This window comes from Sneathiella aquimaris (assembly GCF_026409565.1).
GTDB lineage: Bacteria > Pseudomonadota > Alphaproteobacteria > Sneathiellales > Sneathiellaceae > Sneathiella > Sneathiella aquimaris.
Genome location: NZ_CP112881.1, coordinates 228,635 through 286,305 on the forward strand (window position 1 = coordinate 228,635; position 57,671 = coordinate 286,305).

Below are 57,671 nucleotides of genomic sequence, written 5' to 3' on the forward strand. Positions count from 1 at the left end.
TTAAGGATCATTTCTACACAAGACTAAGACAAAATGAACTCTGACAAGAATACGTTAACACTCGTATTACATAATATTTAAATAAATTACATTGTAATTGCTTTATCACTTCACAGATGGGGACCGAGACCATGGCAATGACAGCACAGGAAGAGAAAACAGAAAAGATCTCTGACATCCTGGCTATGATTGATAAACGCCTGGAGGCCAAGCAAGCAGGCGATATCAAACTTTTTGTTGAAAAGCTTTATGAGCGATTATCCCCGGAAGATGTTTTGGGAATTCTGCCTGAAAACCTTTATGGATCGGCATTGTCGGTTTATAAATTCGCCGCACAGCGCAAGGCAAAGACTTCTAAGATCAGGGCCTTCAGTCCGACATTGGAAGAGCATGGCTGGAAAACCTCCCACACGGTTATCGAGATTATTAATGATGATATGCCGTTTCTTGTGGACAGTGTTACCGCTTGTTTGAACCAACGGGGGATCAATGTTCATCTGGTGATCCATCCGGTATTGTATGTAGAGAGGGATGAAGAGGGACAACAGGTCTGTTTCCATGCCGATCCTAAAAAAGGCGTGGCAGAGTCCTTCATGCATCTGGAAGTGGATGAACAAAGTGATGCGGCAATCCTGACGGAAATTGAAGATGAATTGACGTTGGTTCTCGAAGATGTCCGGGCTGCGGTAGAGGATTGGAAACCAATCCTCAAACAAGTCGACAATATTGTCGAAAAACTCAAGAAATCCCCCCCAAAACTTGAAGAAGCAGAAGTCGATGAAGGCAGGGCTCTTCTGGAGTGGATGGCAAACAATCATTTCACCTTTCTGGGGTTTCGAGAATACGACTTCAAGATCAAAGGCAAGTCAAAAACGGAAAACTGGCAGGTTGTTGATGGTTCCGGACTGGGAATCTTAAGAAGCCCGGATCGTCGTATCATGACCGGCAAAGCAGAGATGTCGCCAGAGGTTCGCGAGTTTCTGCATCGTCCTGAATTAATTATCGTTACAAAAGCAAATGCGCGGTCAACGGTCCACCGCGCGGTTCATCTGGATTATGTTGGCGTCAAGAAATTTGACTCCAAAGGGGATGTGGTTGGCGAATATCGCTTCACAGGATTATTTACATCTGCGGCATATAACAGGGTGCCACGGGATATTCCGTATCTGCGGCGCAAAGTAAGCCGCACACTGGAACGGGCGGGTCTTGCGAAAAGCAGTCATGATGAAAAAGCACTGGCCCATATTCTGGAAACCTATCCCCGGGATGAGTTGTTTCAGATTTCCAATGATGATCTTTTTGAGATTTCGTCGAAAATTCTGTCATTGCAGGAGCGTCCCCGGATTGGTGCATTTTTGAGACGGGACCGTTTTCAGCGGTTTGTGTCGGCCCTTGTTTATGTCCCAAAAGAAAAATTTAACACCGATTTGCGGCGCAAATTCGGGCGTATTCTTGCCGAAATGCATCATGGCGAAATAACAGCTCATTATTCGCAGGTGGGAGACGATGCGCTTGCGCGTATTCATTTCCTGATCGAAATGCAGGGGTCAAGCAAGCCTGAAGTGGACGAAAAAGATCTGCAAAAACGTCTGGTGCAGGCAGCCCGCGAATGGTCAGATGATCTTCAGGACGCCCTGTTGGAGCGTTGGGGAGAAGAAAAAGCACTACGCTTGAAAGCCCGGTATGGGGGTGCTTTTCCTGTTGGTTATAAAGCCCGGTTTAATGCCAATCTGGCGTTACATGATATCGAGAAACTGGAAGACATCTGCGGCACGGAAGAAGTTGGGCTTAATCTGTATCGCTGGGTCGAGGATCCGGACGAAAAGGTCAGGTTTAAAATATACAGCCCCGGCGATCCTCTTCCTCTTTCCGACTGTTTACCGATGATCGAAAATATGGGTCTGAAGGTATTGGCCGAAAATCCTTATCTGGTCAGTGGCGAAGATATGGAAAGCTCCGTGTGGATCCATGACTTTGAATTGGTCGAACGGGGCGGAACGGCGCTTGATCTTCAGCGGCTGAAGAAAAAGTTTGAAGAAACCTTCCTGCGCGTTTGGCAGGGTACATCAGAAAGCGATGGCTATAACCGGTTGGTCATGAAGGCGGGCTTCAGCTGGTCGAATGTGGCGGTTCTCAGGTCGTATGCGAAATATCTGCGGCAAGCGGGCGTGATGTTCTCCCAGAGTTATATGGCAAATACGCTGGCCGAAAATCCAGAGATTTCCAGAAAACTGATTGAATTGTTCAATGTTCGGTTTGATCCGGATTTTGATCAGGATCGCGACGTGGAAGCCAAGAAAATCAGCAAGGAGATTTTCACGGCTCTGGACGGTGTCTCCAGCCTGGACGATGACCGGATCATTCGGCGGTTTATCAATCTTATTCAATGCACGCTCCGGACAAATGTTTTCCAGGAGGGAGTTGGAGAGGCGGATAAATCCTATTTCTCCTTCAAATTGGATAGCCAGAAAGTAGAGGATCTTCCTCTTCCGCGTCCACATGTTGAAATCTATGTTTACAGCCCACGGGTTGAAGGTGTTCATCTGCGCGGTGGCACTGTTGCCCGTGGTGGGTTGCGCTGGTCAGATCGGCGCGAAGATTTCAGGACAGAGGTTCTGGGTCTGATGAAAGCCCAGATGGTGAAGAACACGGTTATTGTACCGGTTGGGTCAAAAGGGGGCTTTTATCCCAAGCGCCTGCCTGTAGGCGGAAGCCGGGAAGACATTCAGGCCGAGGGTATCGCCTGTTATCGGATGTTTATTTCTGGCCTTCTGGACCTGACAGATAATCTGGAAGGCGGCGATGTTATTCCGCCAAAAAGAGTTGTCCGCCATGACAGTGATGATCCGTATCTGGTTGTCGCGGCGGACAAAGGGACAGCTACTTTTTCTGATATCGCGAATGAGGTGGCAATTTCCTATGGTTTCTGGCTTGGCGATGCGTTCGCGTCTGGCGGGGCGGCTGGCTATGACCATAAGAAAATGGCGATTACGGCCCGGGGAGCCTGGGAATCCGTTAAGCGTCATTTCCGTGAATTGGGCAAAAACATTCAGGAAGAAGAGTTTACGGTCGCCGGTATTGGAGATATGTCCGGAGATGTGTTTGGAAATGGCATGTTATTGTCCCGCCATATCAAGTTGGTGGCCGCCTTTGATCACCGGAATATATTCATCGATCCTGCGCCAAACGCGGAAAAAAGCTTCAAGGAGCGGGAGCGGATTTTCAAGCTGCCGCGTTCCTCCTGGGAAGACTATGATAGCAAGTTGATTTCAAAAGGCGGCGGGATATTTGATCGCAAAGCGAAATCCGTCACTTTGACGCCGGAGATCAAAAACCTTCTGGGTCTGAAAGATAAAACCCTGACACCGAATGAACTGATTTCTGCAATTTTGAAGGCGCAGGTTGATCTGTTGTGGTTTGGTGGTATTGGGACCTATATCAAGTCATCGGACGAAAGCCATTCGGCCGCTGGAGATCGCGCGAATGATGCGATCCGGATTGATGGAAATCAGGTCCGCGCGAAGGTTATCGGAGAAGGCGGCAATCTGGGCGTTACGCAAAATGGCCGGATTGAATATTCTCTAAATGGCGGAAAACTGAACACTGATGCCATCGATAATTCAGCGGGTGTGGATTGCTCTGACCACGAAGTGAATATTAAAATCCTGCTGCGCGCCATTATGGATGATGGCGAGATGACGGAAAAACAGCGCGATCGATTGCTGGTTGAGATGACCGATGATGTGGCGGCTCACGTGTTGCGGGATAACTATTTGCAGACCCAGGCGCTGACAACCGCGGAACGTCAGAGCATCGCCAATTTTGCAGAACAGACCCGATTTATGAGGGAGCTCGAAAAGCAGGGACGCCTGAACCGGGCTGTTGAACATCTACCGGATGATGAAGCGTTAGAGAACCGTCAATCTGCCGGTCAAGGGCTGGCGCGACCGGAAATGTGTGTGTTGCTGGCCTATGCCAAAATGACGCTTTATACGGATATTTTGAAAACCAGCCTGCCCGATGATCCATTTTTTGAAAGCTGGCTGGTGGATTACTTCCCTCCAAAAATGCAGAAAAAATATAAGACTTTCATCGGGTCCCATCGCCTGAAACGCGAGATCGTGACGACAATCATCGTCAATAGTCTTATCAACCGTGCTGGCATTACATTCGTTATGCAAATGGTTGAGGAGCTGGGTGTTGGTGTCGACGATGTGGCACGGGCCTATGCCTTGATTATCGAGGTTTTCGATTTGCCGGCTTTGTGGGACGATATCGAGGCGCTGGATAATAAAGTGGATAGTGATATTCAGGGTCGCATGATTGACGCCACTCAACAGCTTCTAAGGCGTGCAACACTTTGGAGTCTGAGACATTTGCGTAATCCGATCGATATTACGTCGAACGTTGAGGAATTGGCCCCGGATATGGTGGACTTGAAAGGCAATCTCGAGGGTCTGTTAAGTGTTGATGGCAAAAAAGCCTATGACGACCGGGTACAATATCTGACGGAAATGAATGTTCCTAAAAATCTGGCGGAGCGGGTTGCCGGTCTTGCACCCCTTCGCTCTGCTTTGGATGTGGTTCAGGTTGGTAAAATGGCGGCAAGGCCCATTGAAGAAGTCGGTGAGGTTTATTTCGCCGTGGGGGCTGAGCTTAATCTGGACTGGTTGCGTTTTGCGGCAGAAACCATTGAAACTGAAAGTCATTGGGAGCGGTTGGCCGTAACGGCGATTATCGACGATCTCTACGGACAGCAGCGGGCTTTGGCCAACGCCGTGTTTGAGCAGGCAAATGGTCATAAAGGCCGTGAAGCAATGGCCCATTGGCAGAAAAATAACCACAATCCCATTCATCGTTCTCAGGACCTGATTGAAGAATTTAAAGGGAGTGGCGGCGTTGATATTGCAAAGCTTGCCTTCGCCAATCGCTTGTTCCGATCCATGATCAGTTAAAGCGGCTATTTTATAAGGATTTAGGCGCGGTACAGACCCTGTATCGCGCTTTTTCTTGAGAGATGATCGAATCTGAAAAAGACAGCGTTGCTCATGATCGTGTCCTTGCAGGATATGCACGCGAGGCCTCTTCTCTTACTGAGGCTTTCGAAGCAATTTCTTGCGAAACACTCTATGCACCGGTCCGGTCCTATTTACCTGCTGATCGGGTAAATATGCTGGATATTGGTGCTGGGACGGGGCGCGATGCCGCGTGGTTCGCCGGTCAAGGGCACCGGGTGCTGGCGGTTGAACCGGTCAGTGAATTCAGGGTGGCAGGACTGGCCCGCCATTCCTCTCCGTCTATCCATTGGCTTGACGATACCTTGCCTGCACTTTCAAATGTTCTGGCGCGTGACGAATGTTTTGACTTTATTCTTTTAAATGCCGTCTGGCATCATCTGGAACAAACGTCTCGACAAACAGCACTCGGCACGCTCGCACGGTTGTTGAAAAAAGGCGGTTTCATTGTCTTTTCCCTACGGCACGGTCCTGGATCAGCGAGCAGGCCCGCATTTAAGGTGTCCCCATCCGAACTGGCCGCCTCCGCTGCATTTTTTGGGATTAAAAAACTGTTTCAAACCAAGGCCGGGTCTCTTCAATCAGGCAATCGCGCGGTTGGTGTTACCTGGACCTGGATGGTTTTTCAGAAGGTCTAAGGCTGAGGGATCGCCTGCATCGGATTTAGGGTGCATAAAGTAGTTCTTCTTCGGGTTTTTTACGCTAGACTAAGAAAAACCGGGGGAGGGGATTTATGTCTGGAGTAACAGAAGCGTCGCGGCTGGGAAAGTTTTCCTGGGCGTTGTTTGATTGGGCTAATCAGCCTTATTTTACCGTTGTCACGACATTTATTTTCGCTCCTTATTTCACCTCTTTTGTTGTTGGTGATCCGGTGCAGGGTCAGGCCTACTGGGCCTATACACAAGCAGTGGCCGGTATTACGATTGCTCTTTTAAGTCCTGTCTTTGGCTCCATTGCGGACGCGGGCGGCCCCCGAAAACCCTGGATTACAGTGTTTGTCGCCCTGTGTGCCATTGGCAGTTTTGCATTGTGGTGGGCAACCCCGAATATGCAGAGTGGATTGATCTGGATATTGGTGGCGATCGTCATGGGATCGATCGGGATCGAATTCAGTCTTGTTTTTAACAATGCGATGTTGCCAACGCTGACCAGTCACAAGAAAATGGGGACGCTCAGTGGGTTTGGTTGGGGCCTTGGTTATCTGGGTGGTCTGATTGCCCTGTTTATTGTTCTGTTGGGCTTTTCCCTGCCGGACACCCCTGCATTTGGACTGGATAAAGTTGCCCATGAACATGACCGGATGACGGGTCCGCTTTCTGCCATATGGTTTGTTGTTTTCATTTTGCCGATGATGCTGTTTACACCGGACGTAAAATCCCGGGGGATAAGAAAAACAGAAGCCATTGCCGTAGGTTTTTCAAATCTTTTGGATACTCTAAAGTCGCTCCGCAATTACCGGAACATCATCTTTTTCTTGATCGCAAGAATGTTTTACAATGATGGCATATTGGCGTTAATCAGTTTTTCCGGAATTTATGCAGCAGGGCTATTTGGTTGGGGCACCACGTCACTGGGTGTGTTCGGGATCCTGATTAATGTTTTCGCCATTGCAGGCTCCTTTGTCGGGGGCTGGCTGGATGACAAGCTGGGTTCCAAGCCAACCATTGTAATTTCCGTTCTGGGCCTCGCGTTTGCATCGGTCGGAGTTCTTTCTATCAGTGACGGAGAGGTTCTGTTCGGCTTGCCTGCGGCTATGCCAACAGAAGACAGCGGTCTTTTTGAAAGCCCTGCCGAATTGGTCTTCATGGGATTCGGGTTCATTATGGGGTTCTTTTTTGGCCCGGCACAAGCCGCCAGCCGTACCCTGGTTGCCCGGCTGTCACCGCCGGAGAAAATTGGCGAATTCTTTGGATTGTTCGCATTGTCAGGAAAGGCAACGGCCTTTGTCGCCCCGCTTATGATCGGTGTTGTAACCGATCTTTCCGGTCAGCAGCGGCCTGCAATGATTGTGATCTTTGTTTTGTTAATGGTCGGCGCAGCCCTGATGAGCTTTGTTCGCGAACCAGAGCGCTAGATCAAGAGGCCAGGCCTCAGGGTTTCTGAGGCCTGACACATGTTTTTTATTGATCAGGCGAGCGTAACAGCAGTTCCGGTCGCAACAACCATCAACATGCTATCCCCCATAACTTCTGTATCCAGACTAATACCAACGACGGCATTGGCGCCCAGCTCTTCGGCTTCTTCCACCAAGGCTTCCATTGCCAAAGCGCGGGCCTTTTTAAGTTCCTTTTGGTAAGCGCCGGAGCGCCCACCAATGACATCTGTAACCCGGGCGAAGAAATCACGGATAAAGTTTGCGCCCATTACAGCTTCACCCGCAACGATCCCGTGATAGGCCGCAATCGATTTTCCGTCAACGGATCCGGTGGTAGTCGTAATCATTCTGATCTCCCAAAAAATTAGTGACGGAAATGTCGCATACCCGTGAACGCCATGGCAAGTCCGGCTTCGTCCGCGGCCGCGATCACTTCATCGTCCCGCATAGAGCCGCCCGGCTGGATAACCGCGGTTGCCCCTGCTTCTGCAGCAGCGAGCAAGCCATCTGCGAACGGGAAAAACGCGTCCGAAGCAACAACCGACCCGTTGGCCCGGGCTTCAGTCTCACCAACATTTTGTGCCGCTTCCAAAGACTTTGACGCTGCAATTTTGGAACTGTCGACACGGCTCATCTGGCCCGCACCAATGCCAACCGTTGCGCCATCACGGACATAGACAATCGCGTTTGATTTGACATGTTTAGCAACGGTAAAGGCAAATTTCAGATCAGCAAGTTCCTGCTCAGTAGGGGCCCGTTTTGTAACAACCTTGAGCTCAGGGGTTGCCGTGAGGGCGTTGTCCCGGCCCTGAATGAGATATCCACCAGCCAATGATTTGACCAGGCGACCACCGATGTTTGGATCCGGTAGCCCCCCTGTAAGCAGAAGGCGCAGGTTTTTCTTGGCTGCGATGATGGCTTTGGCTTCGTCCGTTGCGTCCGGGGCGATGATGACTTCGGTAAAAATCTTGACGATTTCCTGGGCGGTTTCCTCGTCCAACAGCTGATTGACAGCGATAATACCGCCGAACGCGGACGTTGTGTCACAGGCAAATGCTGTTTTGTAGGCGTCGGACAACGTGGAGCCGGTTGCCACACCACAAGGATTGGCATGTTTGATGATGGCACAGGCTGGCCCTGAAACCACCGGATCAAATTCAGCAACCAGTTCAAAGGCCGCATCGGTATCGTTATAGTTATTGTAGGAGAGTTCTTTTCCCTGAACCTGTGTTGCCGTTGCAATGCCGATCCGGTTTTCTGAATTCGCATAAAAGGCGGCGGACTGATGCGGGTTTTCACCATAGCGCAGGCTTTGTTGGCGGGTACCTGCTAACACCAGACGGTCCGGGAAGTCTTCGCCCAGCTGTTCGGCGTACCAGCTGGAGATCGCTGCATCATAGGCACCGGTACGGGCATACGCTTTGGCCGCCAGTTTTTTGCGCGTCTGATTGCTTGTTTTTCCGTCATTGGCTTTGAGTTCGGCAATAACATGATCATAGTCGCTGGCTTCAACAATGACGTTCACAAAGCCATAATTTTTGGCGGCTGACCGGATCATGGCGGGCCCACCGATATCAATATTTTCGATACAGGTATGAAAATCCGCGCCTTTTGCGACAGTTTCTTCAAACGGATACAGATTGACAACGACCAGATCAATAGGGCCGATATCGTGTGTGTTCATGGCTTTTAAATGGTCATCGTTATCCCGAAGTGCCAGAATACCGCCATGGATCATTGGATGTAGTGTTTTTACCCGACCGTCCATCATTTCCGGGAATTTTGTGTGTTCTGCCACTTCTTTTACCGGGATCCCGGCATCCGCCAGCATTTTCGCGCTGCCGCCGGTTGAGAGGATTTCGATATTGAGTTCGGCAAGGGCCTGACCAAATTCAACAAGGCCTGTTTTATCAGAAACGGATATAAGAGCGCGGCTGACGCGCTGATAGTCGGAAGCAGACATCGACATGTTTTCCTGTTTACCAGAGAGGACGGAAGTTCGGACACTGGTCCGATGCGGGCGCTATAGCATGAGATGAGGCTTTTCGGAACCTCGCAATGAAAAAAAAACGTAAACGGTTCCCTAAAACAACGTTTGGCACCCAAAGGAGAGGAAAGACAGGGCGTATATGTTTTGAATGAGCCCAGATCACAGAGAACCGGTCCAATGATTGACAAACCGACTCGATTGCGTCTACCTAATTCCAACTTCAGTTTTCAGGAATAGCTCATGTCTGTAATACGCCCTACCGCCCTTTCTGACGGATCGATTGTCGGCAGTCATACTGTTATTTCTGTTGTAGGGTTGGGATATGTTGGCCTGCCGCTTGCGGTGGCGTTGGCCAAACAGTTCAAGGTCGTGGGTTTTGACATCAGTGAGGGCCGCATTGAAGAATTGCGCGGCGGGTATGACAGGACGTTTGAAATAGAAACGCCTGTGCTTCGGGCCAGCAGCATGTCTTTTACGACCGACATCTGTGAGACACAGGACGCGGATATCCATATCATCACAGTGCCGACACCCGTGGATAGTGACGACAAGCCGGATCTGGAACCTTTAAGACAGGCCTGCCGCGCGGTGGGACCCATCCTCAAAAAAGGGGCGATAGTTGTCGTTGAAAGTACTGTCTATCCAGGCGTTACCGAAGAAGTCTGCGGGCCAATTCTGGCCGAACAATCGGGCCTGACCTGCGGACAGGATTTTTTCCTGGGGTATTCACCAGAACGGATCAACCCTGGTGACAAAGTTCATACAGTAGACAAGATTATCAAGGTTATCGCAGGCCAGAATGATACCGTTTCAGATATTTTGGAACAGGTATATGGGGCGGCAACCACGGGTGGCACGTTTCGGGCCCGGAACATTAAAACGGCAGAGGCGGCTAAGGTGATTGAAAATGCCCAGCGGGATATCAATATTGCCTTCGTCAATGAAGCGACCATGATCTTTCAAAAGCTTGGTATTTCGGCGTATGATGTGTTGGAAACTGCTGGTACAAAATGGAATTTTCTGAATTTTACACCCGGTCTGGTTGGCGGGCACTGTATTGGAATTGATCCCTTTTACTTTGCCCATCGGGCGGCGGAGGTCGGCGCAGATCCGGATCTGATTTTAACGGGGAGACGGATAAACGAATCCATGGGGCGTTTTATTGCCGGAAGTGTGGATAAACTGCTGGCAAAAAATAGTAAGATTTTAATCTTGGGACTCACGTTTAAGGAAAACGTGCCTGATTTACGAAATACCAAAATCACTGACATCGTGACAGGGCTGCAAGAGAGTGGCCACAGGGTTGATGTTCATGATCCGCTTGCCGACAAGGCCGACGCACAGCAGTTTTTTAATATCGATCTGATTGAAAACCTGAATAGCCTGCAAGGCTATGATGCTGTTGTCGGTGCTGTTGCCCATTCCGTCTATCAGGACCTCTCACCCGTCGCAATCGAAGGACTGATTAATCCTGGTGGACTTGTGGCGGATATCAAGGGAATGTGGCGGGACCGGGAGTTTTCAGAGCAAACGGTCCGCTGGCAGCTTTAATCGGTCGCCGCCGCCGTCGCTTCGGCTTCGCTGGCGGGGGCTGTGTCGGTTTCGGCCTCGCTTTCGCCCAGAAGGGCAAACGCCCATTTGAGCGCCAGTGTTTCCTGGCCATGAATTTTCCCGTTTAGCACGATTTGCTGGCTTTTACGCAGCTCTCCCGCCTGCCCGCAGTAAACGCTTTCTTCCAAGGACATTTCGGAAAGACTGGATAGAAATTGCCAGCCCGACCCATTTTGGGTTCTGATCAACAGTTTGTTTCCGTTCATGTTTTTGGAAACACTTAAATCAGGATGTAGATGAAAACGCAATTCAAATTCGGTAATTCTATCGGCCGGTCCTTCAAAGGAAACAGTATCTTCGCCGCGAAGGCTGATCCCACTGGATTCTAAAAAGAGTTTCCGGGAATGACGCACTTTTGCGGCCTGAAGGAAACCGGGATTGTCAAAATCAAGCCAAAGGCTGCCCCCTTCTTCATGGGTTGATATGTTCAGCTCGGCCAGCTGTTCCGCGTCATCTGGCGCCGGGAATTGGGCGTTCAGGTCTCGAATACTCAGGGTGGAATGGGCGGCTGTCGACATTAGGGCCTTTCCCCATGCTGACTTTGAATCCGGGTGAGAGCCACAATTGACGATGAGTTTTTCCTGTCCGAAACTGAACTCAAAACTACCGATGCCTGCATGGTAGGGTATATTTTTGGGTCGTCCGCCCTCGCCCGTTTCCAATATTAACAAAGAGCGGCCAGCTTTAAGCCGTTCAAAGCCACCCAGCGGACATCTGTGGGGGGGACGTCCGGCAGCATCGGAAATGGCCAATAAATGATCACAATCCCCTTTTTCCGGTAAGGTTGCGCCATTAAACAGAGCAAGGGATCCATCACCATGTTGAAAAAATCGGACAACCGGTGCCAATCGGTCAATTGCGCCCATCAAGCCTTGTGGAACCTCTTGTTGCAGGTTCATGAAATCATGTTTAAGGGCCACCAGATCAGCTAGCAGATCAAGATGTTTACTGGGATTACGAGAGAGATGACAGCCATCGGCAAGGATCACCAGATCGATATCTTCCAGCAGGTGGCGAAGAGAGGATTTTTGTTGATCTTTGGTATCGGGGAAAACACAGGCGCATAAATAGAGGGCAAGGTCGACTTCCACCATATCCGTCTTGTCGCGCGTCAACCGACGCAAACGCGCCAAATGTTTAAACTGTTCGCGTAGGGTTTTCAGGAACTGATAGTTAAAATCCCCGTCATTGGATGTCATCAGGAAGGTCGCCTGGCGGATCCAGTTAATCAGACGCCTGGGCAACACGTCCTTATCCCAGACGTAAGGTGTATACTGGCCAAAATTCTTAACCCAGGAAATCAGTAATGTACGGGCGTGTCGTTTTGCAGCATCGGTATCGTTGGCGGCAAAATCACGGATCCATGAAAAGCGGTGCAGCTCCTGATGCCAATGCAGGGGCATATTGGGGGCGAACCAGGGCTCTGCATTGCTGACATGTGCGCCAAATCCGGCAAATTCGAAATGGCCCTGAAAAAGGCTGTCGGCTTTTTCGCCGCGCCCGGGCAGGACGTCAACATGGGTCGAGCGCAACTTCCGAGGTGTGCGGCTTCGCAAACTGGCTTGATACAAGGGGGCTGAAAATAAGCGATCCGAAAGGGAGCGCCGTGACGGCAGGGGGAGGGTCTTTGCGTTAAAACCTGCCGCCATATTATTCATGATTTTCCGCGGATGGCTTGAATATTAGCGGCATATTGTTCTGGGGAGCCTTTGAACGCGGCACTTCCCGCGACCAATAGATCTGCGCCGGCGTCGATCACCAACGGGGCCGTTTCAGCATTGATACCGCCATCAACTTCCAGATCGATATCGCGACCGCTTTCATCAATCATCGCGCGCAATGTACGAATTTTATCTAACTGTGAGGGGATAAATTTTTGACCGCCAAATCCGGGATTAACACTCATCACCAGCACAAGATCAATTTCTTCCAGAACATGTTCCAGTGTGGCGGCGGGTGTTGCAGGGTTCAAAGATACTCCAACCTTTATACCCGCGGCTTTGACAAGTTGGATGCTGCGATGAAGATGGGCCCCTGCTTCCTGGTGAAGCGTAATGATATCGGCTCCGGCTTCAACAAATTCCGGGATATATGGGTCCACCGGTGAAATCATCAGATGACAATCGAAAGGCTTGTTTGAATATCCACGCACCGCCTTTGTGATGGCAGGCCCAAAACTGATATTCGGAACAAAGTGACCATCCATGATATCAATATGGATATAGTCGGCACCAGCGGCATCAATGGCAGCAACTTCCGCGCCGAGTGTGGCGAAATCAGCAGCCAGAATGGACGGGGCAATTCTTACGTTTTTTTGCATGATCTACATATACCTTGTTCGTAAATCCCACTCAAGTAAGGGACCTTAATCTTTTTTCATTCGGCAGGCGTAAAATCCGTCCATGCCGGTTAACAGGGTCTGTCCAGTTCCGCCCAAATGACAGGGAAGACACCGAATGTCACCTTCTTTCGTTAACAGTTCCGCCAGACCACCAACTTCGCTTTCCTCCACCGGTTGCCGTTTCATCTCGGGGTGTCGTTCCAGAAAAGAGGCAATCTGATATTCTCCCTCTTCCGGTTGCAGCGAGCAGGTACTGTAAATCAGCGTGCCACCAGACTTTAACAGCGGGATTGTGGCATCGAGAAGGCGGAGTTGCAGATCAGCGAGTTTTTTAACGTCTTCTTCCTTTTTCAGCCAGGCCACATCCGGATGGCGCCGGATTGTGCCGGTACTGGAGCAGGGAGCGTCCAGCAAAATTCCATCGAACGGATCATCAGGCGCATAAGAAGTGCCGTCTGCCACCGCAACGGTTACAGACAGGTTCAATCGGTCCATATTCTCTTGCAAGCGTTTTAACCGGGCCTTGGATCGGTCAAGTGCGACAACATCGGCGCCCATAGAGGCAAGCTGCGCCGTCTTACCCCCTGGTGCGGCACACAGGTCAAGAATGCGCTTCCCGGCGAGAGTAGGAAAGAGCTGAGCAGGAATGGCCGCTGCGGCGTCCTGAACCCACCATTGACCCTCGTCAAATCCGGCAAGGTCTGGGACAGAACCACCCGCTTTACGGCGAAGTGAGCCTGTTGGCAGAAGGGTTGCCTCCAGCTTTTGGGCCCATTGGTCTGGTTCTGATTTCACGGTTATATCAAGGGGGGCTTCGATCAGCTGCGAAAGAATAATATCCCGCGCTTTTTCTTCCCCGTAAAAATCTTTCCAACTGTTCCAGATCCAAGCGGGCATATTGCTGCGGGGCAGGTCCATTTTAGCCAGAAGTTTTGCTCCTTGGCGATCGGCCCTTCGCAACAAGGCGTTGACCAGCCCGCGAAATTTACTGTTTGCGGGAACAAGTTCGACCGTGTCATGGACAGCGGCATGGGGCGGAATATTCAGATATAAAATCTGGGCGAGCCCAATGCGAATAATCTGGCGAATATTGTCCGCTTTTTGGGGAAGGGGCCGGTCCAGCATCTTGCCTGTAAGATAATCAATGATCCCTAAATGCCGCAACGTCGTAGAAGTAAGGGCGCGGGCAAGGGCTCTGTCTTTTGGCGCAAGATTATTTAGACCTTCTGGCAGGACATCTTCCAGTTGCCGGTTTTTACCAAGCACCTGAACCAGCATCCTGACAGCACGGGCGCGTGGGTTTGGGGTTTCATCACTCATAGTCCGGTATGTACGGGAATTATCCGTGCAGGTCTATAGGCGGCGGGCCCGGATTATGATAAAGACAGTTTAATCAAGATGTAAAGGGATAGAAATGGACCCGAAAAAGATAGACGCTCAGGATCAGGCAGCCGAATCGGTTGAAGAAAAGACCGAAGAAAAGACAAAGGCGGCCCATAAACTTGAACAGGCGGACGGCGAGATCGGCGGTCCTTCCGGATTGGAGCCAACCCGATACGGCGATTGGGAACGCAAGGGGATTGTCAGCGACTTTTAGCGTTATTTACCGCGTTCTGATAGCCAGATGCCGCCCAGTACAAGGGCAAGCGCGAACGCGTGATAGAGCTTGAAGGGCTCGCCCAGGAAAACGACGGCAAAAATAGACGCGAAAATTGGCACCAGATTGACGAAAACACCGGCGCGGCCCGGTCCAATGATGGCAACCCCATTGATAAAACAGATCTGGGCCAGAAAAGATGGCAGAACAGCAATGCTGGCAATCAGGATCCATCCGACCAGTGTTGGGGCCTGAAACTGTCCAAGCGCTATTTCCCCGGCAACCAGTGGCAGCGATGTCAGAAAGGCTGAAAAGGCCAGGACCGCAAAAAGCCCCATTGCCGAAACGTTAGGTTTGTTCCGCAGCGCAAGTGTATAGCTGGCATAGAGAAAACAGGCGATCAGCATCAACAGATCACCGTGATTGAACGCCAGCGAAAGCAGGCGGTCCAGATCACCCCCGGACGCGACTGTGACAACGCCGATAATGGTTGTCATCACGCCGATCGCCTGAAACAAGCCGACGGGTGTGCGGTGCAGAACAAAAGCGGAAATCAGAACAAAGACCGGTATAGCACCTTGTAAAATGCCAATATTGACGGCTGTTGTGGTGTGGGCCGCCAGATAAAAAAGCGCGTTGAAGCCGGTAAATCCGATAGCACCGATCAGCATAAGGAACGGCAATCTGGTTTTCAGGACAGGCCAGTCGCGCTTGACGTCCTGGCGGGCAAGAACGAACAAGAAAATCATGACAGCGGCCCAGCGCAAGGCAACCAGCGTGAGAGGTGAGACTTCCCCGACAGCAAGTCGACTGAAAATGGCGTTGCAGCCCCAGCACAGGGTTGTAATCGTTAGCAACAAGTAAGCTCGCTTGTTACTGTTTGGCGCGCTGTATGAGGTGGGAGAACCGTCCATCGACACTAAACTCATTCATAAGGTTGCGCGAAGAAATCCTTGCGCAGGGGTGTGGTTGACGCGAAGCATATCCGCTGGTCGATCGACATGCCAGCCAATATATCAGCAAAGGCGCGGAAAATTGGTAGTCCAGCTTTGGTATTTGTGCGTTCATGGCCCGCAATATGACGCCGGTTTAAAGGCCACCCATTGAACAGATCAGTGTCCACGCTGCCCCATCAATGGGGACAACAGACAGTCTGCTTTGACGGATTAAGGCAAGGTCCTGAAGGGCTTCGTTTGCTTTTATTTCCGACAGACTGACAGGCGCTGGAAAAGACTGTACAGCCTTAACATCGACCATTCCAAACCGGCCGGATGCATCAGTATGATCCGGGTAATATTCCTTTATGACCTCAACAATACCGACGATGCTTTTTTCCTTCACAGAATGATAGAAAAAGCACTGATCGCCCAGCTTCATGGCTTTCATATTGTTCGACGCCTGATAATTGCGCACCCCATCCCAATAGGTGCCGGTATCACCGGCTTCCAGCTGATCGCTCCAGGACCAGCTGCCGGGTTCTGTTTTGATCAGCCAGTATGCCATTCTCTAGATCCCTCCGCCTAAAGCATGCTTCCATGGTTGTACGTCAACCCGGGAAAACAGTCCGGCCGCTGCGTAAGGGTCTTGCGCAATCCAGGCTTTGGCGGTTTCCAAGGATGCCTCTTCAAAAATGATCAGGCTTCCATTGGGTGTTTCGCTATCTTCGGCAAGTGTTGGGCCAGCGACTTTTAAGGCATCCCCTTTGCCATTAAGAAAGGCAAGATGGTCCGGGCGGGTGTCCATACGAACGTTCAGATGGTCTTCTTTATCCACACAGTGGGCAATAAAGAGCATTATAAATCCTTTCGTCATCAAATTTTAAAATCCGGCCAGCTTTTCGTCTCGAAAAGGTCTGGCCAGCAGTTCTTGTGTTATATCTTTAACGGCGGCCCCTTCATTGAGGATACTATTCACTGCGGCGCAGATTGGCATCTCAATTTTATGTTTATCTGCCATTTTGCAAAGCGCCGCGGCAGTGTGAACGCCTTCGGTAACGGATTTTCGGGTGCCAAGGATACTTTCCAGAGAGTGACCCTGACCCAATGCTTCACCCAGCGAGAAGTTCCTTGATGCACTGGAAGAACAGGTTAAGACCAGATCGCCCAGTCCAGAAAGGCCCATCAAGGTTTCGGCTCGCCCTCCCAGTTTTTCGCCTAACCTTAAGACCTCTGCCATCCCACGGGTAATGAGGGCAGCTCTGGCATTTTCACCCAGTTGGGCGCCAGCGACGATGCCACAGGCAATGGCCAAGACATTCTTTATGGCACCGCCCATTTGCGCCCCGACAACGTCATCGGTGTAATAGGGACGAAAGGTTGGTTGGCCGATGGCCTTTGTCAGGCGCGGGGCCCAATCCTTGTATGAGGTCGCAAGGGTGGTTGCCGCGGGAAGGTTGTTTGCGACTTCCCGTGCGAAGTTTGGCCCCGATAAAATTGCGAAAGGTTGGCCCGGGGCGATTTCAGTCACCACCTCGCTCATCATTTGGCCCGTTGATTTTTCAATGCCTTTGGCACAGATCACAAGGGCCGTTTCCGGTTTTAGATGGGGCGCGAGAGTTTTTAAGCTGTCTCGAACATATTGGGCAGGGGTCACATTCAGCAGTATATCGGTGCGACAGAGTTCCGCGATATCAGTCACCGCCGTGACGTTCTGGGGAATTGATACGTCAGAAAGGTAAAGTTTGTTTTCCCGATTGGTGTTGATGGACGTCGCCTGTTCGGGGTGACGACATCCCAGTTTGATCTGTCTGTTGGAGCCAGCCATGGAAATGGCGAGTGCTGTTCCCCAGGCTCCGGCACCGATGACATTAATCTGATCCATTTTACGCCCATTTGTTTTCAGAGCCCCTGATTACCATGACCCGCATCAAAGCAGAAGGAGATATTCTGCGACGAGAACCTCAATACACTGTCAAATCTGAGCAAAATCATATAATTTGAATAATAATCAAAAAATTCAATAGTCACAAAATTCAAAATTTAAATGATAAAACAATAAGATGAAAAGAAAACCACTGGATATACATGGTCAGATAATCCAAGCGGCTCAGGCGCGTTTTTTGACCTATGGATATGGGAAAACAACGATGATCGAGCTGGGAGAGGATGTCGGACTATCACCGGCGCATCTGTATAACTTCTTTCCGGCCAAGCTTGATATTGCTGTCGCGATTGTCGTGGAAGAAAGCCGCAGGCAGGCCAAGGAACTCTCGCTGTATCTGGATCCTTCCAAGCGGGCGGCACAGATACTGCCACTATATTTTATGGAAGAACTTTCCCTGCATCATCAAGCACGAGAAGAGCATCCGGGCATGATGGATTTAAGGGCGCTGGTCAAAAAGAGAAAACCGTTGATCGCCCGCGAATGCACACAAATTTTTGCAGAAAATATGGGTCAGTATCTGAGGAGTCGGATGCAGAAAGGGGAAATTGCCGGGCGAGATCCCGATCGCATGGCAGAAATACTGCATAATGCGACTTTTCTGTTTCGTAATCTTGAGAGTGCCGGGGAGGCTTCACTGGATGGTTTGAGACGTCAACTGGATGATATCATGACCGCGTTGTTACGAGGGATAATTATTGGTCGGGAGTGACGCCGAAAAAACGCCCTCTGCCGGGACAGCAGAGGGCGAAGTCTGAGCTAGAGAGGATAAGCAAGCTTATTCTCGAGACCCACAATAGCGTCCCTTTTTGATATTGCAAATCATTATTAATAGCAAAACAAAGTTTTTTCACTCTGATTTATTTATAGAGTAGAAAATCCGTGTTATATCAACAGATTACGAGATACTAACGTTCGAATTTTTTTATGCCGTCATCGGTCCCGATCAGGACAATATCGGCATTATCGATAAAAAGACCATGCTCTACGACCCCTGGCATAAGGCTCAGGGTCTGGGCGAGTTCTTCCGGGTCGTCAATTCTTTCAAAAGCGCAATCAATGACCAGATTATTTTCATCCGTATAAAATGGCTGTCCGTCTTTTTGGCGTATTGAAGGGATACATCCCAATGCTTCCAGCTTGGGCAATAAAGCGTGGGCTGAAAAGGGAATAACCTCAACGGGGAGTTTGAATGCTCCTAAATGCTCGACCATTTTTTTTCTTTCAGCAATGACGATCATCTGGTCACTCAGGGACGCAACAATCTTTTCCCGCAAGTGGGCACCGCCCCCGCCTTTGATCAGGCGCATTTGTGGATCCACTTCATCGGTTCCGTCGATTGTTAAATCGATGACCTGAACGTCGTCGAACCCAACCACGTTAATCCCAAGCGCTTCTGCTTGCTGTTTGGTTGCTTCCGAGGTTGGAACAGCAATGATATCAAGCCCTTCTTTTACCCGTTCACCGACCAGATCAACCATTTTAGAGGCTGTGGACCCTGTCCCCAGGCCTACGACCATGCCGTCTTTGATATACTCAACAGCGGCAGCGGCAGCGGCGGCTTTTTGTTCGTCTTCGGTCATCGTCATTTCCTATTTGGTCTGTGTTTTTTTCAGGCCTTGTAGCCAGCAAAAGGCGCCGGTTCGGCATCAGGATCAAGCGGCCATCGGGCTTTAGCCGACATATCAAGCGTATCGGTTAATCCAAGTTGCAAGCGTTCTATTCCCGCCCAGGCAATCATCGCCCCATTATCCGTGCAAAGGGCGGGCGGCGGTACGACCAGATTAAAGTCATGTTCCTGAACGAGTGCATCAAGATTTTTGCGGAGGGCCATATTTGCGGCAACCCCGCCGGCAATGACAACATTCTGACAGTCCGGGTGATCGGATCGTACAATTTTAAGGGCTTGCCCTGTTCGGCTTAACAGAGATTCTATCGCAGCCTTTTGAAAACTGGCCGCCAAATCACATTTATCTTGTTCCGTGACATCATTTCCCAGTGATTCGAGGCATTGTCGAACCGCTGTCTTCAAACCCGAGAATGAAAAATCGCATCCGGGTTTACCCTTCATGGGGCGCGGCAGGGAAAATCGGTTTTCATCGCCTTTGGCGGCATATTTCTCGACAGCAGGACCGCCCGGGAAACCCAGTCCCATCAGTTTCGCCGTTTTATCAAACGCTTCGCCAACCGCATCATCAATTGTTGTCCCCAGCCTTCTGAATTGACCAACGCCTTCAACAACCAGAATTTGAGAATGCCCGCCAGATACCAGCAGCAATACATAGGGGAAAGCGATTTTATCGGTCATACGGACGGTAAGGGCATGCCCTTCAAGGTGATTAACCCCGATCAGCGGGGCACCTGTCACAGCGGAAATTGATTTTGCCGTCATCAAGCCCACTAAAACGCCGCCAATCAGACCAGGGCCTGCGGTGGCCGCGACCCCATCCAGGTCCGAAAATTCAAGACCCGCCTGTTTCATGGCCTGCGCAACCAGGCGATCCATTTGAGTCACGTGTGCGCGGGCCGCAATTTCAGGAACGACGCCGCCAAAAGGGGCATGTTCTTCTACCTGCGACAATACAACATTTGACAAAATCTCCCCTTCTGCCGTAACGACGGCAGCGGCAGTTTCATCGCAGCTACTTTCCAGACCGAGGACAATCATTTGTTTTCTGTTCAAAAGCGGTGCAAATTGGGTAAGGCTGTATCATTGAATAGGTAATCTCGCAATATGACGACCCAGAAAAAGTACAAAATTGGCACACGGGGCAGTCCCCTCGCTCTCGCACAAGCCCATGAAACACGGGAAAGGTTACTGACCGCCCATCCGGATCTTCTAAGTGAAGATGATCTTCAGATTGTGGTTATCAAGACGACAGGCGATCAGATTCAGGACCGTGCCTTGAGTGAAGCCGGCGGAAAAGGGCTGTTTGTAAAGGAAATTGAAGAAGCACTGATCCGGGGCGATATTGATCTGGCTGTTCATTCTATGAAAGATATGGAGACCAGTTTACCCAATGGACTGGTCATTGATTGTATTCTGCCACGAGAAGACCCGCGGGATGCTTTTATTTCAAAAGATGGTACCGCTCTTGCTGATATGCCCGCAGGTTCGGTGATCGGAACGTCTAGTTTACGAAGACAAGCGCAGATTCTTAATGTCCGGCCGGATTTAAAAGTCTGTCTTTTTCGTGGTAGTGTTGAAACAAGACTACGCAAACTGGAAGAGGGGCAGGCCGATGCAACCCTTTTGGCGTGCGCTGGCCTGAACCGGTTGGATAATGCACAAGTGATCACCCATCCACTGGAAAGTTCAGAGATGCTGCCGGCCGTTGCCCAAGGCGCGATCGGCATCGAACACCGCGCGGATGATGAAGAGATGGGACGGCTGCTTGCGGCGATTAATCATCCAGAAAGTTGTATTCGGGTTCAGTGTGAACGGGCTATGCTGGCCGAACTGGATGGTTCGTGCCGGACACCGATTGCGGGACACGCGGTTTTAAAAGAAAATCAGACGATCGAGTTGGAGGCGACGTTGTTCAGCCCGGATGGGGTGCAGCGTTTTGATGCCCGGGGGGAAGCATCCCTTGAAGACGCGGTTGCTCTTGGAACCCGGTTGGGCCGTGAACTGCGCGAAAAAGCGGGAGATGATTTTCCCGCCTTTCAAATACCTTGATACGGAATGGCGTGATATGAAACTGCTTATAACCCGGCCCAGAGAGGCGGGGGATCAACTGGAAGAAAAACTTGAGGCCCTTGGGTTTGAGGCAGTTCGTTCACCCTTGCTTACCATCAATTTCCTGAAGCCCAGGAAATTGTCGCTGCACGGCGTTCAGGCGTTACTGGTGACAAGTATCAACGGTGTGAAAGGGTTTACTCTTTTTTCGAAAAATCGGGACCTGCCTGTTTATGCGGTGGGCGAGCGAACAGCGACCGAAGCCAAAAAAGCAGGTTTCACACTTGTTTTTTCAGCTGATGGGGATGTCCACGGACTGGCGGCCTTGATCAAAAAGAAAGTGGATCCGGCCAAGGGACCGTTATTGCATGTTGGCGGCGCGCGTCTGGCAGGCGATTTGAAGGGAACGCTGGAAGAGGCCGGTTTCCAGTACCGGCGGGAAATCTTATATCAGGCAGACGAAATTCAGACTATTTCGCCTGAGGCTGTTTCCGCGCTGGAAGAAGGCAGCCTTGATGGTGTACTCTTATTTTCACCACAGACAGCAATTATATTTGCAAAAAATATTGAACAAGCGGGTTTGACAGCGCATCTAACAACTGTAACGGCGTGGTGTTTAAGTAAAAATGTAGCAGATCAATTATCCGTGTTACCGTTTAAGAATTGCCAGATTGCCGCACAACCCAGCGAAGCGGCGCTTATCGAGGCAATCGAGCGAGAAAAAAGAACGTCCTACAGGATGAGCGAGAGGGGCATATCTGAAATGGCAGATAAACAGGATGAGGAAAAGAGCGGAATGGCATCAGAATCTGAACAGGTTGAAATCAATGCTGATGACACCGTGGACGATAGCGATCTAAAAAAACCGTTGCCCAATTCCCTGAAAACCCCTGGAGACATGCCCACCAAAGAAGTGAAAAAATCTTCATTGGGGAGGATCCTGCTGCTTATCCTGTTTGCCTTCTTACTAGGCGTAGCAGCTTGGCCCATCCTGTATCCGAAAGCGAAACCTTATCTGCCCCAGATGGCACAGGACTTCGTGACCGGGTATTTCGGTGAAAGTGCTGCAAATGAAGCCTTGCAGAACCGGTTATCAGCACTGGAGGAGCGCCTGAATAGTCAGCCGGATGCCTCTGCTCAGAGAGAAAGCGTTACGCCGGATGCCCTGAACGCCGTTAAGGCGGACATTGCCGACCTGTCTGCAAAAATTGGGGACGCTGGACAGACGGTATCGGCAGTTGATCCAGAAATTCTGACCCAGATCCAGGGGGCCAATACGCGCCTGACCGACGTTGAAACATCCATTGAGGCGATAAAAGAGCAGCTTCTTGCCATTGAAGGTAAAATCCTGGTAGCGGATAAACAGCCATCGGCACCAGTCGACACAGTAATTGCACAGCCAGCACCAGAAATTCTTGCTGGAATGACGGTCTTGCAAAAGGCGGTTGACGATGTGAAATCCAACCTTGCAGCGTTGGAGCGGGACGTGAAAAGCGCCGATGAAGAAACTGAAGCCTCCAAAGCCCAACTGGCGGCTCTTTCGGCCGCACTGCAGGCCCAGCTGGATGCACAGGCTGCGCAAAACGGTAATGCGGATGAAGCGCTGATGTTGCTGGGTTTAGGGCAGCTTCAAACACAAAGCCGGGGGGATGCACCATTTGACGGGGCCGTCCGCCAGACCTTGAACGTTGCCCATGAAAGTATGCATGACGACTTGACGGCGCTGCTGCCTGTTGCGGCCAGAGGCGCAACGCCATTGCCTGTTTTAAAGGATGAGTTCAGGAAGTTGGCCAATGAAATTGTACAGGCAGAACGCTTGCCGGCCAGTGATACATGGTACGGAAAAACCCTTCATAATCTTGCCACTCTGGTTAAGTTCCGGCGCGTGGATGATCTGGAAGGGGAAAGCGTCGATGCCATTGTTGCAAAAGCCGAGAACGCGTTGAACGACAATAATCTGGGTCAGGCGATCGATGTCTTGAACGAGTTGTCCGGTGCCCCATCAGACGTCGCCGCCGGATGGTTGAGCCGGGCGGAGGAAAGACATCTGGTGGATCGAACTGTTGATATGCTGCTGGGCAAAGTAACGGCGACAGTTGTCGAAACTAAAGGGTAAGGGGATAAAAATGATACGGTCTCTTTATCTCTTTATCCTGTTGTCTTTGCTGGCCCTTGCCGGGGTTTGGGTTGCGGATAATCCGGGACAGGTTGCGCTGCGTTGGGATAATTACGTTATCGAAACAAGTGTGGTGGTTCTGGTTATTGCGACCCTTATTGTCGCGCTTGTACTGATGGTTTTATATCAGTTGTTTTTCTGGTTGAAATCAGGTCCCGGTCGTTTGGGTGGGATCTTTTCTGCACGCCGGCGCAGCAAAGGAATGGACGCGCTCAGTCATGGTATGGTTGCGATTGCTGCGGGCGATTCTGATGGTGCCAGAAAAGCCGCTGTTGCTGCCGAAAAGCATTTGCAGGGAGAGCCGCTGACATTGTTGCTGGCGGCGCAGGCTGCAGAACTTAATCAGGATGATCGGGCGGCCCGGATTTATTACAGCAAAATGACCGAAAATCCCGAAACCGAGTTTTTAGGATTACGGGGCCTCATTCAGCGGGCCAAGGCAGAAAATGATCTGGACCTTGCGCTTCTATATGTAGAAAAAGCGGATAAATTGAAGCCCGGAACAGAATGGGTTCTCAAAGACCTGCTGGGATTGTTTCTGAAATTGCATCGGTATGAAGATGCGGACAAAACCCTTACCCGTATGGCTCGGGGAAAAACCGCAAAAAGTGATCGGGTGAAACATATGCGCGCGGTCATTGCCTATCAGCGGGCCTTGCCGCTGGCTGAAAATGGGGAAAAAGAAAAAGCGCTGACACTGGCGCTTGATGCCCATGACCTTGACCCCGCTTTTGTCCCTGCGTCCGTAATGGCAATCAGCCTGTCTCAGCCCGGACGGAAATTGGATAAACTGATCAACGATGCGTGGCGGCACGCGCCACATCCGGATATTGCCAAGGCGGTAAAAAACCTTATTCCGGTTGAAAGCCCGGCGGACTGGCTTTTGCGGGCCAAGCGGCTGATTGCGCCGTTAAAGCCGGAGCACCCTGAAACCATGATGGTTATGGCACGCGCAGCATTGGACGCTCAGGAATGGGGTCAGGCGCGGGGCTATCTGAACAAAACAGCCGATATTGATCCGCGTGGGTCCGTCTATCGCTTGATGGCGGAGCTGGAAGAGCGGGCAAATGCCGATGCCATTGCTGCGCGAAAATGGATCCTTGAGAGCGTTGAAGCACCGCAGGATCCTCTTTGGGTATGCGAAAGTTGTGGGCGGCAGGAAAAATCCTGGACGGCAGATTGCCCATCCTGTGGCACATTTGATAGTTTGATATGGCGCAAGCCCGACCAAGGTGTGACCTCCGGTGATTTGCTGGAAGCAGAAATTGTCCAGGAGATCGAAGCCCCGAAACCGACCTGATTGTCAGAAATCCGCGATGATTTTCTTGCCCTGAAAATGGCTTGGGATTATTGTGCAATTCTTCCAGTGCCGCTGTAGCTCAGTTGGTAGAGCACCGCATTCGTAATGCGTAGGTCGGAGGTTCGAGTCCTCTCAGCGGCACCATAAAATCAATGGCTTAGCCAATTCACGAAATTTTTTTAGACACTTTTCAAGAGCGTTTTAGACACTTTTGTATTTGCTTTGTTCCAATTTTTGCATTGCTGTCTGAGCTTGACGCTTTTGATCAACAGTTCTGACATACCTTTCAACGGAGTCATTTGTGGTATGACCTGTGACGGCTCTGATCTCGTTGATTGTGCATCCTGCTTCTGCCAATCTTGTAGCGACGGTGACACGAAGGCCGTGAATAGTAAGTCCCTTACCAATTTTTCCTTGATTAATTAGCGATCGTTTTAATTTCTGAAATTGAGTTTGAAAGCCACTAGACGTGTAGGGTTTGCCATGTGTGTTGAGAACAATAAAAGCTGGTCCTCTATCCATACTATCTAGTATTGCTCTGAGCTCGGTGATCACAGGGACCCAAACAAAGTCTCCTGTTTTGGATTGTTGGCATTGTATTAAGCCATTCTGGTAATCACTCCATTTAAGACTGAGCACATCTCCACTTCGCAGAGCTGTATATGCACTCAACCCAATGCCAGCGGCGATTTCGGCCGTTGGAGCGTTTTTAAGAACCACTGTAATTTCTTCATTGGTCCACGGCCTATTGGCAGGAGCCTTGCGCTTGTCCCTGGGAATTCTGCGAATTTTTTCTACTGGGTTTTGTTTGCAAAGACCGTTACGAATACCGAAATTAAATGTAAGCGATAGAACGCCGAGCATTTTGTTCGTAAAGTCTCTTTTTCTCTCTTTTAGCGTATGGTTTTTGAGCTCTTCCACAGAAACAGGAGTTATTCTGTCTAGTGGGGCGGCCCTCATATTGCTCAGATAACTGAATATGTTTTGGTAGTCTGATTTGGTTCTTGGTGCCAAGCGATGAAAATCTTCGCTGCTACGATATTTTTCGATTAGCGCTCCCCATGTTCCAGGTATGGAACCAAATTTTTCTGGCTCACAGATGTGATTGAGTTCTTCTACTTTGAGCGCAAAGCGAAGAGTTCCGTATTTTTCTTTAATTCGAGTGCCAGATTTACGGTGGTAATAATATTTTTTGCCATTTGAACGGTATGACTTTACGCCATGGATTTTGATGTCCATGATCAGTGCTCCATATAGCTGCCAACCAAATCAATGGGACCGCGATTAGTCAATCCGGAAACGAATTGATCTAGTTCTTCCCTGTCATATAGGGCGCGGGAGCCAAAAGGCAGGCTTTCAACCGGAACATATTTCTCAAAAGTTGCGATCGAAACATCGAGATAAGCAGCTGCGGTGGATTTACTCATCATGCGCGGCCAATCCGGATATTCAGAAAGTGAGAGTTTCCTAACCATGGAACCTCCAATCAGGTTTTCTGTTTGGAGGGTTGGTTTTAAAAACTTTTAGTGCCGATCTGCACTTCAGAGGAGAAATGTGAAAAGTTGCTGACAAATTAGTATACATAAACAAACACGCAATAAATGGACTGATTACTTCCATATATGTAATTTGAAAAAAATTCCTCCTAGGTGATCGAATTTTCTACAATTAGTGAAAGCAAAAAAAAATCTCAAAAGCCTCAGCTGATCAAGTTGTTAAAGAGATCCAGTTTCACAGTTTCCAGAAATCTATGGGTGGCTGATGCTAGCCCAGTTTTTATTTCTAACATTTGTCGTGAATTTTTTATATTTGAGCTTTTTTAGAAACAAATCAGTTCAGCTGGCAAATTACGACGGGCAAGAAGTGGTTGTTAAGTGCATTGCAACAAAAGTCTGCAATGGGCGGAAAGCCGACGTTAGCGCATATGCGCAAAACTAAGCCACAGTCTCTGAAAGCGGGCATTCCCAGTGCTTTGTAAGCATTCAGAGAGACCGATATTCGGCTGGCGCTTTGGGTGAATATGATCTCTCAAATCGCCCTTGACCAAAAACTCTTACTAGGCGCCATTACTGACACATGGCGCATATGGCAGCGCAGGCTCTAACAGAAATTTCTCAAAAACCTGCTGCCCGGACGCCTCTACCAGTGACCGGGCAGCATGCGGCAATTCATTCAATGAGCGCGCAACATCATCAAGAGCAATCGGAGTGTCTGTCTCCGGCACGTCAATGCGTATAACATTGTCTTTACCAGTCAGCAGGAAGGCTTGCCCGAGCGCGTTTTTCGACTGGGCGCGCGATGCTGCCAGAAACGGCAACAGGATCGCCCAGTCCTTTTTGCCGCCCTTCTGTGCTGTCTCACTCAGCGAAAACGTGGCCTCACCAGTGCCAAGACTGAGGATGCGAATGTTCTCCCGTGGCACATCGTAACAGGCAAGTGCGTCAACAAGGGCATTCATGATTGGATTGTTGGCCCAAATACCGCCATCAATCATCACATATCCGCCGTCCTTCACAGCCGGAAAAATTGTCGGTGCCGCTGTCGTATGCAAGGCGATGTCGACCAACGTTTTGTGCTGGTCCAGTTTGTAGTCGGGATGATGCGGGGTCTTGTAGATCACTGGCTCGCCATAGAGCCCGTCGAAACTGGGTATCACGCAGCGATTACGGGCTTCGCCAAATAGAGTGGTGCCGAATTCTACCTTCAGTTCCTCTCTAAGTACTGCCTGATCATGTTTGGGTTTGAAGAACGAAGTAGCCCAGCGCAGCAATCTAGGAAGTCCCCGTTTTGAAGGGAAAATCTTCTCGCCACGCTTCGTATAGATCGACAGCGCCTGCTCTGCCGTCATGCCCTTCGCCAATGCCAGCGTGATGATGCCGCCGGTCGAAGTGCCTGCAATCATATCAAAATGATCACCGACCGATGCACCGCCCAAAAACCGTCTTTCCAATTCAGCCAGATAGGCCGCCGGAAACACGCCGCGAATGCCGCCGCCGTCGATGGATAGAATCCTAAATGGTTTTCCCGTCGGCCAGCTTTGCAAGACACGCCGCTGCTGGATTGTGCCATCCGATCTTCTTCTCACCATCTCATTCATACCTATTCGACCTCCAATTCCTCGTTGTGCCCCACCTCCTGATGGCGGCCGCCACCGGTCCATCTGCCTGTCATCAGCCAGAGCTCGTAACAGGCTAGCCAATCGAGCGCCCAAGGCACAATTGTCTCGCTGATCAGCATTGAGTGATCCCACTCGTCATTTGCAGGGTCGTACAGACAAAGCGTCGGATCATCCGCTGGTGGGTAGACATGCGGAAGTTGACCTTCTTCGTTGTCCGGCAGTCTTGTCAGTTCGGGAGACAGGACCCGCACCTGAGGCGGTTTCGGGACCAAATGCGAGATCTCAATTCTATAGGTTTGAAACTGCGGCCGCACTGTGCCGACCCACTTGATCCTACCTCGCCGTTGTCCACGGCGTTTCAGTCCCGGCCACATACGCGTCATGGATGCAATCTGCGCATTGTTTGTCAGGATCGGTCCGCGCATCAAATTTTCTTTCCAAAAAATGTGTGTGCGCGTCCTGATGCCACAGCCCCGGTTGCAGCTGCAGTAGCAGGTGCGGCAACAATGGCGGGTGTTGGCACGATTAACTTGCCTCTCGGTGCATAGTGCTGGGTGCTATCCTTCACGGAACTGCCGACCTGGTCAGCCATTCTGTCCGCCGCTTTGGTGACGACGCGCTCACCAAATTGTTCACGCAGCCAGACCATCATGTCGGTTGGTGCGACCCGTCCGGCCTTTATATTTTCAAGGCCTTTGACTAGGTCTTCCAGCTGCCGGGCATAGATACTTTGCTGAACGACGGTTTCCGGCCAGCGATCCGTGAAAATGTCCTGATCATGGCACGGATTGCAGACATCGATGGTGCGATTATAGAGCGATGCAATCTCGATCTCTGAGATGATAAACTTGGCCATTCGTATGACCATGTCGGACAGTGATGTGTTTGGCCGTGCCGTGGTGCCCGCATAGTAGGACAAAAGGACCGACGGTGGCATCCGTCCGTCGATGTCCGAGTATTTGATGTTGCGATATCGTTTGTGAAGCTGAAGCGCCAATGTCGCGGTGTTCTTGACCACAAAGGAAATCGGCTCGGGGACATCGTCAACTTCGGCATCTGCGCGGATCGACAATGGATCGTAGTCTTCCCAACGCTTGGCAAAACTGTCGACAACACGCTGTTCCAACGGTGTGCGTGCGCGATACCAAAGACCGAACGCCTTGGTATTCATCGGCACCATATGGTCCTTGGTCGATTCTGCCGGCCCCTTGGCGTGGCAGATGTGGCTCTGCCGGTCCGGAGTCAGCAATTCGCGGATCGACGGGGAGATATCCAGATGCATCCCGTCGCTGTAATAGAGCGTGACGCACCGACTCTGGCGTACGACTTTCAGCCCACGATAGCCCTTGAGGGCTGCTTCCAGTTCCTTGAGAATTTTGAGAGGCGACATGTGGCGGAAGCTGCCGCCAAGCTGCGCCACAATGTCGAGGTCGTACTCGTCATCGGTGCCTTTGGTCGATATCGTCGCGTCGATTGACATCGAGCCCTGAGGGTAGAAGTGCTCGACCTGATCCTTGAACAACTCGGATGTTTCTTCGAGATAATTACGGACAGCCTCATAGCGTTCCACGGCTTTCTGATATTGCGTCGGCGGCAGCTGCAGGCTGAATGCGATTTCAGCAAGAATCCGGTCTAGCGGATCGTCAAACGGGTCTATGCCCTGCGTATTTGAGATGTTCATTATTTACCTCCCTTTCGAGATATCTTGTCTTGCTTGCGTTGCGTTGCATGGTGGTCCTCCCTTCGTTTAATTCACGATGGTGAAAAAAAACACTCGCTACTCCGAACATCATATGAGAGCTTGAAAGCCAGAGTCAAGGGTGTTATTGTTTAGCTACTCCGAACAACAACAGATTTTGGAATTTCTAATGCCCGCACAGCCCAAATTTGGTACAAGAATCAAGGAATTACGGACCGGGAAAAAAATGACCCTGGACCAATTGGCTGAAGCAACTAAGAGCTCCAAAAGCTACATTTGGGAGCTGGAAAATAAAAACCCACCACGCCCTTCAGCTGAAAAACTGTCTGCGATCGCAAGGGCTCTTGGTGTCACCGTCGACTACTTGCTTGGTACCGACGAGCAGACCAAGGCTGACGCAGAGGACATGGCTTTCTTTCGCGAATATTCCGATATGCCGGATGAAACACGCAGACAGCTCCGCGACATGGCGAAGATCTTAAGCAACAAGACCGGGCTGAAATGAATGGGTGCCATCTCGGCTTCACCAGCTCTTAAGGAGGCTTTCCGCATCACTAGGATGCTGGACACCGTGCTGGGTGAAGACCGTTTCGATAAATCTCCCATCCAGATTGAAGAACTCGCGCTGCAGTACTCTGCACAAACCGCACCCGAAACCCCCATCCATGAAGTCACTGAGAAAAATATTCCAGGGTGCATGGGCGCATTGGTCTATGGCGACAACCGGCCGCGACAATGGGGTATCCTCTATCATCACGACCAGACACCAGGTCGACGAGCCTATACGATCGCACATGAATTTGGCCACTACATCCTGCATCGCGATCTCATTGATCGCGAAGAGAAGTATGGTGGCGGCGTTTATTGCAACGAAGACAGCATTCTGCGCCGCAATGGCGCTGGTATCGAGCAGGAAGCTGACGAATTTGCCGCCAATCTACTCATGCCGCTCAATGATTTCAGAAAGCAGATCCCTGCCAAAGCTGTTCCGAATTTTGACGATCTCGGCAATATCGCCGAAAGGTATGGTGTGTCGCTGACAGCCGCGACTTTGCGATGGATTGAATACACTGAAACACGAGCATTGCTGGTAATCAGCAATGAAGGCTTTGCCCATTGGGCGAAGACCAGCACACCGGCCCTAAAATCAGGACGCTTTATTCGCACACGAAACACGATGTTTGAACTGCCAGCGGCCGCAACCGCTGTAACGCACAACTACTGCGACGAAACCGCAAACGGTATCCAACAACCAGCAGACGTCTGGTTTCCTGAGCCGGTGTTAGAAATGTGCATACGATCAGAACGCTATGATCAGGAAATGACTTTACTCCATCTGGAGCGATCAGCACCTGTTCACCAAGAAGAAGTCGAAGAAGATACGTTCGACCGATTCACGCGCGGATAGGTCCTATTGGGAAATAGATGTTTTGCTCATAAAGCGAACGGCGGGTTCGAATGGCCGCAGAGCAAAATTCAGATATCTTATTCAAGGTCGGCTTTGGGCCGAAAGTGCCGACAACCAAATGAATCAAAGTCTCCATTAATTATAGAGCGTCGTCTTTATCAAAAGACTGATCGCATTATTGTAACTTCATTGGATAGCAACTTTTTTAGCAAACTGATCTCCTCTAAGGGTGTTTGATAAAAATTTTTCCTTAAACTCAAACTAGTATTCTTTTGCGTATAAAAATAATTAATTAAATCAATGGTTTATAAAAATTATTGCACGATTAATATTTTCATATTCTGCCTTCATACAAATTATTTTTAAAATTTTTTTCGAATTTCAGGAGGATTTTTTTTCAATTTGCACAAATAAACTTACAGAAGGTTTTTCAATCGTGAAAAATCAAAACCTAAAGAAGCCTAAAATAGTATGAATTTTAATGTTATTGAAAACCAACACTCAATTTCTGGATTGAGATACGCGCCTGGTCGTGAGTTCGACCATTGCCGAAATGTTTGGATCCAAAGCGCTGAGACCACGCACCGGCCCGATTGTCCCAATTGTAAACGCCCTATGCAGACCCATCGGTCTCGCAAACGCATTATCAATGATATGCCTTTTGGAGCCTTTCCGTCTGAGCTTCATATTAAATGGCGCGAGTTTCGATGCAGATGCCAGCATGGAGGTACTCGCTATGTTCACTGAGTCTTCCTATACATATGCGAAAGCAAATGTTCCTGGGATTTCCAGCGAACTTGGTTGCACCAATACACTGGCTGAGTTTGTTGGTAAGTATCGAAATTTGTCTCGATTGTCTGTCATAGGTGAGATGACAGGTTTATCGGGGTACCGTTTAAAAACCATTGAGAAAGCTGTGAAAGTAAGACAGCCACCCGGGATCGTAAAGAAGTTAAACCCAAGGATTATCCGGATCGATGATCTCTCTGTCACGCGAACCTATCAGGACGAAAAGGGACGAAAAACCCTAAAGGGGCATTTGGTATTGTCTGGGGCTGGGTTTACGGAAGCCGCATTTGAGCAAGGTATCCATGATACAGGGTTTTTGGCTATGGTGGCGGGGACAACACGGGCAGATGCTGTAAAGCTGTTCCGTCAGACTCTCAATTGTGATGCTGTACAATATGTTACGCTGGATTTATCGCAAACATTAATTAGCGCGGCCTATGAGGCGTGTCCCAATGCTATTGTGGTTGCCGACAAGTTTCATGTCCTTAAATTGGTGACAGCTGCTTTTGAAAAAGTTGCAATTGACCAACGTCTTAAACTTCGCAAAGAGCGGCAGAGTTTTCAAAGAGCCAGAAACTATATGAAGCGACCGCCTAAAAACCTTAGTGATGTAGAAAAACGGGTGATGGTGGAATGGCTTGTCAGGTTGCCAGAGCTGCATCAGGCCTATGAGCTCAGACGGGTCTTTTTTGAGCTGTTTGAAATGGATATCTCACCGCAGGACGCGCGCCGGGCCTTGCTGCGGTGGTTGGATTTTCTGCCAGCAAAAGGACCGGTGGGGACCGCGTTTCGATCCGTTGGCCAGACTGTAAAAAAGTATCTCACTGAGATTTGTGCCTATTTTCACTGTAACCTGACCAATGCGCCCGCGGAAGCCTATAACCGACGGATCAAGGAAATTGTTGCTGTAGGCGGTGTCCGGACTTTGGAGGACTTGATCGAGCGGGTGAGAGCCGGGCATGGGTATGAGGCTCGACAGGCTCTTGACCGGATTTCCAGTCAACCTCCAAAGAAGCGGCAGCCGCTTTGGAACCATGTCCCTGCTCAGAATACAGCGATTTGGGTGCGCCCGGTAAAGGCCCGGGACGGCGAATTGCCTTTGGCACCCATCCGACCGATGGGACTCCTGGAAGCCGGCGATCGATTGAGGACCTTATCTATTGCAACTCTTTTGTGGCCAGAGAAATTCCACTAAACCTTTGGAAAACACCGAATAACCCGCCCCGCTGGGGGCGGGTTTTTTATGTGGAGATGAAAGGAATAGGGCCTCAATCCCGGGAGCCCCGCAGATGAAAAATCAGGTGGTTTTGCCCTCCCGAAGCGTAAAAACCGCATCTTCGGAAGGGGCTGGAAATCTGCCGGTTTTGGGGCCAAGAGTCCGATAAATAAAATTATCGGACTCTTGGCAAAACCACCACATTTTAAACAGTGCCGGGACGGGGGCTTTCTTTTAGTCCGGAATTCGGATGTAGCGGGACACTCCTTCCAATGTTTTATGGCCGGATCGAGCCCGGATCTGCCACAGGCTGTCGCCTTGCAGACCGGCCCGGGTGATATAGCCGCTGCGCAAACTATGGGCGCTTATGCCATGGCTTTTCGCTTGAACCTCCTTCTCGGATATGCCCTGGCGGGTGAGCAGCTGTTGATAACGTGATTTTGTGGCGCGGGAGATCGACCGCGGGGTGAGCGCCGTTGTTCCGATGCGCCCCAGTCGGTCAACGCCGCGAAACACCGGCCCCTCTTTGAGGCCCGCCGCCTTCAACCAACGCTCTAGGGCCGCGGCCGGGCAGAGCTGTGGATCGCGCTCGCGCGGAATGACTTTGCGTTGGCCCAGGCGCTTGGCATCATTTTTGGCGCGGCGGATCAGGATTTTGAGGGCCTCTTCTGTCCAGACACAGTCCGCGCAGTGCAGCGCGCTTAATTCACTGCGCCGAAAAGCGCCAAAAAATCCAACCAGCAACAGCGCTGCATCGCGCAGGTCCCGCACCCCCACGCCCAATCCCTGAACGATTTCCTGTAGCTCCGCATAGGTCAGCGGGATTTTGGCATCAGCCGGACGTCCCTCAATCCGGTAAATGCCCTCCATCACGTGACGCAGCAGGGGATGATGCGGATCGAACGCCAGATCCCGGGCGTAAAACCCATCGGCAATACCGAAGACTTTGCGGGTGAGGGAGGCCGGGGCCAAATTCATCGCCCGGTCGGCCAGATATAAGGCGACCAGCGGCTCTCCGGGTCCGTCGCCGCAGGGCGCCAGATGTTGCGCCGCGCACCACTGACAGTAGGCGGTCCAATCCTGATGGTAGGCCCGCTGGGTTGTCTCGGCATGGGCGGCTTGCAAATAACATCGGGCGCGGCTAAGAGCCGGTTGGAGGGAGGCAGGAAGGGCCGCAAGGGACAGGTCGCGCCGTTGGGTTTCAGGTGCGTTTGGCTCCCCCTTAATGATGCGGTGTTTGGGCATCGCACTCTTCCTTTGAGCCTTGACCTAGTGCTGCGTCAAGAGAAGTCAAGGGGGAGAGATGCGGATCGCAGCTGTTTCAATTGGCTTGCAGGCTTGTTAATTTAGATTTTGCCTGCTCTTTTGGGAGAAGTGCGCTATATGAGATTCCATATCTGACAGGATAGAATTAAATGCAACTTGAAGATGTCACAGAGGGAGAGCTGGTCGTCCCCGGCAAACTGGCAAAACTCTTGCGGACCGACGCAAAAGAGATTGCCTGGACGATTGGGCTTGATGAGAGTGTATTGAAACGCCATTCCTCTCGTCACACGCCAGATACCCAAAGACGCCTTCGCGAGCTTGTAGACGCACTTTTGATCCTGACGCCACGCTTTGGCTCGCCCCTCATGGCTTATGCCTGGTACCGGTCTGTACCCCGCGCTGGTTTTGCCGGCTGGACGGCCATGCAGCTGGCCCAGGCTGGAAAGGTTGAGGAACTCCATTTATATCTGGGGGCCGTTGATTCGGGCGTGTTTGCCTGACCCGGGTCTGTCGCGGTTCCTTGTCAAAAAGACTCAATTGGCGCCATTGATGGCGTGCTAGTGTTTAACTTTTCACTTGAGTGCCTAAGTCCAATTGAAAAGAGAGACCTTGCATGGTTTTTGATAAAACTAGTCAGTCCGTGGAATCTCAATGGTTCATCATATCACGCCAGCGCAAGACAATGGCCTCTGCCAAGAGATGATACCCAATTCTCTCGCGCCAACACAGTGAGAACAACTGGCAGCTAAGGAAGACAGGAACGCAACGTCCAGGCAGGATGACAATCAGTGATGGCCTGATCCATGACAGGCAATTGATGCCGGTTTTTCTGAATTTAAATAACCCACTTTTGGGGACTGCAGATGACGGAGCACTCACTTTTATTCGCTCAAAACCAACCTACGGACGTCAATTCTTCACGCTTTAGACTTGCCAGCCAAAAAGATACTGTCCAATGTGTCTTTTTCAATATGAGAGACACGAGAAGGCTAGCGATGCAATTTGAAAAACCAGTTTAAAGCTTCTTTGGTTTCCTTCATCTGTTTGCTTCGAACGTATACAAGCCATTCTAAACTAATCAAAAAAGGTACAAACATAATGCACTCGAAAAGTGCCGTTTGCTTCACAAACAATGTGCCGCAAAATGCAGCTAATCAAATGAACCAATATCCCTCTTAGCTTGACGTGCCATCGCTTCCAAAAAACGGGATGAAGGACGTTTACAGGATGGCAACAATTCAAACGATACGCAAATCATTCATGATTCCGAATGCACAGAAATGGTTGATTTCTTGAATTCTCCCGGAGTCATACCTGTCTCCTTTTTGAAAACACGAGCAAACGCTGAATCGGATGCATAGCTAACGCTTTCAGCTACATCGGTTAGCGATTTATTTGGAACCAAAAGCAGCTTTTTAGCAATTTCGATGCGCCATGCAGTTACATAACCCATCGGAGTCATAGCCATTTTTTTTTGAAATAATACAGCAAAACTGGTTCGCGACATGCCGGCCACTTTGGCCAAAGTTTCCACGGTCCAGTTCTGGTTGGGAGATTTGTGAAAGGCATTTAGCGCCCACGATAGATTGTGGTCCGAGAATGCATCAAGCCCCCATTCTGATGCTTCATTACTTTCTAAAAAGCTTCGAATGGCCTGTGCGAAAATTGCTTCCGACATTTTCAACGCGATCAGATCACCACCCATTCGTTGTCCACCGGTTTCGTCACGGATAACACGAAAGGTTGCTTCCATCCATTTGCCGGCGGTTTCTCCATAATCCTTAATATGGATATAAGGAGGCAACCGCTCGATCAGGACATGCTTTGCGTGAGGCTCAAACGAAAAATGACCACAGATGAGTTGAGTGTCTCCGTCGTCTTCATCCCCTCCATAAACCAACACTCCTGTCCCTGTGTACCCAGATAGTTCGATTACGGTCTCAAGAGGCAGAACATTTTTCCTTGTTTCGGCACTGCAATAGAGTTTGTGTGCCACGCCATGCGGAATGATGAGCAGATCACCCAGCTCCAACTCTAGTATATTTTCACTACCGGCAACTTCGACGAGGCAATTCCCGCGGTGGACAAAATGAAACCTTGCGACATTCTCGAATTGTGGCACTTCAATTCCCCAAGGAGAGGTCAGAGATGTACGGAAATAAAGCGTTCCACGCATAGAGAGGTTTGTGAGTATGTTACTGAGAAGATCAAGCATTTATCCAGAATATGCCATTGTCGGCTTTTGTACAGAGTCTTGAACGATCTGCGCAATATTCCGAATGATCTGAGATGGTTGCCGGTTACAACAGGCAGTATCACAGGGTTGCAAAGATTAAAAACTGGAGAAAATAATGAAAAAGCTACTCACTGCGCTAGTCGGTGTAAGTCTGTTTTTTGCAACACCAAGCAACGCCGATGAAGCCGCCAATTTGAGCGATGTAGAAATTGCCCATGTTGCTTATACAGCGGACAATCTAGATATTCGTTACGCTCATTTAGCGCTTGCAAAATCAATGAACCCGGAAGTGCATAAATTCGCAAAAACGATGATCCGTGATCATGAAGCAGTAAACAGGCAAGCTTTGGCTCTGTTGAATAAACTTGGTGCTCAAGCAAAAGACAATTTTCTGAGCCAAAAGCTAAATAAGGACGGTGAAGCTATTATAGCAAAATTCAGCTTACTCAATGGTGTAGACTTTGACAAAGCCTATGCGGCAAATGAGCTCGCCTACCATAAGGCTGTAAACAGTCTCGTGGGTGAAGTGTTCATACCGAATATCGAAAATGCCGAAGTGAAGGCGCTTTTCGAAGAAGGTCTGAAAATCTTCAAAGCACATGAAGGTCACGCCGAAATGATGGTAAAGACTCTTCAGTAATGGTATCGAAAATTATCCGGAGAGATGTTTTTGTCGGGGTGGCTGCGTCTGCAGCCGCCTTAACAGTTTTTACCACCCGTTGTGTTGCAGATGCATCAGAAGTACACAACGTCATCATTAAGTCCTTAGTGTTCATGCCTGAGAGCATTTCCGTCAAGACCGGTGATACCATAAACTGGACCAATGAGGACATTGCCCCACATACTGCAACCGCGGTGGAAGGGGGGTGGACCACTGGAGAAATCGCTATGGGAGAAACCAAATCTATTCTTGTCACCGAAGGAATGGAGACAAGTTACTACTGCGTTTTTCATCCTCATATGAATGGAACAATTAAACTTACCTAGTTCGGCAGCTATATAATTAACACTTGATAATGGTAAAATTTCGACAACACAGGCATTAATGTATAATGCTTGCTATGGTGACCCTCTCCCCATAACTTGATTCAAATTGAAGTTAGTGTTCTTGTAAGAAACAACGGAGGCACTAATGAAACACAGATTTACAGACGAACAAATAATTGGGATTTTGAAGGAACGTGAGGCGGATTTGCGGTGAAAGAGCGTTGCCGCAAATACACTATGCTTGATCCCACCATCACGACCAAGGCAGATATGAAACCTGGATTTTATGCGCGATCAGTTTTCCTGGGGGCGGTGGATACAGCTGTTCAATGTGGCCGACAATTATACATGACAGTACCTTTCTATTATCGTTGATGTTTCCATCAATGGTTTGCGCGTTGCCAGCATACTGACGAGGCTTGCCGATCTACAGGGAGACCAGAGTTTATTGTTTAATGGTAAAGAAAACGCCTCGTTGGTAATGTTTGACAGAGCATAGCGCTGCGGTTGGATTAATATTCATGCATTCCGACAAGCCCAATCGGAATGACTTTTGTGACCCCTTTAATGGCCGGATGCGTGATGAGTGCTTGAAGGAGAGCCAGTTTTCGACCCGGGTTGAGGTGCAAATGATCACAGAAAATTGGAGACACATTTATGATTCTGAAAGAATGCATTCTATTTTTCACTGAGTGACACCAGATGAATTCGCGAAGTCCTGTTTTGGCTTAATCTAGAAAAAGGGGGACAAGGCCGCTTGCGCGGGTCAGGCATCATTTTCTAACTTCATAGTGGAGTATGCTTGGGGCGAGGGTCACTAGGGCGATTGGGTGCTCAAACAGTATTGTCTAATGCATTTCTAATGGCCACTGCTAATTCTGAATGATTGTAAGGCTTGTTTAAAATAGTGTTTGTCAATGCGGCTTGATACGTTTTCTGTGAATTTAGAAATTCTTCCTTCTTTTTTGAAAAACCACTTGTCAGCAATATTCTTGTTGTTGGGTTTATTTTATTAATAGTATTTGCTAATTGATACCCATCTTTATCTCCTGGCATAACAATATCACTAAAAAGAAGATCGATACTTTTATTGTTCTTTATTATCTTTTCTGCTTCTGCACTATTCGTTGTTGAGATAGTTTTGTATCCAAGCATATTTAAATATTCGGTAGCAATTTCAACCAGGGCTTCTTCATCATCGACAATTAGGATTGTTTCACTTCCTCGCGGCAGATCTGTAGATGTATTTTTTTGTAAATCTCTTCTCTTTGCACCATTTTGTGATCGCGGCAAATAAATTTGGATCGTTGTCCCCTTGTTTACTTCTGAATAGACCTTTAGGTGACCATTAGATCTTTCAACAAATCCGTAAACCATGTTGAGACCAAGTCCTGTGCCTTCACCAAGGCCTTTTGTTGTGAAAAATGGATCAAACATTTTTTTCTTAACTTCTTCAGTCATACCCTTTCCAGTATCACTAATGGAGCACATCACAAAATCACCAACATCGGCTTTTGGATTTAAGCGAAGGTTTTTTTCATCCAACACTTTATTCGTTGTTTCGATAAAGATGGACCCACTTCCTGACATTGCATCACGGGCATTAAGGGCAAGATTGAGAATGACATCTTCAAAATCGCCAGGATCTACATTAACCAACCATAGGTCCTCGGCTAGGTCAGTTTCTAGGTTGATTGACACAGTTAATGATTTACAAATCAGTTCTTTTTGCGCTTCAATCATCTCATTCAGTAGTACAGATCCTTCATTTCTTTCACTTTTGCGGGAAAAATCAAGTAACTTCCTTGTAATGATTGCACCACGTTGCGTGCCATTGACCGCTTTTGAAATGCGGTTTTGGGCTGTTTCATTATCTGGAACCAGTTCTTTGAGAAGCTCCAGGTTACCCATGACTATCCCTAGTATATTGTTAAAATCATGAGCGATGCCTCCGGTCAATTGGCCGATTGCTTCCATTTTTTGAGAGCGATGAACTTGTTCTTCTAACTGACGGCGCTCAGTTATGTCATTTTTTATAACACGAAAATTGGCAATTGATCCATCAATGGCCTTAATTCCTGAAACGAGTATAGCTTCAAAATAAGTGTCCCCATTTTTTTTAAAGTTGTCGAATTCACCTGTCCATTCATCACCTCTGACAATTGTACGCCAGAGCTCACTATATTCATATGATGACAAATCTTTTGGTAATACCGTGCGTAAATTTTGACCTAGAACTTCCTTTTCAAGATATCCGGTTATCTCAGTAAATTTTCTATTTGTATATTCAATAGTGCCATCTATATCTGTCAAAATGACAGCTAAAGTACCTTGATCAACGGTTTGAGATAATTTAAAAAGTGATTTTTTAATTTTTTTCTCTCTAATTATGCCTAATTGTAGAATAACTATAATTGAGATCAATCCAAGTAATATGGAGATGGTGGAAAATAAGACGATTTTATACCTAGCATAGTAGGAAGGGGGTCGGTTTAAAATAACGCTGTCTTTGGGTAACTTTGATAAAGCAATATTAAAACGCTTCACTTGTAAATAGTCGAAAATAAATTGCCCTTTGGGATTATTTATGGTCGCTATATTAGAAATGCTTTGACCCTTAAAATACCTCTGTGCAATATCCCCAATTTCCATCCCGTGATATATTCCATCCAGTACTTTGCCGCCTACACTGCCGTATTCTATGTTGTGCCCGATAACCGTATAAACGGGGCGACTGCTTTTGGCGGCAATTCTACGAACCGAGTCTTTGTTGGATACAAATCCGTTTTTGTCTCTAAAAAAAGTATAAAATAAAATGGCATCAGATTTTGACAGATTACTAACGATGTTTTCAATTTCAGATAATGTATACCGATCATCTACTCTTATAAATTGAATGGACGGATATCTCAAAGACAGTTTTTCAATCTGCTGCCACGATCCATTCCCGCTGACTGTAGTATCTGCAACCACATGAATTGTTTTGGTCTGCGAATGGGTTTTGATTATAAAATCAACCATTGCTTTATCTTCTGTCAGTTCCAATATACCAGTAAAATATTCCTTATCGATAATATTAGGAATGTTAGTGTTGTTTACACCACCAAACACTACAGGTGTCGTTCCAAACAAACTTTCCCGATTGTCGATCAGAAAATTTAATGCATTGTCATCAAGTGAAATAATTAGATCAAACTGAGTGGGCAAAAATTTGTGTTTGTACATGTTGTAAAGTAGGTTTTTGTAAGTGGCGTTATATTCGACATTTTTGGTGTCCATATACTCCACATGCATTTTATAGTGAATATTCCATGCATCTAGCCTTGATTTAACACCGTCAATGTTTTTGACCACCCATGGTATATTTTCATTATAAGAAACTAAGAATAAAATATTCTGTTTGTGTTTTTCAGAAGCATTTCCAGTTGAGTAAAAGAAGAGACCCGAAAAGTAGACTGTACCTGCTATGAAGATCAGATTGTAGATGAAGAATTTTAAAGTCAGTATTTGCGTCATTTCCCAACTCCAATACCTGAGCAGCGTAAAAAAGGTAAATAAAAAGTATGCTTGATTTCCTGAGATGCTCTTACATTTGTTGACAGCTATTCTCTCCTACCGTTTTTAAGGGTTTTCAAAAAAGCCTCTTTAATGACGTTCTTGATAAATGTACGTTTCCAAGAAACTGATTTTTTAGAACTTATTAAGGTATCTATTTTTCACAATGATAACCAATACCTGTCGGCTATATGTTTCATAACTATCACAACGAAAAACCTCCTAGATATGGTTTAAGGAAGCGCAATATATTTTGCGAAACTACTAAAATAGTTCTTTGAATAGCCCCGTGTTTTCTAAACAGCCTGCGGGTTCAGTTTTCGCTGTTTCTCGGAGTCTGCGGGTGACAGCATTCCATTTTTTGCGTGTTTACGTTTCGGATTTTAAAACATCTCGATGAAATCGAACACGTCTGATCTTGCTTGATCTTGTGTCTTGTATGTTTTCCTGCAGATGCGTTCACGTTTAAGTAGGCTGAAGAAGTTTTCGGCCACAGCATTGTCATGGTCGTTTCCACGTCGGCGCATAGAGTGCTCAAGGTTGTGCTGTTTGAGAAACGATGCCCAATCCATGTTGGTGAATTGTGAGCCTTGATCTGAAGGGACCAAGACTTTGTTTGCTGGTTTCCTTCGCCAAACAGCCATCAGCAATGCTTGCAGAACCAGATCCGTTGTCTGGCGATTTTGCATTGCCCAGCCGACGAAACGACGAGAGAAAAGATCGATGACGACTGCCAGATAAGAAAACCCCTCATAGTTTTGATGTAAGTGATGTCTGTGACCCACGCTGTGTCTGGCGTAGCCACTTCAAACTGACGATCAAGTGTATTATTGATAACAATTGATGGAACGTCCGCCATACTTCCCAGTTCGACATTGTCCGTCATCATACCGCTTGTAATTTACTCCCCCTCTTGTCGTCACCCGCTTAAACTAAACCTACTAAAGCGTCGGTCGACGCACCTATACCCCGCGCTCAGTGCATCGGCCTTTCATGAAAATGATCTCTAGTGCCAAAGTACCGGCAATCGGCGTATCATAACTGTAGGCTATTGTAACAATTACAATTTGATATTGGCCTCGGCTCCCTTCATTTCCTACTCTCTGGCGCATTGTCTCTGAGCTAAAGGAAATATGGACGATGAAGGTTGAAAACACTATTCCGGAAAATATTATGAAACCAATTGGACATTATAGCCATGTTTCCAAGGTCGGACCGTTTATCACCATTGGAGGTACTGCAGGGGTAAATCCGGAGACTGGTGAACTCGTCGGATTAGATGTGGGATCACAGACAAAACAAATTCTTGATGCATTTGAAATAATGTTATTGCAAGCAGAGTCCGGTTTTTCGCATGTTATGCACATCAATATTTTTCTCGCTGACATAAAAAGCTTTAAACAAATGGATTTAGTGTATGGCGAGAGGTTGGGGATTTATCGTCCAGCCAGAACTACTATAGGTGGCGTAGACTTACCCAAATCAGATGCATTAATAACCATGAATTTGACAGCGATAACAAAATGTTGAAGGTCTAAAAACAAACCTCTGACCTGTTGACCACTGAACATTAAATGCATTTAACGCATCGAAATTACACAAAATAGAGATTTCAACTCAAACGCTGTTTTCTAGATGACATTGGTATAGGTCGTAATAACTGTGATGAAATATGGAGAATAATGGAAATAATCGTAAAGCAGTGCGTGTATGAACAAATCCTGAGAATCTTCTTCTCATAATTCAAAATAATGAAAACTAAAAACCGTCAAAAGAACTTATGGGACAATGGAAATTTTACTTAATAGAATTTTCATGTAGACAGAAAGATTGACTATGCCGTTACTCCAACTTGGCTTCATTGAATCCACTGTACAGATAGCATCAAATTTATTTATCGCCTTTATTGGGTTATTGGCTCTTGGAGTTGGTATTCTGTTCATCATCGACATATATCAAACGAAAGACGCTGTTCGGAAAAATTATCCAGTCTTGGGTCGATTTCGATACTTATTTTCAACTCTTGGCGAGTTCTTCAGACAGTATTTCTTTGCAATGGACCGCGAAGAATTGCCATTTAATCGAGCCGAACGTAATTGGGTTGAAAAAGCAACAAAGAATAAAGATAATACTGTAGCGTTTGGATCTACAAAAAATTTGATGCCTACAGGAACGGTTATCTTCGCCAATTGTGCCTTCCCGACATTAGATGAGGACGCAGTTGAAACAATGTCTGTTGAAATTGGCCCATTTTGTCGAAAACCTTATAATGCCCCCTCTTTTTTCAATATTTCTGGAATGAGTTACGGGGCGTTATCCGCTCCGGCTGTGACTGCACTTGCTAAAGGGGCAAAAATTGCAAATTGTTGGATGAACACAGGTGAAGGCGGACTTTCGCCCTATCATCTTGAAGGCGGATGCGATCTTGTTATTCAAATCGGCACCGCAAAATATGGGGTTCGTGACGTAGCGGGTAATCTTTGTGATCAAAGATTACGAGACGTTGCTTCTCATAGCCAAGTATGTATGTTCGAATTAAAAATGAGCCAAGGCGCAAAACCGGGCAAGGGTGGAATACTACCTGCGATTAAAGTTACGGAAGAGATCGCTAAAATTCGCGGAATTCCGAAAGGTCGATCATCGATCTCCCCAAACAGACATCCAGAAATCAATAATATCAGGGAGATGTTAGATTTAATCACCAGAGTTCGGGACATAACCGGCAAGCCGACAGGGTTTAAAGCTGTAATTGGCGCTTATGACTGGATAGAAGATTTATGTAAGGAAATTCATAAAAGAGGTATTGAACATGCACCCGACTTCATAACACTTGATAGTGGTGATGGTGGCTCGGGAGCGGCTCCAATGCCTCTCATGGATAATGTTGGATTGGCAATCAAAGAGTCACTTCCTTTAGTCTCTGATATTCTCTACAAACACGGATTAAAAAAACGGGTTAGAATAATTGCATCGGGCAAATTAATAACTCCGTCTGAAGTTGCTTGGGCGTTAGCAACAGGCGCTGACTTTGTAACGTCGGCGCGGGGCTTTATGTTCTCATTAGGGTGCATTCAAGCACTAAAGTGCAACAAAAATACCTGTCCCACTGGAATCACAACACATAATAAAAGACTGCAAAAGGGTCTAAATACTGAAGACAAAGCTGCAAGAGTGGCAAACTACTGCTTGAATATGGTTCATGAGGTGCAGACCATCTCGCATTCTTGTGGTGTTAGCAGAGCGCGAAAAATGAATAGGAAGCATGTTCGCATGGTCCAAAATGACGGGCGAACAATCTCTATCAATGAGCTTTATCCTCTCCCCGAGATCTTACCTGAGTACTTGGAGGTTTCTAAAATTTTGGAGACCAAAGTAGGCTAAAACACAATAGTTTAAGAGTGCTAAGGAAACATTATAATTTGTGGATGTAGCCGTATACAGAAAGAAATTTATTATGACACACATACCGGCGAGTGACGAGGTTAATACAAACACATTAAAAGCATCAGATTTATTTGTACGGGCCTTGGAGGCAGAGGGTGTCGAATATATTTTTGCCGTCCCGGGTGAAGAAAATCTTGACATGGTTGAATCTTTGAGGACGTCAAAAATAAAACTTATCTTAAACCGCCATGAGCAGGGCGCTGGTTTCATGGCGGCAACATACGGTCGACTTACTGGAAAAGCCGGTGTGTGTATGGCTACTCTTGGTCCGGGTGCCACAAATTTTGCCACCCCGGCCGCATATGCACATTTAGGCGGAATGCCACTGATTATGATTACCGGCCAAAAGCCCATTAAAAAATCTAAACAAGGACAATTCCAAATTGTTGATATTGTGAACTTATTTGATCCGATATGCAAAATGTCAAAACAAATAGTTCATGGCAACACCATCCCATCTCTGGTCCGAGAAGCTTTTCGTTTAGCGGAAGAAGAACGCCCTGGCGCCGTGTTATTGGAGTTGCCAGAGGATATAGCGATGGAACAATGTGATGCTCAAATTATAAAAAAAAATATCCGTCACTATGCAATTGCCGATAAATTTATACTCAACCAAGTGGCTAAAAAGATTTTGTCAGCGAGAATGCCCTTGGTACTTGTTGGGGCTGGAGGAAACCGGAAAGAGGTTCGACGTGCAATCAGTAATTTTGTTAACACTACGGGAATTCCATTCTTTAACACACAAATGGGGAAAGGAGTAGTCGACGAAAGGTCAGATCTATTTTTGGGAACGGCGGCATTGTCTGATGGCGATTATTTACACTGCGCCATCGAACGATCCGACCTAATTATTAACATCGGACACGATGTTGTCGAAAAGCCTCCCTTTTTCATGGAGAACGACGAGAAAGTAGTAATTCACATGAATTATAAGTCGGCCAAAATAGATGCAGTGTACTTCCCTCAAATGGAAGTAGTGGGTGATCTCGCGCGTTCACTGGAGCAACTCACAGAAATATTGGGCGGCAAAGTGCCTTTTGATAGATCATATTTTGAAAGAGTCCGCAATGAGGTTGAAAGCCACTTGGCTGAAGGTGCAACGGATCCAAGATTTCCTATTATTCCTCAGCGATTTGTAAGCGATACACGTAAGGTTATGAGGGATCAAGACATTATCGCCTTAGATAATGGAATCTATAAAATATGGTATGCCAGAAATTATAGAGCTTATGAACCCAACACTGTTCTACTGGATAACGCACTTGCCACCATGGGGGCAGGGCTTCCTTCTGCCATGACAGCGGCGCTTCTCAACCCCGATTGCCGTGTTATGGCAATTTGTGGTGACGGTGGCTTTATGATGAATAGTCAAGAATTGGAAACTGCTGTTCGCTTAAAACTGAATTTGGTTGTTACGGTACTAACCGATAATTCGTATGGCATGATCAGGTGGAAACAAGCGGATGCAGGATTTGACGATTGGGGTTTGGAATTCAATAATCCTGACTTCGTTCAATATGCTAACAGCTACGGAGCCAACGGACATTGCGTCGTCTCCACTGACAGTCTTGTCGAAACCTTTAATAATGCGTTTGACGCTGGAGGGGTTCATCTAGTGGAAGTTCCCGTAGACTATTCGGAGAACCAAAAGGTACTTATCGACGAGCTAGCGGCAAAAGCGTGTTTAATATGAGTCCAACTCAAAAAATGCTTGAAGTCATTAATCCATTTGACCTGCAGTCAATCGATGCAGTTCCCCTTGTTAATTGGGAAACGATTGATAAGTGGCTGACCAGCGCCACAAACCTCCACAGTGATCGACGGAACAGGTTACCTTCTTATAAGCGTATTGAGATCCTTAAAAATGCCGCTAACCTCATGACAGAGCAAACAGAATACCTTGCGCACCAAATAGCCGTTGAAGGCGGTAAACCAATAGTCGATGCACGAATTGAAGTCGCGCGGGCTATTGATGGTGTCGAACTTGGGATAACGGAGCTATCTCATTTAAAGGGCACAGAAATACCGATGGACTTAACAAAAGCAGGTTCAGGACGCATTGCATTTACCATGCGTGAGCCGATAGGTCCTGTTGTGGCCGTATCTGCCTTTAACCACCCTCTCAACCTGATAGTCCATCAAGTTGTTCCCGCTGTCGCGGTGGGGTGCCCTGTATTGGTTAAGCCTGCAGACGATACGCCTCTTTCCTGTAGATCATTCGTAAAGATATTATATGAAGCCGGTTTGCCCGAAGAATGGTGCCGCTTTACTCCCTGTGATATTCCAACTGCTGAAAAAATGGTTACCGATAAACGTGTTGCCTTTTTCTCTTTTATCGGATCCGCAAATGTTGGATGGATGTTACGCTCAAAGCTCGCCGCTGGAACTAGATGTGCTTTGGAACATGGCGGAGCAGCTCCAGTTATCCTAGATACAAATGCAGATCGCGAACCTATGATTTCCAGCATTCTAAAAGGAGGCTTTTACCATTCAGGTCAGGTTTGTGTTTCTACGCAAAGAATTTTCGCATCAAAATCCCAATCAATGGAGATTGCAGAAGAATTAGCGGCTGAAGCATCAAAGCTCATTGTTGGCGATGCGACCTTAACAGAGACGGATTGCGGTCCGCTAATTCGTACTCGTGAAGTAAGTCGTATCGCGGACTGGGTTTGCGAAGCTAAAAAAAGCGGAGCGTCTGTACTTTGCGGCGGCGATAAACTAAGTGATACTATGTACGCGCCCACTGTTCTATTCAATCCACCTCATGATATCAGGGTTTCAAACGCAGAAATCTTCGGCCCGATCATTTGTGTATACAGTTACGAGACTTTGACTGAGGCATTTGAGCAGGCAAATGCACATCCTTTTGCTTTTCAAAGTTCGGTTTTTACTGGAGACCTTGGAGTCGCAATGGACGCAATACAGCAACTTAATGCATCGGCAGTAATGGTCAATGATCACACTGCTTTTCGCGTTGATTGGATGCCTTTTTCTGGCCAACGACAATCCGGTTACAATACAGGTGGGATTGGGTACACAATGCATGACATGACCCAAGAGAAAATGGCTGTCATCAAGCTCTAAAACTTAGATTTCGCAAAAAGGATTATAGAATCCAAGGATAAAGTTTTGCTTCCTTCACAAATGCCTGGACTGCAGGTGATTGTCGATGACCTGCAACTGTGACCATTTCTACATTTCGGGTCAGTTTTGGTTTTGTAAGTGGTCTATACCGTAAAGCATCCACCGATATAGAAAACTCCGGCATCAGACAAATTCCCATACCATTCATTACCATATTCTGTATCCAGTCTTCTCGCTCACTTCTGTATGGCACCGAAACTTTTACACACATTTCTTCCAATAACTTAAAAAATGAGTTCCTAAATTCGCAGTTAAGACGATCTAGATAGCGCTCGCCCGTAAGTTCGATAATAGGAACTTGTTTAAGAGTCCGAAATCGGTGATCCGTTGGAAATACTGCAACCATCCGCTCATCATAGAGCTTAATCGTATCAAATCGATCATGCAATTTCATGGGTAAACCAAGTAAGGCACATTCAAGGGTGCCAGAAAGTAAGGCATCTGTCATGTTGTGCGGTGTAATATCATAAATTGTTAAATCAATTCCAGGGTGCCGTAATTGAAATCTTGATAGAAACGGTACAACCCGCGTTGGTCCGATGGTGCACATTATTCCCACTTTCAGAGGTGCCTTTTCCAAATTTAGAAATTTTTTCGCGGCAATTAACGCGTTTTGGGTAGTACTATCAATCTCTTGCAAATGCTCTCTCACGATTTGCCCTAAATCCGTTAAATGTGTCCTATTTCTCTCTCGACGAAACAACGGTCCACCAAGCTCATGTTCAAGTTTTTTTATCGCCCGCGTTAGAGCCGGCTGAGAAACATTGCATTGTGCTGCCGCATTCGTGAAATTTAATGTTTCAGCAGTTGCTAAGAAGTATCGAATTTGATGAAACTCCATAAATCCATCCTTTCCCATGCCTATTACACATTAAAACAATAGAAAACTGATATTTTTAATTATAGCACACTTCCGATATCTTATTGTTGTTACATCTATCATAAATCTCTTATCCCCAGCAAAATATGGAGTAAGGTATGAAGTTATCAGATCGGTCTTACATGCCGATAATAACATTAGTTTTTTTGCTATTGTTGTCAGTCGCATTGGCAGTATCTGCTCGTGCCGAAACAAAGGAAAGTCGTAAAAATTTTGATCTTGCCGTAGATGAAAAAGGTAAAATTCATTTACCCACTGTCAATTTCCAAAGAGACTGGACGGCTCTAGGAACTTGGGCGATTGCGGCCGAAGAAGGAACACAGGGTTCTGAGGGGTTTCATATTGTGTATACTCAGCCAGGATCGGTGTCAGCATTCTTGAAAACAGGTACCTTTCCCGATGGTACAATTATTATCAAGGAACTCTATGAGGCAACATCCCAAGAAATGACTACAGGAACCGTAAGCCATGCAACGATAACAACCGGATGGTTTGTTATGATAAAAGATACAAAAAACCGGTATCCCCACAATACGTCTTGGGGCAATGGCTGGGGCTGGGCTCACTTCGATGTTGATGACAAAAAAAATTCAACTTCAGTTGATTATCGAGACGCCTGTTTGAGTTGTCATGAACCTGCAAAAAATACAGATTGGCTGTATTTACAGGGGTATCCAATTCTAACAAGAAAGTAATTGAATCATCCAGTAAACATGATACTCAACACTGGGTGTCGAAGAGTCTTAAACAACGCCCTCTTCCAGGCTGCGAACAAAAAGTGACGCAAAATAGACCGGCCTTTGTGATGGACGCTGAACCTTCCTTAATTACTCGAGAGCTAAATTAAATAGACGATGGTTAAAATTTCTTTTATTTTTACGTTATGCTTTTACTTATTATTTCAATCTTACTCATAGTATTAATTGGGTTTTCAGCTCACCGGGCAAGCTTGTGCTCTGTAAGCGCAGTAGAAGAAATAATAACGACGCGACACGCCTTCATGTTGCTTAGTTTTATCAAAGCGTCGGTCTGGATTCTCGGTATCACATTAATTCTAACTGAAGTATTTTCCCTGTACCCATTGCAGGCTTATGGCTGGCAAGCATCCGTGGGTACGATGATTGGAGGGTTAATATTTGGGACTGGCGCCGCGCTCAACGGCGGTTGTGCCGTTTCAACGTTAACCCGGCTCGGCAATGGTAACCTCGGTAAACTTTTGACACTCGCGGGTTTTTTTATAGGGGTTTTATGTTTTGATTTTTTGCAGGCAGAAAAGCTGGCTTCTGCACCTCTGCCAGCGCCCACCATATTCGAGATAACCAGCAATTGGAAAATATGGTTAGCGGGAAGTATTTCTCTATGGATGTGCTGGGAATTAGGTCGACTAATGCGGACGCATCTAAATCGTTCCTTTTTTAGGGATTTAATAGCGCCAAGATACAAATTATCCAGTGCCGCCTTCATTATTGGAGCCAGTAATGGGTTCTTGTTTTTTCTCTATGGCATTTGGTTGCATACCCGGTTAATGGGAGAAATGGCAAGACATCTTGTTTTTGAAGCGCCCAGCCCCGATCCATTGTTAGGAATTTTATTCTTTGCACTCTTAACGGGGATTTCAATTTCCGCTCTTCACTCTCGACGGTTTTATTTAGAATGGCAACCTAACGTTAAATGGCTTTTATATTTCACTGGTGGTATTTTTATGGGCATCGGCAGCGCTGTTATGCCAGGTGGAAATGACGTAATTTGGCTAAGCGCATTGCCATCTTTGTCCCTACATGCTGTCCCAGCGATCTTTTCGATTTTAGTTGGGATTGCAGTCACATTATTTGCCCTTCGGTATGTTGGCCTAAATATTCAACATGTCGACTGTCGGGGGGATATGTGTAAGGTCGGGGACACCCCTTAACCGCAGTCGACACGTTCCTTTTCTGATCATAAAAGGTTTTTAATATCCGAAGAAAACGTCGGGTAAGCAAACATTTCCTCCTTCATTTGAGTGGCCGTAATCCCGTGACGTATCGCAAAGGAAAACAAATGAATAAGCTCCTCTCCTTTATGTCCAACTAAGTGAGCACCCAAAATTCTGTCAGACTTGGCTTCAACAATCACCTTTGCCCAAGCGACTGTTTCCGCATAACTTTTACTTGAAAACCAATCAGTCATGTCATGAGTATTGATTTTCACATCCAAACCATCCTCTACCGCATCTTTTTCGGTTAAACCAACACTACTAACGGCTGGGATGGTGTAGACAGATGTAGGGATGATTTCATAGTCAGGTGTTTGCGTTGGGCCGTAGACAATATTGTTTCCAACTACCTTTCCTTCATAGGTGGCAATTGGCGAAAGTTGCGGAGAAGTTACAAGGCAGTCCCCACATACCCAAATTGAAGGGTTGGTTGTTGACCGCAAAAAGCTGTCGGTTTTTATTGCAATCTGATCATGTGCAATATTTGCCGCCTCCAAATCAAGTGTGTCAACATTAGCTATGCGTCCCGCGCCGTTAACTACCTGGTTTGCACTTAACGTTAATTTCTCCCCTTCATGTTTGTAAACAACGCTTAATTTATCCTCATTTTTCTTTATTTCTGTTACAGATACTCCAGTTTTTATTGTTATGCCGATGCGTTCGCTCTCCTGTAGAATTGCTGCAACGGCACCGTGGTCTATCCGCGGTAAAAGTTGTGGCATTGCTTCTAAGATAGTTACTTTAGTTCCCGCCCGGGCATAAATATGCCCAAATTCCATGGCAATTACACCACCACCAATAAAAATGACTTCTTCCGGTTGATATTCTTGCGAGAGAACGTCGTCCGATGTAATTGTTAATTCTGAGCCAGGTATTGACAGAGGGCGTGTTTTGGACCCTGTTGCAATTACTATGTCATCCGCAAAAAGTATCTCGCCATCGACTTCTACTGAATTGGGCCCGACAAATTTAGCGGAGCCAAAATAAACGTCTCCGCGCCTTTTTGCAACGCCCTCCATTGCATTCGGTATGAAACCAATCATATTTTTTTCCCGCTGAATCAGTTTGGCCCAGTTGAGTTTTACGTTTCCGACTTCAATTTCGTGAACTCTGGCCATTTCTATCTCGTGGAGAGAGTTGGCAGCCGCAACCAATACCTTTTTGGGAGTACAGCCTCTATTCGGGCAGGTCCCGCCAAAGTCCCGCTCTTCAATGAACGCTATTTTTTTGTTAGCGTCATGTGCAACAGTGGAAACACCGAAACCTGCATTGCCGCCACCGATAATAATTATATCATACTTTTTCATCATTGATTTGAACTCACTTTAGAATTTGTACCCGAAAGAAAACACCCCGCGGCCCATTCAATTGTGGCCAAAGCGTTCATAACCTTGGCACAAAAATGCGGGCCCTTTAGCAGAGTGATACAGAATATGTGCAACCTAACGCGTTTAAGCACGTCTTTCTCTGCAGCGCATTTATGCCGAAGAAACGAGATTGTTTCCAATAGCGTTTAGGCATTATTTCCATGCCTATTACGTGGCTCAAAAAAGAAGTGATCATCAATGCGTTTTCAAATTGTTGTTAGATCAATTGTTTTAACTGATTGAACAACAGCAAGATCATTGACCCTTCCTGCCGGAACAAAAAGGTGAAGGACGACCATTTGACATGTTAGTTTTTAACCGTCGAATAATTCCTAAAATGATGGCAAGAATGTTTGTGAAACTCTTCAGAATGCACTGCGACCAAACCAAGATGTCATGGTTTGTCCCAATACTGGTAGGTTTTGGCCTATTCAACAGTATTCGAAACTTGCATTGAAACTGAAGAAATTCCAATCGCTTAATGTAGGATCGCATAGGAAAAAACGAGGCCAACCAATAATTCGTTCCAAGAAAACACCGAAATAGTCAGTGAAAAATGGACATCAGGTCGCCAAATAAAAGATCAAGATCAATTCGTGGAATTAATCCTAAGACGTCATCATAATCTCGCCTCAGGAAACACCTTAGTAGTTTCAAATGAAAATCGTGGATCGGACATTCAGTCAATCGTGGGGCACTTGAAAAATACCAAGTTTGTCCATCTTTACAAATTATATACCCGTCCGACAGGATGCCCCCTTCTCCCAAGTCGGTATCTTGCATAGATAAACCATCGGCGGCACAAGAAATTTCTAAAATGTTCATCAATCAGATGAATCATTTGAGCTTCACCTTCACCTAAATATCCCAGCAAAATTGGCCAACCAAGGCACGGAACTTTTGCAAAGCAAGAGAGTTCCCAGATCCTGAAACTGACGCAAAAACTACGCTTCTTGTCAAATCCAACCCATTTACCGGACGTGTAAGAATGCCCTCTGCGGTAACCGAATGTTTCGGCAGAATACAAACTCCGTCGCCACTAGCGACAATTTTCTGCACCCAGTCTTCGCGCTCAGAAGCGAATCTCGGTTCCATTAAAATGTCCTGCTTCATGAAGTATTCAAGAATTCTTGATCTGAACTCACAGTGTAAACGATCTACATATGTCTCTCCCCTTAGCTCGGATAATGGTACATCTTCATAGGCTGAAAATTTATGACACCGGGAACTGGCCACATGAAAAACTTCTTCGAAAAGATGGATTACAGAAATCTTTCTATTTTCCATGGGCACGTCACCAATAAAGCAGCCATCCAGACTACCTGATAGCAATGCATCAATGGCTTCAAGTCGTTGAATTGGATGCAGGCTGATCTCAAGTGATGGTATATTTCTGAGGGCAAAATTTATAAACTGCGCGATGGTCCGGGAAGAAACTGTTGTGGAGACACCCAAATTTAATATCAACCTGTTTCCCGATGTATGGTCACCAGCGAGTTCCAAAATACTTTCTTCAATTTGCGCAATTTTCGTAAATTCGACGAGAACTTCACGACCTAAAGCGGTTAGACGAGTATTCTTACCATCTCGAAAAACCAAGCGGCCCCCAAGTCTTTCCTCTAATTTAATGATGGACTTGGTAAGACTTGGCTGCGCAATATTACTCAACTTAGCCGCCTCAGTAAAATTTAACGTGTCCGCCAAATTCAGAAAATATTTGATCTGAGATAGTTCCATCTCTATCACCCCCACTTCAGTACTAAACAATCAATACTAATAATCGGACTTTAATTACTCAAAGACGTTAAGCTCTCGCTTAACCAACCAACCCTTAATCATTAAAAAAATATATGAATAATGGTCGATCTTTGGTCCAATACAGAGAGGAATAAATTTATTCGTGGCATAATACCAATACCTAAAAGCTATTTATTTTATGCCTTTTAACTAACGCTCCTTATTTTTTGGAATATCAGCAATCATTAGTATCTGTAACACAATAAAAGCTAAAAAAACGCAGATGTTTTTGTTAAGCATCTCAATTTTACTCACCATACAGAGTAATGAGACGTTCACTGTCAAACAACAACTTATCTTATGTAAGGTGGAAAAATGCAGCTGCTCACTCCATTGGGAGGCGGAGTTGAAGCAGCTGCCTTCTCCTCCAGTGGGGGCGTAGAGGAGGAAAACTTAAAGCTTCAAAAGTATTGGTTTCTTGAGTTTATTTGATTAGGGAGTTCAGTTTCTAAAGTCACAACACTCGGAATTGGAAACATCCTTTATACTTTCAAAACGGTTCATTTTTTCACCCCTAAATCAGTGTATGATCAAACAAGTTTATTCATTATTGCCAAATCTGTTTTTAGTGTTAGTTGATCAAAAAAAACTCACTAAAACATATTCTTAAGTCAAAAAAGTCATCTGTCTAAAGCCAGTTTTTCAATCTGTCGCATATTCTACTTCCGTTCTTTATGTGTTGTAGAGATTCCTGTATCCAAAGATGAAATGCAACACACGAATGCTTATCACAGACAACTTGCAAACTAATTGAGACGGTCAGCAAATATTAGATTTTTAATCTGAACGTTTTTGGTGAGGCACCATATTTTTCAGAGAATGCGCGCGTAAAGGCAGCAGAGGATTGGTAACCAGACAGAATTGCAATTTGTTGTATAGAAACATCATTCTGCCTCAGCAAGGTAACGGCTTTTTGTAATCTCCAATCAGTCAAATACGATATAGGTCCTTGACCAATTAGAGCTCCAAATCGCTCGGCAAACCGGCTTCTGGACATTCCTACCTCTTCTGCCAAGCGTTTTACAGACCAGGAGATTGATGGATCGTTATGTATCAACTTTAAAGCTTTATTAATATGCGGATCCTGCATGCCACGAAGAATACTCTTCGCCTCAGTAATGTCGCTGAGACAACTCCTTAGTATTTCAATAAACAGAATTTCGTAAAGACGCCTAAGCGAACCTTGCGTTCCTCCATTCAGATCAAAGTTATGTTTGCTGATAATCTTCAAAAATTCACCAAGCCACAAATTCTGGTTTCGCATGGGAACAGTTACCAGAAATTCGTCTGGGAAGAAGCTGAGTATTGGAAAATTTGCTTCATTTCTAAACCCAAAATAGCCGTATAGTATTTCGGTCCTGTTCTCCAAATCCATCTCACTTGAGACACGCTCTGTATTGCCAGAAAAAGGGGAAAGGCTGATGTCGCGCTCTTCGGAGGTGCCGTCAATACTGGGTATACTAGACACATTATGGGACTTACCATCAGCAATGAGAAGCAGTTCACCTGGTTGAAGGGTGATTGTTTGTTTATTCGATAAGGTAACATTGCAGTGGCCTTTCAGCACCAAATGAAAACGAACCAGATGGCGGTGTTTTGGTAAGGTTACAGACCATTGTCCGTTATGAACCTTTTTACAATAGCCCGTTTTCTCCAACTGCACTGTGTCAAAAATATCAGTCAATATATCCATCGTATAAAGGCTATAATTTTAACAAGATGCTCTCAAATAATTTATTTTTCCTAAACCGAAGTAGAATGAAAGGTTCTTATAAAAAATAGAAATCGTGAACTCAGGTCGCAGGGACTGACTCAAAATGTTTAAGGAGTGCACTTCCCCAACTTATTGAAAAAAAAGACTAAATTTTAATCCAGTTGGTAGAGAATCAGTATCATCAAAAGGAGATCGCGTCGCATAGTATATCTTTAAGCTATGGAATAAATTTCCTAAAGCGATGGTATTGCAGAAACAAAAAAGTTTAGAAGTTTGGTGGTGCAAGATCTGGTGCTAGATTAGATAACAGCATTAAAATCTTGGAAACAGCACCTCGCTCAACAATTTTTAAAATAGAGGTCAGGAAAATCAACAAATGTCGGTAGCACAATCCTCAGCAATGAATTTAAAGGATTGTTTTACATAAATCTTTCAAAAATTTGTAGAACTCGAAGATTAAAAAATGGTGCCAGTCCGCGGGAAAGAATTTAACTAACTAGTATTCATTTAACTATTAACAGGTTGTTTTATAATATTTATTTCTTCTTCATCTGCAAATACTACTACCCACGCCAAGTGGAATATTTTGTTTCTAACCTGTTATAGCAGCGAGATGACATGGATATCCCAAAATGTTGTAGGTTTCAAAGTAAAGCTAGACGCGTTAGGTATTTACTGCGAAATAAATATTGAGCATGTGGACACTAAAACAACCGGATACGACTCTGCCGTCTAAAACCTGCTGCTCAACAGGTACACGCACAAATTCTTCAATAACCAGTTTGATTTAATTGTATAGCTGAATGACAATGCTTTGCATTTCCGCATTGACCCTCTCCCCATAACTTGGTCCATTTTGCAGTTAGTGTTTTTGTTATAAGCAACGGAGGCGCTTATGAAACGCAGATTTACAGACGAACAGATTATCGGGGTTTTGAAGGAGAATGAGGCTGGCATTACGGTAAAAGAACTTTGCCGTAAACACGGGATGTCGGACGCAACTTATTACAAGTGGAAAGCTAAGTTTTCAGGGATGGAGGTAAACGAGGCACGGCGATTACGTGATCTTGAAGATGAGAACCGTCGGCTGAAGAAACTGGTTGCCGATCTGTCATTGGACAAGATGGCCTTACAGCAAGTGCTAAAAAAGATCTGAGCCCTGAAGATCAACGCCGGGCGGTGACAATCTGCAAAGATTTGGGGTTAAGTGAGCGGCATTCTTGCAAACTGGTGAGAATGCCGTGCTCAACAATTCGCGACAAGTCTATAAGATCACTTGAAACGGCTCTGCGAAAGCGATTGCATGAACTATTGGACCGGTATCGCCGTTTTGGCCATCCGTGTTTGCATGTGTTGCTACGGCGAGAGGGCTTCAGGGGCAATCACAAAAAGACCCACCGTATTTATGTGGAGGAGGGTCTTCAGGTGCGCAAGCGTGGCTCTGCCATCGCGCGTCACCCTCTGGTCTTGCCCTCACGGCCGGGACAGATATGGAGCATGGACTTTATGAGCGATCAGCTTTCCAATGGACGGCGCATTCGGTTGTTCAATGTGATTGATAACTTTACCCGCCAATGCCTTACCATGGTCGTTGAAGTTTCGACCACTGGTCAGCGTGTTGCCAGAGAACTGACGCGGCTTATTGATCTGCATGACAGATCGGAGTTTATTGCTTGTGACAATGGGACCGAATACACCTCATTGTTGATGTTCGACTGGGCACAGCGGTGCGAAGTTAGTCTGCAATTCATTCAGCTTGGTAAACCTAGTCGGAATGGTTTTTGTGAATCGTTCAATGGTCGGGTGCGCGATGAATGTCTGAATGAAGGCCTATTCTCGAACTTGGCTGAGGCGCGGATGATCACTGCTGAATGGAGAAACGCTTATAATTCGGAAAGACCACATTCCGCTCTTAACTGGGCGACACCAAATGAATTCGCGAAATCCTGTTCTGGATTAATCCAGAACAGGATGGACAAGGTCGCATGAGCCTGTCATGCATAATTTACTAACTTCTCTCTGGCGTAGTGTTGGGGAGAGGGTTAGGCCCACTGAATCAAGAACAATCTCTCACAAAATTCCGCTATTTGGACCCGCTGACATTGTTGTGAGACAATTTTTAGTATAAAAACTATTCATCAAACATTTTATCTCACCTTATGCGAGATAGAAACTTTTCAACTTCGGTTTTTAATTCTTCAGCTTGGTTTGTTAGTTCGTTTGCTTCATGTTTAATATTAGCGGCGGCTTCGCCTGTTTCTCCAATTGCCTGAGTCACATCTGATATATTTGCAGAAACTTCAGAAGTTCCATAGGCCGCCTGTTCTGCACTCCTAGAGATTTCAAGGGTGGCTGCTGATTGCTCTTCTACAGCTCCCGCAATACCTGTCGCAAT

General features: G+C 47.1%; 46 protein-coding genes, 1 tRNA gene and 2 pseudogenes (1 of these 49 cut by a window edge). 24 read left to right on the forward strand and 25 right to left on the reverse strand.

Features of this window, described 5'->3' with window-relative positions; genetic code table 11:
* Nucleotides 1-131 precede the first annotated feature (131 nt).
* The 3 genes from OIR97_RS01150 to OIR97_RS01160 all read left to right on the forward strand — a co-directional run bounded on the left by OIR97_RS01150 (nucleotide 132) and on the right by OIR97_RS01160 (nucleotide 7,089).
* Nucleotides 132-4,955 (forward strand): NAD-glutamate dehydrogenase, encoded by a 4,824-nt coding sequence (locus tag OIR97_RS01150; RefSeq protein ID WP_169543904.1) that lies wholly within the window; start codon nucleotides 132-134, stop codon nucleotides 4,953-4,955.
* 62 nt (nucleotides 4,956-5,017) lie between these two features.
* Nucleotides 5,018-5,653, forward strand: a complete 636-nt coding sequence (locus OIR97_RS01155) for a class I SAM-dependent methyltransferase (protein WP_169543905.1) — start codon at nucleotides 5,018-5,020, stop codon at nucleotides 5,651-5,653.
* A 95-nt stretch (nucleotides 5,654-5,748) separates the two neighbouring features.
* Nucleotides 5,749-7,089 (forward strand): MFS transporter, encoded by a 1,341-nt coding sequence (locus OIR97_RS01160; protein ID WP_169543906.1) that lies wholly within the window; start codon nucleotides 5,749-5,751, stop codon nucleotides 7,087-7,089.
* Nucleotides 7,090-7,142: 53 nt separating this feature from the next.
* Here the strand turns inward: OIR97_RS01160 and OIR97_RS01165 are convergent, their stop codons facing one another.
* Both OIR97_RS01165 and purH read right to left on the reverse strand, forming a co-directional pair.
* On the reverse strand, nucleotides 7,143-7,457 hold the full coding sequence (locus OIR97_RS01165; RefSeq protein WP_169543907.1) for a heavy metal-binding domain-containing protein: 315 nt from the start codon (nucleotides 7,455-7,457) through the stop codon (nucleotides 7,143-7,145).
* Between the two features lie 17 nt (nucleotides 7,458-7,474).
* Nucleotides 7,475-9,073: a bifunctional phosphoribosylaminoimidazolecarboxamide formyltransferase/IMP cyclohydrolase gene (purH, locus tag OIR97_RS01170; RefSeq protein ID WP_169543908.1), complete on the reverse strand. Its 1,599-nt coding sequence runs from the start codon at nucleotides 9,071-9,073 to the stop codon at nucleotides 7,475-7,477.
* Between the two features lie 267 nt (nucleotides 9,074-9,340).
* Between purH and OIR97_RS01175 the strand changes: the two genes are divergently transcribed.
* Entirely contained in the window at nucleotides 9,341-10,651 is a 1,311-nt protein-coding gene (locus tag OIR97_RS01175; RefSeq protein WP_169543909.1) for a nucleotide sugar dehydrogenase, read from the forward strand.
* Here the strand turns inward: OIR97_RS01175 and OIR97_RS01180 are convergent.
* The 3 genes from OIR97_RS01180 to rsmB are packed head-to-tail and all read right to left on the reverse strand — an operon-like array spanning nucleotide 10,648 to nucleotide 14,372.
* Nucleotides 10,648-12,369 carry a heparinase II/III family protein gene (locus OIR97_RS01180; RefSeq protein WP_169543910.1) on the reverse strand — a complete coding sequence of 574 codons (1,722 nt, stop codon included), beginning with the start codon at nucleotides 12,367-12,369 and terminating at the stop codon, nucleotides 10,648-10,650. The two genes, OIR97_RS01175 and OIR97_RS01180, sit on opposite strands and share 4 nt — an antisense overlap.
* A complete protein-coding gene (gene rpe, locus OIR97_RS01185) occupies nucleotides 12,366-13,031 on the reverse strand; it encodes a ribulose-phosphate 3-epimerase (RefSeq protein WP_169543911.1) in 666 nt (221 codons plus the stop codon). Before rpe ends, OIR97_RS01180 begins: the two co-directional genes overlap by 4 nt.
* 45 nt (nucleotides 13,032-13,076) lie before the next feature.
* Nucleotides 13,077-14,372: a 16S rRNA (cytosine(967)-C(5))-methyltransferase RsmB gene (gene rsmB, locus OIR97_RS01190; RefSeq protein ID WP_169543912.1), complete on the reverse strand. Its 1,296-nt coding sequence runs from the start codon at nucleotides 14,370-14,372 to the stop codon at nucleotides 13,077-13,079.
* Nucleotides 14,373-14,466: 94 nt separating this feature from the next.
* Between rsmB and OIR97_RS01195 the strand changes: the two genes are divergently transcribed.
* Nucleotides 14,467-14,649 (forward strand): DUF1674 domain-containing protein, encoded by a 183-nt coding sequence (locus tag OIR97_RS01195; protein WP_169543913.1) that lies wholly within the window; start codon nucleotides 14,467-14,469, stop codon nucleotides 14,647-14,649.
* Nucleotides 14,650-14,651: 2 nt separating this feature from the next.
* Here the strand turns inward: OIR97_RS01195 and OIR97_RS01200 are convergent, their stop codons facing one another.
* The 4 genes from OIR97_RS01200 to OIR97_RS01215 form a co-directional block, all read right to left on the reverse strand.
* Nucleotides 14,652-15,563, reverse strand: coding sequence for a DMT family transporter (locus OIR97_RS01200; RefSeq protein ID WP_169543914.1), 912 nt, complete (start codon nucleotides 15,561-15,563; stop codon nucleotides 14,652-14,654).
* Nucleotides 15,564-15,738: 175 nt separating this feature from the next.
* A complete protein-coding gene (locus OIR97_RS01205) occupies nucleotides 15,739-16,152 on the reverse strand; it encodes an EVE domain-containing protein (protein ID WP_169543915.1) in 414 nt (137 codons plus the stop codon).
* Nucleotides 16,153-16,155: 3 nt separating this feature from the next.
* On the reverse strand, nucleotides 16,156-16,461 hold the full coding sequence (locus OIR97_RS01210; RefSeq protein WP_246201885.1) for a YciI family protein: 306 nt from the start codon (nucleotides 16,459-16,461) through the stop codon (nucleotides 16,156-16,158).
* Nucleotides 16,462-16,467: 6 nt separating this feature from the next.
* Nucleotides 16,468-17,469, reverse strand: a complete 1,002-nt coding sequence (locus OIR97_RS01215) for an NAD(P)H-dependent glycerol-3-phosphate dehydrogenase (protein ID WP_169543916.1) — start codon at nucleotides 17,467-17,469, stop codon at nucleotides 16,468-16,470.
* Between the two features lie 178 nt (nucleotides 17,470-17,647).
* On the opposite strand from OIR97_RS01215, the gene OIR97_RS01220 reads away from it, so the two are divergent.
* Nucleotides 17,648-18,241: a TetR/AcrR family transcriptional regulator gene (locus tag OIR97_RS01220; protein WP_169543917.1), complete on the forward strand. Its 594-nt coding sequence runs from the start codon at nucleotides 17,648-17,650 to the stop codon at nucleotides 18,239-18,241.
* Nucleotides 18,242-18,437: 196 nt separating this feature from the next.
* Here OIR97_RS01220 and rpiA read toward each other — a convergent pair whose 3' ends face one another.
* Nucleotides 18,438-19,112, reverse strand: a complete 675-nt coding sequence (gene rpiA, locus OIR97_RS01225) for a ribose-5-phosphate isomerase RpiA (RefSeq protein ID WP_169543918.1) — start codon at nucleotides 19,110-19,112, stop codon at nucleotides 18,438-18,440.
* A gap of 29 nt (nucleotides 19,113-19,141) precedes the next feature.
* Nucleotides 19,142-20,197 carry a tRNA (adenosine(37)-N6)-threonylcarbamoyltransferase complex transferase subunit TsaD gene (gene tsaD, locus OIR97_RS01230; protein ID WP_169543919.1) on the reverse strand — a complete coding sequence of 352 codons (1,056 nt, stop codon included), beginning with the start codon at nucleotides 20,195-20,197 and terminating at the stop codon, nucleotides 19,142-19,144.
* Nucleotides 20,198-20,263: 66 nt separating this feature from the next.
* Here tsaD and hemC point away from each other — a divergent pair, with 66 nt between their 5' ends.
* The 4 genes from hemC (at nucleotide 20,264) to OIR97_RS01250 (ending at nucleotide 24,828) form a co-directional block, all read left to right on the forward strand.
* Nucleotides 20,264-21,208 carry a hydroxymethylbilane synthase gene (gene hemC / locus OIR97_RS01235; protein ID WP_169543920.1) on the forward strand — a complete coding sequence of 315 codons (945 nt, stop codon included), beginning with the start codon at nucleotides 20,264-20,266 and terminating at the stop codon, nucleotides 21,206-21,208.
* A gap of 16 nt (nucleotides 21,209-21,224) precedes the next feature.
* Entirely contained in the window at nucleotides 21,225-23,324 is a 2,100-nt protein-coding gene (locus OIR97_RS01240) for a uroporphyrinogen-III synthase (protein ID WP_169543921.1), read from the forward strand.
* 10 nt (nucleotides 23,325-23,334) lie between these two features.
* Entirely contained in the window at nucleotides 23,335-24,684 is a 1,350-nt protein-coding gene (locus OIR97_RS01245; protein ID WP_169543922.1) for a heme biosynthesis protein HemY, read from the forward strand.
* A gap of 68 nt (nucleotides 24,685-24,752) precedes the next feature.
* Nucleotides 24,753-24,828 (forward strand) — tRNA-Thr (locus OIR97_RS01250).
* A gap of 57 nt (nucleotides 24,829-24,885) precedes the next feature.
* Here OIR97_RS01250 and OIR97_RS01255 read toward each other — a convergent pair.
* The 5 genes from OIR97_RS01255 to OIR97_RS01275 form a co-directional block, all read right to left on the reverse strand.
* Nucleotides 24,886-25,923: a tyrosine-type recombinase/integrase gene (locus tag OIR97_RS01255; protein ID WP_169543923.1), complete on the reverse strand. Its 1,038-nt coding sequence runs from the start codon at nucleotides 25,921-25,923 to the stop codon at nucleotides 24,886-24,888.
* Between the two features lie 2 nt (nucleotides 25,924-25,925).
* Complete coding sequence (locus OIR97_RS01260) at nucleotides 25,926-26,159, reverse strand: hypothetical protein (protein WP_169543924.1); 234 nt, start codon at nucleotides 26,157-26,159, stop codon at nucleotides 25,926-25,928.
* Between the two features lie 581 nt (nucleotides 26,160-26,740).
* Complete coding sequence (locus tag OIR97_RS01265; RefSeq protein ID WP_219821624.1) at nucleotides 26,741-27,772, reverse strand: CBASS cGAMP-activated phospholipase; 1,032 nt, start codon at nucleotides 27,770-27,772, stop codon at nucleotides 26,741-26,743.
* 11 nt (nucleotides 27,773-27,783) lie between these two features.
* A complete protein-coding gene (locus tag OIR97_RS01270) occupies nucleotides 27,784-28,227 on the reverse strand; it encodes a hypothetical protein (protein WP_219821625.1) in 444 nt (147 codons plus the stop codon).
* Nucleotides 28,227-29,483, reverse strand: a complete 1,257-nt coding sequence (locus tag OIR97_RS01275) for a nucleotidyltransferase domain-containing protein (RefSeq protein ID WP_169543926.1) — start codon at nucleotides 29,481-29,483, stop codon at nucleotides 28,227-28,229. The genes OIR97_RS01270 and OIR97_RS01275 overlap by 1 nt, the downstream gene beginning before the upstream one ends.
* A gap of 187 nt (nucleotides 29,484-29,670) precedes the next feature.
* Between OIR97_RS01275 and OIR97_RS01280 the strand changes: the two genes are divergently transcribed.
* The 3 genes from OIR97_RS01280 to OIR97_RS01290 all read left to right on the forward strand — a co-directional run bounded on the left by OIR97_RS01280 (nucleotide 29,671) and on the right by OIR97_RS01290 (nucleotide 32,893).
* Nucleotides 29,671-30,006: a helix-turn-helix domain-containing protein gene (locus tag OIR97_RS01280; protein WP_169543927.1), complete on the forward strand. Its 336-nt coding sequence runs from the start codon at nucleotides 29,671-29,673 to the stop codon at nucleotides 30,004-30,006.
* A complete protein-coding gene (locus OIR97_RS01285; RefSeq protein ID WP_219821626.1) occupies nucleotides 30,007-30,909 on the forward strand; it encodes an ImmA/IrrE family metallo-endopeptidase in 903 nt (300 codons plus the stop codon).
* A gap of 736 nt (nucleotides 30,910-31,645) precedes the next feature.
* Nucleotides 31,646-32,893 carry a transposase gene (locus OIR97_RS01290; protein ID WP_169543929.1) on the forward strand — a complete coding sequence of 416 codons (1,248 nt, stop codon included), beginning with the start codon at nucleotides 31,646-31,648 and terminating at the stop codon, nucleotides 32,891-32,893.
* Nucleotides 32,894-33,148: 255 nt separating this feature from the next.
* On the opposite strand, the gene OIR97_RS01295 is transcribed toward OIR97_RS01290, so the two are convergent.
* Complete coding sequence (locus OIR97_RS01295) at nucleotides 33,149-34,159, reverse strand: site-specific integrase (RefSeq protein WP_169543930.1); 1,011 nt, start codon at nucleotides 34,157-34,159, stop codon at nucleotides 33,149-33,151.
* 170 nt (nucleotides 34,160-34,329) lie between these two features.
* Here OIR97_RS01295 and OIR97_RS01300 point away from each other — a divergent pair, with 170 nt between their 5' ends.
* A complete protein-coding gene (locus OIR97_RS01300) occupies nucleotides 34,330-34,680 on the forward strand; it encodes a hypothetical protein (protein ID WP_169543931.1) in 351 nt (116 codons plus the stop codon).
* Nucleotides 34,681-35,438: 758 nt separating this feature from the next.
* Here OIR97_RS01300 and OIR97_RS01305 read toward each other — a convergent pair.
* A complete protein-coding gene (locus OIR97_RS01305) occupies nucleotides 35,439-36,395 on the reverse strand; it encodes an AraC family transcriptional regulator (protein ID WP_169543932.1) in 957 nt (318 codons plus the stop codon).
* A gap of 136 nt (nucleotides 36,396-36,531) precedes the next feature.
* On the opposite strand from OIR97_RS01305, the gene OIR97_RS01310 reads away from it, so the two are divergent.
* From OIR97_RS01310 to OIR97_RS18750, 3 genes are all read left to right on the forward strand, one after another.
* The gene (locus tag OIR97_RS01310) at nucleotides 36,532-37,056 is read left to right on the forward strand and encodes a DUF4142 domain-containing protein (protein ID WP_169543933.1); all 525 of its coding nucleotides are present in this window, start codon (nucleotides 36,532-36,534) and stop codon (nucleotides 37,054-37,056) included.
* Nucleotides 37,056-37,403, forward strand: a complete 348-nt coding sequence (locus tag OIR97_RS01315) for a plastocyanin/azurin family copper-binding protein (RefSeq protein ID WP_169543934.1) — start codon at nucleotides 37,056-37,058, stop codon at nucleotides 37,401-37,403. Before OIR97_RS01310 ends, OIR97_RS01315 begins: the two co-directional genes overlap by 1 nt.
* Before the next feature lie 521 nt (nucleotides 37,404-37,924).
* A complete protein-coding gene (locus OIR97_RS18750; RefSeq protein ID WP_169543935.1) occupies nucleotides 37,925-38,095 on the forward strand; it encodes an integrase core domain-containing protein in 171 nt (56 codons plus the stop codon).
* A gap of 142 nt (nucleotides 38,096-38,237) precedes the next feature.
* Here the strand turns inward: OIR97_RS18750 and OIR97_RS01325 are convergent, their stop codons facing one another.
* Nucleotides 38,238-40,919: an ATP-binding protein gene (locus OIR97_RS01325; protein ID WP_169543936.1), complete on the reverse strand. Its 2,682-nt coding sequence runs from the start codon at nucleotides 40,917-40,919 to the stop codon at nucleotides 38,238-38,240.
* Nucleotides 40,920-41,254: 335 nt separating this feature from the next.
* Nucleotides 41,255-41,836, reverse strand: a pseudogene (locus OIR97_RS01330) (IS3 family transposase); the annotation flags it as partial.
* A 262-nt stretch (nucleotides 41,837-42,098) separates the two neighbouring features.
* Here OIR97_RS01330 and OIR97_RS01335 point away from each other — a divergent pair.
* The 4 genes from OIR97_RS01335 (at nucleotide 42,099) to OIR97_RS01350 (ending at nucleotide 47,486) form a co-directional block, all read left to right on the forward strand.
* A complete protein-coding gene (locus OIR97_RS01335) occupies nucleotides 42,099-42,488 on the forward strand; it encodes a RidA family protein (RefSeq protein WP_169543937.1) in 390 nt (129 codons plus the stop codon).
* 306 nt (nucleotides 42,489-42,794) lie between these two features.
* On the forward strand, nucleotides 42,795-44,339 hold the full coding sequence (locus OIR97_RS01340) for an FMN-binding glutamate synthase family protein (RefSeq protein WP_169544375.1): 1,545 nt from the start codon (nucleotides 42,795-42,797) through the stop codon (nucleotides 44,337-44,339).
* Nucleotides 44,340-44,412: 73 nt separating this feature from the next.
* Nucleotides 44,413-46,095 (forward strand): acetolactate synthase large subunit, encoded by a 1,683-nt coding sequence (locus OIR97_RS01345; RefSeq protein ID WP_169543938.1) that lies wholly within the window; start codon nucleotides 44,413-44,415, stop codon nucleotides 46,093-46,095.
* 14 nt (nucleotides 46,096-46,109) lie between these two features.
* Nucleotides 46,110-47,486, forward strand: a complete 1,377-nt coding sequence (locus OIR97_RS01350) for an aldehyde dehydrogenase family protein (protein WP_169543939.1) — start codon at nucleotides 46,110-46,112, stop codon at nucleotides 47,484-47,486.
* 22 nt (nucleotides 47,487-47,508) lie between these two features.
* On the opposite strand, the gene OIR97_RS01355 is transcribed toward OIR97_RS01350, so the two are convergent.
* On the reverse strand, nucleotides 47,509-48,387 hold the full coding sequence (locus tag OIR97_RS01355) for a LysR family transcriptional regulator (protein WP_169543940.1): 879 nt from the start codon (nucleotides 48,385-48,387) through the stop codon (nucleotides 47,509-47,511).
* Between the two features lie 137 nt (nucleotides 48,388-48,524).
* On the opposite strand from OIR97_RS01355, the gene OIR97_RS01360 reads away from it, so the two are divergent.
* Together OIR97_RS01360 and OIR97_RS01365 are read left to right on the forward strand one after the other, a co-directional pair.
* On the forward strand, nucleotides 48,525-49,121 hold the full coding sequence (locus OIR97_RS01360; RefSeq protein WP_169543941.1) for a cytochrome P460 family protein: 597 nt from the start codon (nucleotides 48,525-48,527) through the stop codon (nucleotides 49,119-49,121).
* Between the two features lie 305 nt (nucleotides 49,122-49,426).
* Nucleotides 49,427-50,335: a YeeE/YedE thiosulfate transporter family protein gene (locus OIR97_RS01365; RefSeq protein ID WP_246201887.1), complete on the forward strand. Its 909-nt coding sequence runs from the start codon at nucleotides 49,427-49,429 to the stop codon at nucleotides 50,333-50,335.
* A gap of 26 nt (nucleotides 50,336-50,361) precedes the next feature.
* Here OIR97_RS01365 and OIR97_RS01370 read toward each other — a convergent pair whose 3' ends face one another.
* The 3 genes from OIR97_RS01370 to OIR97_RS01380 all read right to left on the reverse strand — a co-directional run bounded on the left by OIR97_RS01370 (nucleotide 50,362) and on the right by OIR97_RS01380 (nucleotide 55,255).
* A complete protein-coding gene (locus OIR97_RS01370) occupies nucleotides 50,362-51,708 on the reverse strand; it encodes a dihydrolipoyl dehydrogenase family protein (RefSeq protein WP_169543943.1) in 1,347 nt (448 codons plus the stop codon).
* Between the two features lie 915 nt (nucleotides 51,709-52,623).
* Nucleotides 52,624-53,502, reverse strand: a complete 879-nt coding sequence (locus OIR97_RS01375; RefSeq protein ID WP_246201960.1) for a LysR family transcriptional regulator — start codon at nucleotides 53,500-53,502, stop codon at nucleotides 52,624-52,626.
* An 829-nt stretch (nucleotides 53,503-54,331) separates the two neighbouring features.
* Nucleotides 54,332-55,255, reverse strand: coding sequence for an AraC family transcriptional regulator (locus OIR97_RS01380; RefSeq protein WP_267177760.1), 924 nt, complete (start codon nucleotides 55,253-55,255; stop codon nucleotides 54,332-54,334).
* A gap of 916 nt (nucleotides 55,256-56,171) precedes the next feature.
* Between OIR97_RS01380 and OIR97_RS01385 the strand changes: the two are divergent.
* Nucleotides 56,172-57,265 (forward strand): annotated as a pseudogene (locus tag OIR97_RS01385) (IS3 family transposase).
* Nucleotides 57,266-57,428: 163 nt separating this feature from the next.
* Here the strand turns inward: OIR97_RS01385 and OIR97_RS01390 are convergent.
* A protein-coding gene (locus OIR97_RS01390) for a methyl-accepting chemotaxis protein (RefSeq protein ID WP_169543946.1) crosses the window boundary here: on the reverse strand, nucleotides 57,429-57,671 show its 3' portion. The gene runs 1,443 nt beyond the window's last position; 243 of the gene's 1,686 nt are visible here — the last part of the coding sequence; the start codon falls outside the window, past its right edge; it ends in the stop codon at nucleotides 57,429-57,431.

What these genes read in the sequence shown, in the direction of transcription:
- OIR97_RS01255 (WP_169543923.1), bottom strand. Translation starts at nt 25,923, where the DNA reads ATGGACATCAAAATCCATGGCGTAAAGTCATACCGTTCAAATGGCAAA.
- OIR97_RS01290 (WP_169543929.1), top strand. Translation starts at nt 31,646, where the DNA reads ATGTTCACTGAGTCTTCCTATACATATGCGAAAGCAAATGTTCCTGGG.
- OIR97_RS01150 (WP_169543904.1), top strand. Translation starts at nt 132, where the DNA reads ATGGCAATGACAGCACAGGAAGAGAAAACAGAAAAGATCTCTGACATC.
- OIR97_RS01220 (WP_169543917.1), top strand. Translation starts at nt 17,648, where the DNA reads ATGAAAAGAAAACCACTGGATATACATGGTCAGATAATCCAAGCGGCT.
- OIR97_RS18750 (WP_169543935.1), top strand. Translation starts at nt 37,925, where the DNA reads ATGCATTCCGACAAGCCCAATCGGAATGACTTTTGTGACCCCTTTAAT.
- OIR97_RS01350 (WP_169543939.1), top strand. Translation starts at nt 46,110, where the DNA reads ATGCTTGAAGTCATTAATCCATTTGACCTGCAGTCAATCGATGCAGTT.
- OIR97_RS01270 (WP_219821625.1), bottom strand. Translation starts at nt 28,227, where the DNA reads ATGCGCGGACCGATCCTGACAAACAATGCGCAGATTGCATCCATGACG.
- OIR97_RS01175 (WP_169543909.1), top strand. Translation starts at nt 9,341, where the DNA reads ATGTCTGTAATACGCCCTACCGCCCTTTCTGACGGATCGATTGTCGGC.
- OIR97_RS01210 (WP_246201885.1), bottom strand. Translation starts at nt 16,461, where the DNA reads ATGACGAAAGGATTTATAATGCTCTTTATTGCCCACTGTGTGGATAAA.
- OIR97_RS01300 (WP_169543931.1), top strand. Translation starts at nt 34,330, where the DNA reads ATGCAACTTGAAGATGTCACAGAGGGAGAGCTGGTCGTCCCCGGCAAA.
- OIR97_RS01260 (WP_169543924.1), bottom strand. Translation starts at nt 26,159, where the DNA reads ATGGTTAGGAAACTCTCACTTTCTGAATATCCGGATTGGCCGCGCATG.
- OIR97_RS01205 (WP_169543915.1), bottom strand. Translation starts at nt 16,152, where the DNA reads ATGGCATACTGGCTGATCAAAACAGAACCCGGCAGCTGGTCCTGGAGC.
- OIR97_RS01355 (WP_169543940.1), bottom strand. Translation starts at nt 48,387, where the DNA reads ATGGAGTTTCATCAAATTCGATACTTCTTAGCAACTGCTGAAACATTA.
- OIR97_RS01310 (WP_169543933.1), top strand. Translation starts at nt 36,532, where the DNA reads ATGAAAAAGCTACTCACTGCGCTAGTCGGTGTAAGTCTGTTTTTTGCA.
- OIR97_RS01215 (WP_169543916.1), bottom strand. Translation starts at nt 17,469, where the DNA reads ATGGATCAGATTAATGTCATCGGTGCCGGAGCCTGGGGAACAGCACTC.
- OIR97_RS01360 (WP_169543941.1), top strand. Translation starts at nt 48,525, where the DNA reads ATGAAGTTATCAGATCGGTCTTACATGCCGATAATAACATTAGTTTTT.
- OIR97_RS01275 (WP_169543926.1), bottom strand. Translation starts at nt 29,483, where the DNA reads ATGAACATCTCAAATACGCAGGGCATAGACCCGTTTGACGATCCGCTA.
- OIR97_RS01335 (WP_169543937.1), top strand. Translation starts at nt 42,099, where the DNA reads ATGAAGGTTGAAAACACTATTCCGGAAAATATTATGAAACCAATTGGA.
- OIR97_RS01245 (WP_169543922.1), top strand. Translation starts at nt 23,335, where the DNA reads ATGATACGGTCTCTTTATCTCTTTATCCTGTTGTCTTTGCTGGCCCTT.
- rsmB (WP_169543912.1), bottom strand. Translation starts at nt 14,372, where the DNA reads ATGAGTGATGAAACCCCAAACCCACGCGCCCGTGCTGTCAGGATGCTG.
- OIR97_RS01200 (WP_169543914.1), bottom strand. Translation starts at nt 15,563, where the DNA reads ATGGACGGTTCTCCCACCTCATACAGCGCGCCAAACAGTAACAAGCGA.
- rpiA (WP_169543918.1), bottom strand. Translation starts at nt 19,112, where the DNA reads ATGACCGAAGACGAACAAAAAGCCGCCGCTGCCGCTGCCGCTGTTGAG.
- OIR97_RS01325 (WP_169543936.1), bottom strand. Translation starts at nt 40,919, where the DNA reads ATGACGCAAATACTGACTTTAAAATTCTTCATCTACAATCTGATCTTC.
- tsaD (WP_169543919.1), bottom strand. Translation starts at nt 20,197, where the DNA reads ATGATTGTCCTCGGTCTGGAAAGTAGCTGCGATGAAACTGCCGCTGCC.
- OIR97_RS01315 (WP_169543934.1), top strand. Translation starts at nt 37,056, where the DNA reads ATGGTATCGAAAATTATCCGGAGAGATGTTTTTGTCGGGGTGGCTGCG.
- OIR97_RS01295 (WP_169543930.1), bottom strand. Translation starts at nt 34,159, where the DNA reads ATGCCCAAACACCGCATCATTAAGGGGGAGCCAAACGCACCTGAAACC.
- OIR97_RS01340 (WP_169544375.1), top strand. Translation starts at nt 42,795, where the DNA reads ATGCCGTTACTCCAACTTGGCTTCATTGAATCCACTGTACAGATAGCA.
- OIR97_RS01240 (WP_169543921.1), top strand. Translation starts at nt 21,225, where the DNA reads ATGAAACTGCTTATAACCCGGCCCAGAGAGGCGGGGGATCAACTGGAA.
- OIR97_RS01280 (WP_169543927.1), top strand. Translation starts at nt 29,671, where the DNA reads ATGCCCGCACAGCCCAAATTTGGTACAAGAATCAAGGAATTACGGACC.
- rpe (WP_169543911.1), bottom strand. Translation starts at nt 13,031, where the DNA reads ATGCAAAAAAACGTAAGAATTGCCCCGTCCATTCTGGCTGCTGATTTC.
- OIR97_RS01375 (WP_246201960.1), bottom strand. Translation starts at nt 53,502, where the DNA reads ATGGAACTATCTCAGATCAAATATTTTCTGAATTTGGCGGACACGTTA.
- OIR97_RS01265 (WP_219821624.1), bottom strand. Translation starts at nt 27,772, where the DNA reads ATGGTGAGAAGAAGATCGGATGGCACAATCCAGCAGCGGCGTGTCTTG.
- OIR97_RS01305 (WP_169543932.1), bottom strand. Translation starts at nt 36,395, where the DNA reads ATGCTTGATCTTCTCAGTAACATACTCACAAACCTCTCTATGCGTGGA.
- purH (WP_169543908.1), bottom strand. Translation starts at nt 9,073, where the DNA reads ATGTCTGCTTCCGACTATCAGCGCGTCAGCCGCGCTCTTATATCCGTT.
- OIR97_RS01380 (WP_267177760.1), bottom strand. Translation starts at nt 55,255, where the DNA reads ATGGATATATTGACTGATATTTTTGACACAGTGCAGTTGGAGAAAACG.
- OIR97_RS01365 (WP_246201887.1), top strand. Translation starts at nt 49,427, where the DNA reads ATGTTGCTTAGTTTTATCAAAGCGTCGGTCTGGATTCTCGGTATCACA.
- OIR97_RS01160 (WP_169543906.1), top strand. Translation starts at nt 5,749, where the DNA reads ATGTCTGGAGTAACAGAAGCGTCGCGGCTGGGAAAGTTTTCCTGGGCG.
- OIR97_RS01285 (WP_219821626.1), top strand. Translation starts at nt 30,007, where the DNA reads ATGGGTGCCATCTCGGCTTCACCAGCTCTTAAGGAGGCTTTCCGCATC.
- OIR97_RS01165 (WP_169543907.1), bottom strand. Translation starts at nt 7,457, where the DNA reads ATGATTACGACTACCACCGGATCCGTTGACGGAAAATCGATTGCGGCC.
- OIR97_RS01155 (WP_169543905.1), top strand. Translation starts at nt 5,018, where the DNA reads ATGATCGAATCTGAAAAAGACAGCGTTGCTCATGATCGTGTCCTTGCA.
- OIR97_RS01370 (WP_169543943.1), bottom strand. Translation starts at nt 51,708, where the DNA reads ATGATGAAAAAGTATGATATAATTATTATCGGTGGCGGCAATGCAGGT.
- hemC (WP_169543920.1), top strand. Translation starts at nt 20,264, where the DNA reads ATGACGACCCAGAAAAAGTACAAAATTGGCACACGGGGCAGTCCCCTC.
- OIR97_RS01345 (WP_169543938.1), top strand. Translation starts at nt 44,413, where the DNA reads ATGACACACATACCGGCGAGTGACGAGGTTAATACAAACACATTAAAA.
- OIR97_RS01180 (WP_169543910.1), bottom strand. Translation starts at nt 12,369, where the DNA reads ATGAATAATATGGCGGCAGGTTTTAACGCAAAGACCCTCCCCCTGCCG.
- OIR97_RS01195 (WP_169543913.1), top strand. Translation starts at nt 14,467, where the DNA reads ATGGACCCGAAAAAGATAGACGCTCAGGATCAGGCAGCCGAATCGGTT.